Origin of the sequence: Caballeronia sp. J97, assembly GCF_905220305.1 — a bacterium.
Lineage (GTDB): Bacteria > Pseudomonadota > Gammaproteobacteria > Burkholderiales > Burkholderiaceae > Caballeronia.
In genome coordinates this window covers 57,672-115,342 of record NZ_CAJMZL010000014.1, presented here as the reverse complement: position 1 = coordinate 115,342, position 57,671 = coordinate 57,672, and the positions used below count along the sequence as shown (strand labels likewise).

45 protein-coding genes (1 of these 45 only partly in view) are annotated in these 57,671 nt (G+C 65.6%); 26 read left to right on the top strand and 19 right to left on the bottom strand.

The window, feature by feature from the left end; genetic code table 11:
- Positions 1–116: 116 nt before the first annotated feature.
- From U4Y90_RS19210 to U4Y90_RS19200, 3 genes are read right to left on the bottom strand one after another with little or no spacing between them, the layout of a single operon-like run.
- Positions 117–548, bottom strand: coding sequence for a hypothetical protein (locus U4Y90_RS19210; protein ID WP_321796838.1), 432 nt, complete (start codon positions 546–548; stop codon positions 117–119).
- On the bottom strand, positions 511–1,455 hold the full coding sequence (locus U4Y90_RS19205; RefSeq protein WP_321796836.1) for a hypothetical protein: 945 nt from the start codon (positions 1,453–1,455) through the stop codon (positions 511–513). The genes U4Y90_RS19210 and U4Y90_RS19205 overlap by 38 nt, the downstream gene beginning before the upstream one ends.
- Positions 1,433–4,453 carry a hypothetical protein gene (locus U4Y90_RS19200; protein ID WP_321796834.1) on the bottom strand — a complete coding sequence of 1,007 codons (3,021 nt, stop codon included), beginning with the start codon at positions 4,451–4,453 and terminating at the stop codon, positions 1,433–1,435. The genes U4Y90_RS19205 and U4Y90_RS19200 overlap by 23 nt, the downstream gene beginning before the upstream one ends.
- A gap of 726 nt (positions 4,454–5,179) precedes the next feature.
- Here U4Y90_RS19200 and U4Y90_RS19195 point away from each other — a divergent pair.
- The 3 genes from U4Y90_RS19195 to U4Y90_RS19185 are packed head-to-tail and all read left to right on the top strand — an operon-like array spanning position 5,180 to position 9,485.
- On the top strand, positions 5,180–7,984 hold the full coding sequence (locus tag U4Y90_RS19195) for a xanthine dehydrogenase family protein molybdopterin-binding subunit (protein WP_321796833.1): 2,805 nt from the start codon (positions 5,180–5,182) through the stop codon (positions 7,982–7,984).
- Positions 7,981–8,508: a (2Fe-2S)-binding protein gene (locus U4Y90_RS19190; protein ID WP_321796832.1), complete on the top strand. Its 528-nt coding sequence runs from the start codon at positions 7,981–7,983 to the stop codon at positions 8,506–8,508. The genes U4Y90_RS19195 and U4Y90_RS19190 overlap by 4 nt, the downstream gene beginning before the upstream one ends.
- Entirely contained in the window at positions 8,505–9,485 is a 981-nt protein-coding gene (locus U4Y90_RS19185; RefSeq protein WP_321796830.1) for a hypothetical protein, read from the top strand. The genes U4Y90_RS19190 and U4Y90_RS19185 overlap by 4 nt, the downstream gene beginning before the upstream one ends.
- Before the next feature lie 21 nt (positions 9,486–9,506).
- On the opposite strand, the gene U4Y90_RS19180 is transcribed toward U4Y90_RS19185, so the two are convergent.
- The gene (locus tag U4Y90_RS19180; protein ID WP_321796829.1) at positions 9,507–11,456 is read right to left on the bottom strand and encodes a DNA/RNA non-specific endonuclease; all 1,950 of its coding nucleotides are present in this window, start codon (positions 11,454–11,456) and stop codon (positions 9,507–9,509) included.
- Positions 11,457–11,795: 339 nt separating this feature from the next.
- Between U4Y90_RS19180 and U4Y90_RS19175 the strand changes: the two genes are divergently transcribed.
- The 22 genes from U4Y90_RS19175 to U4Y90_RS19070 all read left to right on the top strand — a co-directional run bounded on the left by U4Y90_RS19175 (position 11,796) and on the right by U4Y90_RS19070 (position 37,965).
- Entirely contained in the window at positions 11,796–12,833 is a 1,038-nt protein-coding gene (locus U4Y90_RS19175; RefSeq protein ID WP_321796828.1) for a sigma-54 dependent transcriptional regulator, read from the top strand.
- 160 nt (positions 12,834–12,993) lie between these two features.
- A complete protein-coding gene (locus U4Y90_RS19170) occupies positions 12,994–13,230 on the top strand; it encodes a hypothetical protein (protein WP_321796826.1) in 237 nt (78 codons plus the stop codon).
- A gap of 347 nt (positions 13,231–13,577) precedes the next feature.
- Complete coding sequence (locus U4Y90_RS19165; protein ID WP_321796825.1) at positions 13,578–13,967, top strand: hypothetical protein; 390 nt, start codon at positions 13,578–13,580, stop codon at positions 13,965–13,967.
- A 12-nt stretch (positions 13,968–13,979) separates the two neighbouring features.
- Positions 13,980–15,464: a phage tail sheath family protein gene (locus tag U4Y90_RS19160; protein ID WP_321796824.1), complete on the top strand. Its 1,485-nt coding sequence runs from the start codon at positions 13,980–13,982 to the stop codon at positions 15,462–15,464.
- A 13-nt stretch (positions 15,465–15,477) separates the two neighbouring features.
- On the top strand, positions 15,478–16,002 hold the full coding sequence (locus tag U4Y90_RS19155; RefSeq protein WP_321796822.1) for a phage tail protein: 525 nt from the start codon (positions 15,478–15,480) through the stop codon (positions 16,000–16,002).
- Positions 15,999–16,691 carry a hypothetical protein gene (locus tag U4Y90_RS19150; RefSeq protein WP_321796820.1) on the top strand — a complete coding sequence of 231 codons (693 nt, stop codon included), beginning with the start codon at positions 15,999–16,001 and terminating at the stop codon, positions 16,689–16,691. The genes U4Y90_RS19155 and U4Y90_RS19150 overlap by 4 nt, the downstream gene beginning before the upstream one ends.
- Positions 16,691–17,317, top strand: coding sequence for a hypothetical protein (locus U4Y90_RS19145; protein ID WP_321796819.1), 627 nt, complete (start codon positions 16,691–16,693; stop codon positions 17,315–17,317). Before U4Y90_RS19150 ends, U4Y90_RS19145 begins: the two co-directional genes overlap by 1 nt.
- Positions 17,314–18,663 carry a DUF4255 domain-containing protein gene (locus U4Y90_RS19140; RefSeq protein ID WP_321796818.1) on the top strand — a complete coding sequence of 450 codons (1,350 nt, stop codon included), beginning with the start codon at positions 17,314–17,316 and terminating at the stop codon, positions 18,661–18,663. The genes U4Y90_RS19145 and U4Y90_RS19140 overlap by 4 nt, the downstream gene beginning before the upstream one ends.
- A complete protein-coding gene (locus U4Y90_RS19135; RefSeq protein WP_321796816.1) occupies positions 18,660–20,600 on the top strand; it encodes an ATP-binding protein in 1,941 nt (646 codons plus the stop codon). The genes U4Y90_RS19140 and U4Y90_RS19135 overlap by 4 nt, the downstream gene beginning before the upstream one ends.
- Positions 20,597–20,830, top strand: a complete 234-nt coding sequence (locus tag U4Y90_RS19130; RefSeq protein ID WP_321796815.1) for a hypothetical protein — start codon at positions 20,597–20,599, stop codon at positions 20,828–20,830. The genes U4Y90_RS19135 and U4Y90_RS19130 overlap by 4 nt, the downstream gene beginning before the upstream one ends.
- A complete protein-coding gene (locus U4Y90_RS19125; RefSeq protein ID WP_321796814.1) occupies positions 20,817–23,468 on the top strand; it encodes an eCIS core domain-containing protein in 2,652 nt (883 codons plus the stop codon). The genes U4Y90_RS19130 and U4Y90_RS19125 overlap by 14 nt, the downstream gene beginning before the upstream one ends.
- Before the next feature lie 2 nt (positions 23,469–23,470).
- Positions 23,471–24,130 carry a hypothetical protein gene (locus U4Y90_RS19120; RefSeq protein WP_321796813.1) on the top strand — a complete coding sequence of 220 codons (660 nt, stop codon included), beginning with the start codon at positions 23,471–23,473 and terminating at the stop codon, positions 24,128–24,130.
- A gap of 37 nt (positions 24,131–24,167) precedes the next feature.
- A complete protein-coding gene (locus U4Y90_RS19115) occupies positions 24,168–24,518 on the top strand; it encodes a Base plate wedge protein 53 (protein WP_321796812.1) in 351 nt (116 codons plus the stop codon).
- Positions 24,519–24,525: 7 nt separating this feature from the next.
- Positions 24,526–25,659, top strand: a complete 1,134-nt coding sequence (locus tag U4Y90_RS19110; protein WP_321796811.1) for a hypothetical protein — start codon at positions 24,526–24,528, stop codon at positions 25,657–25,659.
- Positions 25,656–26,168: a phage baseplate assembly protein V gene (locus tag U4Y90_RS19105; RefSeq protein WP_321796809.1), complete on the top strand. Its 513-nt coding sequence runs from the start codon at positions 25,656–25,658 to the stop codon at positions 26,166–26,168. Before U4Y90_RS19110 ends, U4Y90_RS19105 begins: the two co-directional genes overlap by 4 nt.
- Before the next feature lie 9 nt (positions 26,169–26,177).
- Positions 26,178–26,495, top strand: coding sequence for a hypothetical protein (locus U4Y90_RS19100; protein ID WP_321796808.1), 318 nt, complete (start codon positions 26,178–26,180; stop codon positions 26,493–26,495).
- A 14-nt stretch (positions 26,496–26,509) separates the two neighbouring features.
- Positions 26,510–26,881 carry a GPW/gp25 family protein gene (locus U4Y90_RS19095; protein ID WP_321796807.1) on the top strand — a complete coding sequence of 124 codons (372 nt, stop codon included), beginning with the start codon at positions 26,510–26,512 and terminating at the stop codon, positions 26,879–26,881.
- Entirely contained in the window at positions 26,878–29,424 is a 2,547-nt protein-coding gene (locus U4Y90_RS19090) for a putative baseplate assembly protein (protein ID WP_321796806.1), read from the top strand. Before U4Y90_RS19095 ends, U4Y90_RS19090 begins: the two co-directional genes overlap by 4 nt.
- Positions 29,421–32,069: a putative baseplate assembly protein gene (locus U4Y90_RS19085; protein WP_321796805.1), complete on the top strand. Its 2,649-nt coding sequence runs from the start codon at positions 29,421–29,423 to the stop codon at positions 32,067–32,069. The genes U4Y90_RS19090 and U4Y90_RS19085 overlap by 4 nt, the downstream gene beginning before the upstream one ends.
- Positions 32,066–34,186, top strand: coding sequence for a hypothetical protein (locus U4Y90_RS19080; protein ID WP_321796804.1), 2,121 nt, complete (start codon positions 32,066–32,068; stop codon positions 34,184–34,186). The genes U4Y90_RS19085 and U4Y90_RS19080 overlap by 4 nt, the downstream gene beginning before the upstream one ends.
- Before the next feature lie 24 nt (positions 34,187–34,210).
- Positions 34,211–37,441, top strand: coding sequence for a DUF6519 domain-containing protein (locus tag U4Y90_RS19075; protein WP_321796803.1), 3,231 nt, complete (start codon positions 34,211–34,213; stop codon positions 37,439–37,441).
- A gap of 17 nt (positions 37,442–37,458) precedes the next feature.
- A complete protein-coding gene (locus tag U4Y90_RS19070; RefSeq protein ID WP_321796802.1) occupies positions 37,459–37,965 on the top strand; it encodes a hypothetical protein in 507 nt (168 codons plus the stop codon).
- A 25-nt stretch (positions 37,966–37,990) separates the two neighbouring features.
- On the opposite strand, the gene U4Y90_RS19065 is transcribed toward U4Y90_RS19070, so the two are convergent.
- The 8 genes from U4Y90_RS19065 to U4Y90_RS19030 form a co-directional block, all read right to left on the bottom strand.
- Positions 37,991–38,899 carry a LysR substrate-binding domain-containing protein gene (locus U4Y90_RS19065; protein WP_321796800.1) on the bottom strand — a complete coding sequence of 303 codons (909 nt, stop codon included), beginning with the start codon at positions 38,897–38,899 and terminating at the stop codon, positions 37,991–37,993.
- Between the two features lie 56 nt (positions 38,900–38,955).
- Entirely contained in the window at positions 38,956–39,627 is a 672-nt protein-coding gene (locus U4Y90_RS19060) for a GntR family transcriptional regulator (protein WP_321796799.1), read from the bottom strand.
- A 356-nt stretch (positions 39,628–39,983) separates the two neighbouring features.
- Positions 39,984–40,982: a PDR/VanB family oxidoreductase gene (locus U4Y90_RS19055; protein ID WP_321796797.1), complete on the bottom strand. Its 999-nt coding sequence runs from the start codon at positions 40,980–40,982 to the stop codon at positions 39,984–39,986.
- Positions 40,983–41,068: 86 nt separating this feature from the next.
- Entirely contained in the window at positions 41,069–42,616 is a 1,548-nt protein-coding gene (locus U4Y90_RS19050; RefSeq protein WP_321796796.1) for a Rieske 2Fe-2S domain-containing protein, read from the bottom strand.
- A 166-nt stretch (positions 42,617–42,782) separates the two neighbouring features.
- Positions 42,783–44,099 (bottom strand): MFS transporter, encoded by a 1,317-nt coding sequence (locus tag U4Y90_RS19045; protein WP_321796794.1) that lies wholly within the window; start codon positions 44,097–44,099, stop codon positions 42,783–42,785.
- A 127-nt stretch (positions 44,100–44,226) separates the two neighbouring features.
- On the bottom strand, positions 44,227–45,069 hold the full coding sequence (locus U4Y90_RS19040) for a class II aldolase/adducin family protein (RefSeq protein WP_321796793.1): 843 nt from the start codon (positions 45,067–45,069) through the stop codon (positions 44,227–44,229).
- Between the two features lie 349 nt (positions 45,070–45,418).
- On the bottom strand, positions 45,419–46,279 hold the full coding sequence (locus tag U4Y90_RS19035; RefSeq protein WP_321796792.1) for an NmrA family NAD(P)-binding protein: 861 nt from the start codon (positions 46,277–46,279) through the stop codon (positions 45,419–45,421).
- A gap of 150 nt (positions 46,280–46,429) precedes the next feature.
- On the bottom strand, positions 46,430–46,810 hold the full coding sequence (locus U4Y90_RS19030) for a hypothetical protein (protein ID WP_321796790.1): 381 nt from the start codon (positions 46,808–46,810) through the stop codon (positions 46,430–46,432).
- A gap of 228 nt (positions 46,811–47,038) precedes the next feature.
- On the opposite strand from U4Y90_RS19030, the gene U4Y90_RS19025 reads away from it, so the two are divergent.
- Positions 47,039–49,780: an MGH1-like glycoside hydrolase domain-containing protein gene (locus U4Y90_RS19025; RefSeq protein ID WP_321796788.1), complete on the top strand. Its 2,742-nt coding sequence runs from the start codon at positions 47,039–47,041 to the stop codon at positions 49,778–49,780.
- 3 nt (positions 49,781–49,783) lie between these two features.
- Here the strand turns inward: U4Y90_RS19025 and U4Y90_RS19020 are convergent, their stop codons facing one another.
- The 7 genes from U4Y90_RS19020 to U4Y90_RS18990 all read right to left on the bottom strand — a co-directional run.
- A complete protein-coding gene (locus U4Y90_RS19020; protein WP_321796787.1) occupies positions 49,784–50,974 on the bottom strand; it encodes a lactonase family protein in 1,191 nt (396 codons plus the stop codon).
- Between the two features lie 67 nt (positions 50,975–51,041).
- Positions 51,042–51,986 (bottom strand): helix-turn-helix domain-containing protein, encoded by a 945-nt coding sequence (locus U4Y90_RS19015; RefSeq protein ID WP_321796785.1) that lies wholly within the window; start codon positions 51,984–51,986, stop codon positions 51,042–51,044.
- Between the two features lie 154 nt (positions 51,987–52,140).
- On the bottom strand, positions 52,141–53,166 hold the full coding sequence (locus U4Y90_RS19010; protein ID WP_321796783.1) for a porin: 1,026 nt from the start codon (positions 53,164–53,166) through the stop codon (positions 52,141–52,143).
- Between the two features lie 88 nt (positions 53,167–53,254).
- On the bottom strand, positions 53,255–54,238 hold the full coding sequence (locus U4Y90_RS19005) for a hypothetical protein (RefSeq protein ID WP_321796781.1): 984 nt from the start codon (positions 54,236–54,238) through the stop codon (positions 53,255–53,257).
- A gap of 225 nt (positions 54,239–54,463) precedes the next feature.
- Positions 54,464–56,335 (bottom strand): hypothetical protein, encoded by a 1,872-nt coding sequence (locus tag U4Y90_RS19000; RefSeq protein ID WP_321796779.1) that lies wholly within the window; start codon positions 56,333–56,335, stop codon positions 54,464–54,466.
- A 113-nt stretch (positions 56,336–56,448) separates the two neighbouring features.
- The gene (locus tag U4Y90_RS18995) at positions 56,449–57,435 is read right to left on the bottom strand and encodes a protocatechuate 3,4-dioxygenase (RefSeq protein ID WP_321796778.1); all 987 of its coding nucleotides are present in this window, start codon (positions 57,433–57,435) and stop codon (positions 56,449–56,451) included.
- A 60-nt stretch (positions 57,436–57,495) separates the two neighbouring features.
- Positions 57,496–57,671, bottom strand: partial view of an MFS transporter gene (locus U4Y90_RS18990; RefSeq protein WP_321796777.1) — the final stretch only. 1,105 nt of this gene lie beyond the right edge of the window; 176 of the gene's 1,281 nt are visible here — the last part of the coding sequence; the start codon falls outside the window, past its right edge — the gene reads right to left on this strand; its stop codon occupies positions 57,496–57,498.

Genomic DNA, 57,671 nt, shown 5'->3' with positions numbered 1-57,671 from the left:
CGATCGCAGTTCACTTCGTCACGGCAGGTCGAACCTGCCGTACGATCGCGCATTGCGCCGGCTTCCCGCCATCGACTTTCTTCGACGCGCGATGAAAGCCGGCGCGCCCCATCCGGTCACCCGACGTCCGCGAGTCGCCCCGCAAACACGCCGATGACCTCGCTCAGATCTTCCGGCGGCAGGTTACGCACCAGCACGAGGATCGTCCCCGAGAACAGCTTGCCTCGCCAGAACTTGAACATCAGCGAAGCAAGCGCGGTCAGCGAAACGCCTGTCGCGGTGAACAAGGCCGTGATGGCGGCGACGTTGTCGCGGTGTGCGAACACCAGCACACAGCCGCCGACGAACAGAACCACCGTCATCCCGATGCACATGTGGAAGTACTTGTCGCTGCGCGACTGAACGACCGCGAGATCGGCGACGAGGCGTTCCTGCGCCGCGCGGCGTTCGCGCCGCCGCTCCTCGTCGGCCGACGGATCGTGCGGCATGCCCGGCACGGACACCGGGTCTTCACCGAAGTGTGCGCTGCCCAAAAAGCGGTCCAGCAATCGCCTTATTTCTTTCATGATCGACCTCGCTCTGAATGCGCGCGCGCACCTTGAAGACAGCGTCTTCGAATGCGCCCGGATGTTTTGACAGCCAGTCCACGACATACCGGTACATCAGCATGCGCGGCAGCGGATAAGTGAGTTGCTCGTTGCACGCGACGTGGCATGCGGGCGCCTGTTGCTTGATGCGCGTGGCCAGCAGCACGCAAGTACAGACGGTGAGATCGAGCAGCCGGTCATACGACTTCGGAATGCCGGCGACGATCGTTTCCACCGTTTGCAGCCCCTCGGCAAATTCGATCGACGCGCCGCCTCTGAACAGGCCCGGCCCGCATGCTTCGAGTTGCAGACGCCGTTCGTGCCAGCGCGACTGCAACTCGCTCAGCCTGCCGGGCGGCGCCTGATGCGGCCGCGCGAGCGGCACGTCACGCGTATCGGCGAACAGCGCCCGGTTCAGGACGGCGAGACGGTCGTCGCCGCGCGGCGGCGCGTTCGTCGACGCCATCACCGCGCGGTGCAGCGCATGGCCGGGATCCGCGAGCGCGATATCGACGGCCTGCGGGTCGGGCAGATCGGCGCGGCGGAAAATGGCGCTGCGCCAGTGCGAAACGACCGTGACCACTTCGAAGCGTTCGATCAGCGCGAGAAGATCCTGCAAAGACGCATCGCGCCGCACCGTCACGCCCTTGCGCTCGACCTGCTTCAGCGCACGTTCCATCTGGCCGGCCGTATCGCTCCAGCGATTCCACGCGGCGTGCGCGTCGCGTTCGGGCGCGCGCCCGCTTTGCAGATACTCGAAGATGAAACTCCCCTCTTCCGCGGCATCGAAACGCTGCACGAAGCGCTCGCGCGTCAGCGGCACGCCGATGGCGACGGCGCAGTCGCTAGGCGAGACGATCGTCTTCATCGCACGCCTCCCCGGAAGGACGGTTCACCAGATAAAAGTCCTTGTTCTGCTTGTCGATGATGTGAATGGACAGATCGTCGAACGAGCCGTAGGCCTGATGCAGGTCCTGTTTCAGCTTCCACGCCGCGTACATCATGTCGGGGCTGTCGAGATTCGCGAGCATCGTCTTGATGGATTCCAGCTTGACCAGCGCGGCGTCCCTCAGATTGGTGAAGTAGAGACGGATGCGCACGATAATCGACGCTTCCTTCGCCACCGCCGGAATCGCGAGATCGACGTCGACCGCCACGCGCCCCGCTTCTTCGAAAGGCTGCGAGATACGCACGGCGGACACGGCCTTCCACTCGTAGCGCGTGTTCAGCACGGCTTCTATGGACGCGGGCTTCATCGTGCCATCGGTGGTGGCGATCAGGCGCACTTCCGTTGCGGCCGGATCCTGCAGCTTGGCCGAGTTCAGCAGCGAGCGTGCCGAACGTTCATCCATGCCCTGAAAATGCACGCGGATCATGCCGTCGGGATGTTGCGAGGCGAGCGTACGCAGCGCATCGACGGCCGCCGGCGGATTGCTCGCCTGCACATACGCTCCGTCCGGCCCGAGCAGGGAGAACTGCATCTTCCCGTCGCGCGCGATCACGAACGGCACCTTCAACTGAGTCGCGTCGCGCGTGGTCGCGAACGCGGCGAGCAGATGGCCGTCCGTGCTGCCGCCGGGCTGCGCGGCGAAGCTCCAGCCGGAGCTATAACCGCCCGGCGGCACGCTGCCTCCGCCCATTCCACGTCCGCCATTGCCCAGCGCAGCGCTCGGCAGATGCAGCGTTTCGTTCAGATTGCGCGTGTCGGCGCCGGCGCGCTTGAACGCGCTTTCGATGTCTCGCTGGATCAGGTTCGGATCGCGGTTGCCGAGGTCGCGGCCGAGAATGCGCTCGACTTCGGGCAAGCCGTCGTGGTCGGCCTCGTTGTACAGCGCGACCGTGCGGCCGTCTTTTTCGACGAACTGGAGCGTGCCGCGCGGCACATTCGAACCCGCGCGGTATTCGAGCACCGTGGCCGACAGGTTGTGACCTCCGGTGACGTCGCTGCCCAGCATCCTGGCCGATGAAAAAACCACCGACGGCGTGCGGATCCATCCTTTGTCGGGCCGCTTGTTCCAGTCGCCGATATACGCTTCGGCCACCGACGAGCGGGCGTCGCTGTCGAGCATCACGACCTGTATCAGCTCGGAAATCCTGGATGCGAGCCCGGCCATCTTCTGCGACGGTTCGTCGTCCTTGAACACCGCGAGGCGAAACGCGACGGGGTCCGCGACAGCATCGATCAACGCGTCGCGTTGCGCGTCCGTGGCGTTCTGCAGATAGGTGCGCAGCGCGCTCTGCGTGGTCTGCGCCCTTCTGATGAAGTCGGCGATGCCGGGTTGTTTTTCGTCGCCCGCGCGCATGGAGAAATCGAGCGCCGCGAGCTTCTCGATCATGCGGCCGGTCGCATCGTGAAAGCGGTTGAAGCGAGGCGCATGCGGCGCGGCCGCGGCGCTTGCGCGAATGTCGAAATGCACGAACAACTGATACAGCGCCGCATATTCGACCACCCGCGCGAGATTCGCGTCGCCCAGCGTGCCGAACCAGTCGTACGCGGCATCCTCCGCATCGCGCACGTTCTGCGCGTCGCGCGAGAGATAGTCGATCGGCAGCGCGCCCGTGCGATGCAGCGCATATACGTCGAAGCCGCCGCGATCGATCGCGTAGCCGGCGCCCTTCGTGTTCCAGTTGAACGTGACCGAGCCGCCGTCTTTCACGGTCTTCGTGAGCACCGGCGTGGACGGAGAAATGGAAGCCGGATCGGCATACTTGAAGTTGACATAGCGCACGGAGCCGCCCAGCGACCAGGACTTGAGCATCTGATCGGTCACGTTGAGCAGGCTGCCATATTCGGTGTCGATGAGTTGATCGCTCAGATAGATCGGCGCCCAGTCGAGCTTGCGCTTGTTGTCGACGCGACCGGCGAAGGCGAACTTGCGCTCATAGCTCTGCGCGAGCTCGTTCCGGTTCGCCGATGCGAGCAGCATCACCGTTTCCACTCGCAACGGCGGCAGCGCGTCGACACTGTTCATCCGTTCGCGTCCGATGATCGCCACATGGTCGCCGAAGCCGACGCCGCCCAGCACGAGATCCGCGTCCAGCACGAACTCGCGCGCCTGCGCGCGCATCTTGCCAAGATCGGCATCGCGCGCGACGCACCAGACGACCAGCCCGCGCTCCGCCGACGCATACACGCCCGGCGCGCCGCGTTCGAGAATGCGGCGCAACGTGACGGGCGCCCCGCCCTGCAGCGGCTGAAAGCGCAGCACGCCGGCGGACGGCTCGATGCCGCGCTCGGGCCACGCGTTCGCCACGATCGATGCACCGACGAACATGACGATCAGCGTCATCCCGAAGCGGCGACGACGCAGCAGCACGTAGCAGAGCGCGCCGCCGATCAGCAGCGTCAGCGCGACCTTCGCGCCGCTTTCGAGCGTCCATGGGCCGTCGTCCCGCTCGGCGTTGTCGCCGACGAGCCAGCGCCAGATCTGATTCGACGTGAGGCTGACGTCCAGTCCGGCGAGGTGCGCGACCGGCGCATTGTCGGTGATCGGCAACGCATAGGCCTTGTACGACGTGCCGTACAGCAGCGACGACAGCGACGCCACCAGCGAATCGACATCGGCCTGCGAAGCCGGCGGAAGATCGACGACGGCGTCCGACAGACGCCCGTCGAAGCCGATGCGCGATGACTTCACCGCGATCTGGCTCATCAGCGGCGAGAGATTGCGCAGGTCATCGACCGTGACGCTCGCCGGCGGCTCGGAAATCACGAGCGTGCGATGACCCTGCGCATCGGGCCGCGATATCGCGATGGCCTGCATGTTGAACGGATACACGGCGCGAAAACGCGCCCAGTCCGCCTGCGGCCTGGAAGCGTCGGCGTGCGCGATGGTATGGACCGATCCGATCAGGACAGCCAACACAAACAGGAATAAAAACTCGAATCGATTGGAATCGCAAAGCCGCTTCTTCGCGCGATGTCCGGACGACGAGACCGGCATTCCCCGAGTCGCCGCCTGTTGTCTTTCTTGGATACGCATACACCCTCCGACCGCATTGATATGAGTCCAGTCGACCGTCCCCGAAGGCACGGCCGGGCATGACGAGGGGATGCGTGGGTCCGAGGCGCGGCGCAGGTTCGGGCGGCTACGTGCTCGTTGTAGTTCGGATCGTTGTGCGCGTGGCGCCCGGGGGCGGCGTGATGAGACCGGGAGGCGGAAACCCCTTCCGTTTCGAAACAATCGGCAGCCGAAGCTGCTCGATACGGCAGTTATCCCACAGGGAAAGGGGCGGCACAGCCCTCCTTGAGGATGCCTCCATAAGCATGGATGAAACGGTGAATACGGCTGTTACGATCGTCCGCTTCGATTCGATCAATCGCTTCTGGCATAGAGGATCGCTAACGGAGCACGAACAGCCGCTGCATTCAGTACTTGTTTAGAGACTCGCGATCGCCTAGTTTCATAACTAGCCGATCACCATGCATTTTTCGCGCTGCGCCACGACTGAGAAGGGCGGACATCGCCGACTGGTTTCAAAACGGTGCGTTTTTGCTCGTCTTGAGAAAAGGAGTTGAAGCCGCCGCTGCGCGAGCGGGAATCGCGCAGGCAGATCCTTGCGGTTGCGAATAACCATAAGTCGAGGGCAGCATGGCTGGTCAATGTCCTGTTACACGCCGAACCTTCCTCAAGGCCGTCGGTGGAAGCGCCGCTACGGTCACGGTCAGCGGCATCTCGTCTCTGTTGACCGGTTGCGCGACGCGCGATCTCGACAGCGGCTCGAATCCGGCCATTGCGGCGGCCGGCACAGACAATCCGGCCATGCACGGCGCAACACCGGACTGGGCGCCCGAACCCGGAAAAGCACGCTGGCGAATCGAGGGCGTGAGCAAGGTAACGGGCGCGAAGGTCTACGCCCGCGATTTCAAGGCAGCCGATTTCGAAGGCTGGCCCAGGCAGGAAAACTGGCTATACGCGCTTCGATGCGACCGCATCGATCAGGTCGTGGTGGATTTCGATCTGAGCATGTTGCCGGGCGCGCTGCAGCCGGTCACTGTCATTAGCAGCGACACGCTCGCGCAACACCAGATCCCGATGTCGCTCGACCGCAATCCCGACAACCGCGCAAGTTTCGAGCTGCTGGCCCGACGGGGGCATCCGGCAGGCTGTTATGGGCAACCGGTTGCGCTGCTGATCTTCGAGAACTTCGATATCTATCGCCGCGCCAGGAAGATCCTCGATTTCAATCCCGCCGTCATTCAGTACGGCGCGCCGGGCATGGCAGACCCGAAACCTCACGCTTCGTTCGATGCCGATACCTTCAGCCAGGAAAAGATCTATGTCCGCAATGACGAGCGTGGATTCTGGAACACGAACATGAAGCCGAATAGCGAAGGCAATCCCACGCCCGACTTCAAGGAGCTTTGCCGGCGGGAACGCGATCGGATCGCCATCCTGACGGCCGATAACGTCCGGCGAGGTGCCTGGCGCGAATTCGGAACCGCGGACGGGCGCATCTTCCAGACACCCGCGATGGACCCGATGTTCATGGAACCGGAGTCGGGGCTCGCGTGGTTCAATCCGCAAACGCAAGTCCTTCGAATGGTTCTGGGTACGCAATCGCCACACGACGACGGAGCGAACGTCGCCGATCTGTTCAAGCCCAGCGACCTCCGGATAAGCCATGTCAATATCATTGCGTGCTATCCCGGCGGCGGCTTCGGCGGGCGCGACAAGTCGTACTTTCCGAGCTATCTCGGGCTGGCGGCGCGATTTGCCAAAGCGCCCTTGCGCTGGCAGATGTCGCGATACGAACAGTTTCAGGTCGGCCTGAAGCGCTGCGAAACGCGATTCGAAGAATCGATCTGGCTCGATCGGCGCGGCAAGATTCAGGCGCTCGCCGGCAAGTTTCTCTTCAATGCCGGCGGCAGGCAAAACCTCACGGGCGCCGTCGGCGATCTCGCGGCCATGAGCGCGATGAGCTGCTATGACATTCCGCGCGCGAGCGCCGAAGGCGTCACCTTTTTCTCGCCGGAATTCTATGGCGGTTCTCAACGTGGCTTCGGCGGCCCGCAAGCCTTCATGGCCATCGAAACGTTGCTCGACGAAGCGGCGCGCGCGCTCGGAAAGTCTCCGTTCGAGATCCGGCGCATGAATCTGCTGGGTGCGCCCGACAGCAAGACCATCACGGGCGGAAAGATTCTTTTCGATCTGCAATTGAATCAGCATCTGAACCGGCTGGAATCGCATCCCTTATGGACCGGAAGAGCGCGCACGCGCGCCGAGCGCGCGAAAAGCAAGTTGCGCTACGGCGTCGGGCTGGCGATGTCCAATCAGGCCTATGGAACGGCGAAGGACGGCGTGTTCGCGATGGTGGAGATCGGCCCGGGCACGGGCTTGCGCGTGCTGACGCATTACACCGACATGGGCAACGGCGCTGCCACCACGCTCGCGCTCGCGCCGGCCCGCTATCTCGGCCGGAATGCGCAGCAGATCACGATGAGCGATGCGGAAGTCTTCTTTGCAATCGAAGGCTTCAAGGCCGCCGATCTCGGCAAGTGGGGCAAGTTTTCCGATGCGAAAGGACTGTCCGGTCCGTTCGGGTCGTCGAGCGCGTGCCTGGGCGCGTTTCATCACTATCAGGCCGTCGACCGCGCGGCGTTGACGCTGATGCTCCACAGCATTTTGCCGGCGGCCCGAAGCATCTGGGGCGACCAGAAGATCGAACGCCGGGACGTGAAATGGGTCGACGGCAACCTCACCGCCGCGGGGCATCCGACGCTCGGCTGGTCCAGGCTGCTCGACGAAATCAACCGCAAGCAATGGGACACCGTCGCCGCGGCCCATGTCACCTATGCCGGCGATTTCTGGAAGAGCAACTATGTCTTCAGATCGGGCGTACACCTGATGGACTGCGACTTCATCGCCACGGGGACGAGCGTGAACGCCCTGAAGGCCGTGTCGCACGGCATCCTGCGCGAGCCGAAGGAAGTCATCGTCGGATATGGGCGAACCAACTATGCACCGGCGGCGGCGCTCGTGTCCGTGTCGGTGGCCGCCGCCACGGGACGCGTGAAGGTCGAGCGCGTCGTGACCACCTTGAGCGCCGGCCGCCTGATCTGCCCGGACATCGTCAAGGGACAATCGCACGGCGCGGTCGCGATGGCCATCGGCAACGTGCTGAGCGAAGCATGTCCTCCGGGACCCGACGGCCCGGGCAACGGCAGATGGAATCTGGACCGGTATCGGATCACGCGCATGCCGGACGTGCCCGATCAGGAGCTCTACGCGCTCGACCCGCCTGACGACGATCAGCGGCACGACGCACGCGGAATCGGCGAAGCGGTCATGTGCCCCATCGCGCCTGCGTTGCTCAACGCCCTCGCAATGGCGACAGGACGACGGTTCAGGCAGACCCCGGTCACGCCGGAAATGATTCGGGAGGCGCTGACGTGAGCGACGCCGCGATCAAGCTGCACGTCAACGGACGAGAAGTGACGGTGAGCGCCGACGATGCCGACATGAGCCTCGCCGAATATCTTCACGAGCGCCTCGACCTGACCGGCACCAAGGTCTGCTGCGGCATCGGCGTGTGCCGGGCCTGCACCGTGGGCCTTCGTTACCGGCCCGAAGCGCTGATGGAAAAGACCCTCGCCTGCGCGACGACCGTCAGCACCGTTGCCAATCAGCACGTCTATACGGTCGAGAGTCTCGCGCAAGGCAGCCGGCTTTCGGCCCTGCAGCAGAGCTTTCTCGAATCGTTCGCGTTCCAGTGCGGCTATTGCACGCCCGGCTTTCTGATGGCCGCCACGGCGATGCTGGATCACCTCAGGCAATACGGCCTGCCCGCCGACCGGCTCGACGAGGCGATCGACACGTGGGTGGGCGGCAACCTTTGCCGCTGCACCGGGTACATCAAGTACAGGGAAGCGATCCGCAAGGTCGCGCAGGCGCAACTCAAGGGCGGAGCCGGATCATGAGACTCGCGCACGCCGTGCTTTTGCTATGCGCGCTATGCCTGGGCGCGGCCGCTCCGGCGCTCGCCGACAAGCACGAACAGACGATCCTCGAATACGGCGCGCAATGCGCCCGGGAAATCGGCGAAATTCCGCCGTTCGATTGCGCGAGCGGCACCGAAATACCCATCACCGTCGACGGAAAGCGGGTCGCCGCCGATGCGTTTCCGTCGCGCTGCGACAGGCCGTCGCTCTTGCGTCCCGACAAGGATCTGATTCAGCAGTGCATGCCCGGCGCCAGGATTCTCGATCTGTCACGCGGCGCGACTCAGATCTCCGCCTATTGCCGCCGGAACACGCAAGTCGCTCATGCAAGCACGTATTTCGATGAGGTGGTCGTCGTGCTGCATCACACCGGCAACGGCAAGACCTGCTGGTTTCAATCGAAGCCGCCGGCCAGAGACGGCGGCTTCGATGCCTCGCGCGTGCCGCCGCCTCACGAAAAGACGCCGCCCGGCGAAAAGCGCGCGGCGGTCGAGTTCTGGAAGACGCCCGGGGAAGTCGCCAGGCAATCGACAAGCTGCATCGCATGCCACGATGCCGGGCCGTTCGTCCTGAGTCCGTTCATCGGACAGGTGTGGGACAAGGTGCCGACCGATCCCTGGGGCAAGTATTCCAGCATCGGACCTGCGTTCCAGATGCATCGTCTGAAGACGATGAGCACGCCGGGCAACACTTGCGTGGGATGTCACCGGATCGGCACCGAGAAGAGCTGCGAGCACTATCTCGGCTTCTCGGCGGGAACGCACGCGCCGGGCAACAACAAGCTCGCCGACACTTATCCGATGAGCCACTGGATGCCCACGGACAACAACATGAGCGAGGCGCAGTGGATGGCAGCCAATCAGGCCTCGCTCGACGCGCTGCGCCGATGCTGCGAACATCCCGAGACGCCCGGATGCACCTTCACGCCGATCCCGACCAGCGATGCCGCCCGGTAAGCAAGCGCGTGCGTCGGCGCGTCAGCCGAAGAAGTTGCCGCCCTCGATGAGAATCGCCTGAGCCGCCACGCTCTCCGGAAACTTCGTGTCGATGCCGTGAAGCGCTCTTGCGAAGCGAATGCCCGTCAGCGCTTCGATCTTGCCGAGCGGGACCTGATACCAGCGGAATTCCTCGAGTTCGAGCGCTTCCGGCTTGAGCGTCTTGAGCAGATCGTTCTGCGTCAGCAAAAAGGCGCGCGCTTTGTTCGAACCGTCTTCGTCGTCGGTGAAGAAGACCGCTTTCCAGAATTGCCGGGGAATCTGCACGTCGCGGTAAGTGGCATCGCCGGGATCGAGCACGGGGCCGCCGATCAGGCTGACGCGCAGTTTGCGCAGCACGACATCGTCGAGCACGGCGTTCTCGAGCAGCCCCCACTTTCCGCTCAGCTTCGACTGATTGAACGTGCGAAGCTGCGGCGTCATGTTGGTGAAGAAGAAACTGTCCTGATTCGCCTGCCGGGCTTCCTCCATGCTCCCCCATACGAGGTCGTCGCGGCGCGCGAGATGGCCGCGGTCGATGTCGTTGCGTTCGTACAGTTCATTCCCGATCTGAAACGCGTCGAGGCCGTCCCGTTCGTCCTTGACGAAGTCCAGCCCCTTTCTGTCGAGCGATTTCTTCGCGCCGCCGTCGATGTTCCACGCGCAGCAGAGCGGCAGCTTTCTCGACGCGGAGAGCCACACGGTGAAGTGGCAGTAATCGATCGCGTCCTGTCCGTCCAGGCCGCGCAGATCGTCCTCGACCTTTTTCAAAAAGGCAGGTTTCGGCACGGCAAAGTCGAGGAAGCCCGTATCGAAGCCGGTGCGCAGCGCACTGTCCCGTGCACTGTCGCGCGCCCGCCGCCCGCGCGCGAGCGCCTGCTGCGCCGGCTCGCCGGTATAAGGCGCGATCTCCAGTTTCTGGAAGACCGAATTCGCATAGCAGGCAAGCGCGAATTCGCCCTCCGAGCCGTCTGCTTCTCCGCCGAAATGCAGGCCGAGCATGGTGTCCGTGACCTTGCCGGTTTTCGGATCGACGGCCATCCATACGGAACCCGAATCGCCGCCCTTGGATATCTCGTTGTCCGGCGCCGGGTGCGCGCGCGAGGGCTCCAGTTCGAAACCGCTGATCGCCTTCTCGCCGACGCCCTCGTAAGTCATCTTGAAGAGCGCCTCGATCCGCGTGACCGTGGCGAACGTGACGCCCGTGGTCCGGCCGCTCTTGACCACGAGATCGCCGATTTCCGCTTTGCCGATATTCGCCACCGCCGTGTCGAGTTCGAGCAGCTTCGGATCGAACTGCCGGTTTTCGATGGTGGCGACCGCGCAGTCGCCCGCGATGCCGAGGTGGCTTCTCGCCAGCTTGCCGACGACATTCTGCGCGACGCGGTCGTCGTCGAACGGACCCGGCTGCACGATCTCGTCGCCGGGCGCGCCCGATGCGCCGCAGAGCACATGCCAGTTGCTGAGGATGAGCGGCCTGCCCGAAGCGGCGTCGCGCACGATGGTCCCGATGGTGCCGGCGGTCGAACGAATGTGGCCGACGCTGAGTCCACCGCGGATCGTATCCTGCCGCGCCTTTCTCGCCGGCTTGGCTTCGAGCGCGACCACCTTGAACGCCGGCACATAGCTGCGCTGCAGGACATCGACCGGAATCCGCCGTCCCTCGAACTCGATGGATTCGGGCAGCGGCTGGATCGCGTTTGCATCGAGTGCTTCCGGAGACATCTTCTGCTCGACGGTGAACTGCAGCGACGGCACGTTCGTCGTCTTGCCGCCGACCTGTTTCATGCCGATGCCGACGCTCGTCACGTTCGGGCGCTTGAGCAGCGCTTCGCCCTCGGCGCGAATCAGCCGCCTGATGCGTTCGATATCGCCGGACGGCGTCCTGGACGACTTCTTCGCCGCCGTGCGGCTCTTCCTGGCGGCGACCTTGGTGGGAGCCTTCTTTGCCATGCTCTTCTCCTTGTCAGGTCACGCCCGGTGGATGAGACGCGTCGACATGAATGAAAGGAGAAACCGGCGCAAATGTAAAGCCGGACGCACGCAGCGCTTCACGCGCCAATCGACCGTTCTGCCCCATCGAGCGATTGTGATTTAGGCGCTGCATTCACTTCCAGAAGCCCGGCCGCCCAGCGTGCGCCGCATGTCGTCGGTGGACTAGGCGGTTTCGGCCAAAGCGTCGTCGGCAAAAGACGCGCAGCTTGCCGAGTCTCTCGCGAAAAACTAAGAATGACTGAGTGTGCGCTTGACCTGGACGTATCCGGGCACGTTCGAAAGCGTGGAGAATCCAGCGTGAATACGAAAACTGCCTCGTCGTGGTTCCGCGAATTGCGCACGACGAATCTCATCGGCGAAGCGCGCACGTTTCGCGAGGCGATCGCCGATCTGCCGAGGATTGCGCAAAGCGATGCGTCGATCATCGTCTGCGGAGAAACCGGCACCGGGAAGGAACTGATCGCGCGAGCGATTCACTATCACGGCAGGCGGGCGGACTTTCCCTTCGTGCCGATCAACTGCGGCTCCTTCACCGATACCCTGCTCGAAGAAGAACTCTTCGGCCACGAGCGAGGCGCGTTCACCGATGCGCGCAACCGTCGCGCGGGACTGATCGCCGAGGCGGAGGGCGGAACGCTCTTCCTGGATGAAATCGACTCGCTGCCCATGAAAGCGCAGGTCGATCTGCTGCGGGTGATTCAGGACCGCAGCTTGCGCGCGATCGGCTCCAACGTGCAACACAGCGTGAACATCCAGATCGTCGCCGCGACGAATGTTCCGCTCGAAGAGCTCGTCGATCGCGGACAACTGCGCTCGGACCTGTACTACCGGCTCGCCGTGTTCGTGATCCAGCTTCCGCCGCTGCGCGAGCGCAAGGAGGACATCCCTTCGCTGGCGGAGCATTTCCTGGCCAAGCATCTGCCGGCCGCGCGAGCGCCGCTCGCGCTGTCGCCGGAGGCGCGCCGCGCGCTGCTGTCGTGGCACTGGCCGGGCAACGTGCGAGAACTGGAGAACGTCATCATTCGCGGCATTCATCTGGCGCGCACCGGAGCCATAGGCGTCGCCGATCTGCGCTTGCCGAAAGACGCCTGCGCGGCCGCGCCGCAAGCGGAGCCTTCACAGACAAGCCACACGGACACGCGACCGATGGTCGTGCAAAAGCGCGAGCTGATCGAGGGCTTCGAGCGGCGCTATCTCGCGCATCTGCTCGCGCGGCACGAAGGCAACGTGAGCCGCGCCGCGCAGACCGCAGGAAAGGAGCGGCGCGAGCTGGGACGCCTGCTGCACAAGTACGGTCTCGATCCCGGCGCGTATCGTCGCGGCGCGGCCGCGTAGCGGACTCCGAAACGCGCGCGTCGAACGCCACCCGGCGAGTGAGTGATCTTTGCCCCGGTAGACCGATGAGGCGTCCCCTGCGGGCGATTGGCACGTGCGTTGCATGAGACGGCCACGAACCGAATGCCGCCCTTCAACTCATTTCCGTTTCCATTCGCCGATGGATTCGCGCCAACGCGAGGCTCAACTGAGCGCTGCTGTGAGGGACTACATCAGCGCGCATCCCTTTTCGATGGACACCGCCGAAGGGATCGCGAACTGGTGGATGCGCGGAACCGGAGCGCCCGTGCCGCGGCGCATGTTGATCCGCGTGCTCGACCGGCTCGTGCAGGAAGGCGTGCTCGAAAAGATCGGCAGCGGGCCCAATGCGCTCTATCGGCGCATGCGATCGGTCTGATTCAAGTGTAGTCGCTGACATTCGCTTCGGATCGCTACGCTTTTTATTCGGCGGCTCTTCCGAATCCGCCCCTCCGGGTCAGCGATGCCCCACCGGGTTCAGAACGCCCCAGCCGCGACCCGCCCGGGCGCAGCGCCTTTCATCCGGGTTTCCACGGCTTTCGCGCCTCTTGTTTCCGGGTGCCGGCAATGGGGCTTCCCGCACCCTCCCTATGCCGCGATTCGCATCGAAATCCTAATCGATTGAAGCACTTGCGCGTCCACCGCATGCTGGCACCGCCCTTGCAACCGTTCGCGAATGCGTGGCGCGGCCGCCGCGCTGCGGTCATTCAAGCGGAGGAGCACGCCATGGCGAAGCTGCAGTGGTCGGTCACGTTGCAGGTGACCGGAGGACCGACGGTCAGTTCGGGGCAAAACGATCTGGACATCCAGGCCATCGACCGCATCGACGTGACGATCGAGCCCGGCGACGCCGACAAGGTCGTGCAGATCCAGCCGGGCGCCGCTGGCAAGGTCCATCTGCTCGTTGTCACATCGGATCGCTACGGGGACAAGCTGAGCTTCAAGGCAAGCGACGGCGCCACCGATTCGGCAAAGGTCGTGCTCAACGCGCCGCAGGTCTATGCCGGCGGCGCCACGGCGCTGTTCGGCACGGACCCGAAGGAGCTGAAGCTCACGAACGCCGACGCCGATCCCGCGCAAGTGACGGTCATCGTCGCGCGCGACGCGCAGGTCTAACCGGAGATTGCCGTGCCTCAACCACTCACCTATCCCGGCGTCTATATCGAAGAAGTCTCGAGCGGCGTGCGCACGATCACGGGCGTCGCCACGTCGATCGCGCTCTTCATCGGCTGGGCGCCGCGCGGGCGCATCGACCGGGCGGTGCGCATCGCGAGCTTCGCCGACTACGAGCGCCTCTTCGGCGGCCTCGATCCGCGCACGAAACTCGGCCATGCGGTCAGGCAGTTCTTCGACAACGGCGGCAGCGACGCGTACATCGTGCGGCTCGCCGATCCGGTCGCGACGCCGTCGAGCGCGGTGATCGGCGATCTCACGATCACCGCGAGCTCGCCGGGCAAATGGGGCGACGGCTACGCGGCGCGCACGACGCGCCGCCCCGCGCCCGACAACGCCCGCTTCGCGCTCGACGTGCTCGACACGAACAACGGCAACGCGGTCGTCGAGAGCTTCCAGAACCTGTCGATGGACCCGGCCGATCAGCGCTTCGCCGAAAGCGTGATCAACGACCGCTCGGCCTTCGTCACCGTCAAGTCAGCGGCCAACAACACGCCCGCCGACACCACGCAGCCGCTCGGCGGCGGCGCCGACGGCGCGGTCCTCGCGCCGGGCGGCGCACCCTTTCATACCGCGCTCGGCAAGGTGTTCGGGATCGGCTCGATCACCGATCGCATCGATCTGTTCAATCTCGTGTGCGTGCCCGGCGAGACCGAACCGAACACGCTCGCCTCGCTGCAAGGCGAATGCCGCAAGCGGCGCGCCTTCCTCATCGTTGACGCCGACCCGACCGCGACCGTCGCGTTGCTGAACGCGGGCGCGCCCACTCCGCTCACGTCGAATTCCGACGCGCCCAATTCGGCGATCTACTTCCCTTGGGTCCGCGCGCCCGACCCGCTGCAGCAGGGCGCCCTCGCCGACTTCGCGCCGTGTGGCTTCGTCGCGGGCGTGTTCGCGCGCACCGATGCGTCGCGCGGCGTGTGGAAAGCGCCCGCCGGAAGCGAGGCGACGCTCAACGGCGCGAGCGGCCTTTCGATCACGATGAGCGACGCCGAGAACGGGCAGCTCAATCCGCTCGGCATCAACTGCCTGCGCACGCTGCCGGTCTACGGCAACGTCGTGTGGGGCGCGCGCACGCTGCACGGGCAGAACGATCGCGGCTCGGAATGGAAATACGTCCCCGTGCGGCGCATGGCGCTGTTTCTCGAAGAAAGTCTTTATCGCGGAACGCAGTGGGTCGTCTTCGAGCCGAACGACGAGCCGCTCTGGGCGCAGATCCGCCTGAACATCGGCGCGTTCATGCAAGGCCTGTTCCGTCAGGGCGCGTTCCAGGGCCGCACGCCGAAGGAAGCCTACTTCGTCAAATGCGACAGCGAGACGACGACCCAGGCCGACATCAACCTGGGCGTCGTGAACATCTTCGTCGGCTTCGCGCCGCTGAAGCCCGCCGAATTCGTCGTCATCCGGCTGCAGCAGATGGCCGGCGACATCCCGACCTGAGGAGAGAGACGACATGGCCCAGTTCTCCGTTAATCCGCAGCGCTTCGATCCGTACAAGAACTTCAAATTCCGGGTGAAGTGGGATGGCCGCTATGTGGCGGGCATCAGCAAGGTGTCGTCGCTCAAGCGCACGACCGAAGTCGTCGAGCATCGCGAAGGCGGCGATCCGTCTACGGGACGCAAGTCGCCGGGGCGCAGCAAGTTCGACGCGATCACGCTGGAGCGCGGCGTCACGCACGATCCCGAGTTCGAACGCTGGGCCAACAAGGTCTGGAACTTCGGCGCGGGGCTCGGCGCGGAAGTGTCGCTGAAGGACTTCCGCAAGGACCTGATTCTCGAGGTCTACAACGAGGCCGGGCAGCTCGCGCTCGCGTACAAGATCTTCCGCTGCTGGGTGTCGGAGTATCAGGCGCTGCCCGATCTGGACGCGAACGCGAACGCCATCGCGATTCAGCACATCAAGCTGGAAAACGAGGGATGGGAGCGCGACACGTCCGTCGGCGAGCCGGCGGAGCCGAGCTTCACCGAACCCGCATGAACGACGTTCTCACCCTCTGGGAGCGCGCCGCCGCCGCGCCGCCGGACGTCCGCGACGAAGCGCTGCTCGGCGCTGCCGCGCCCGCGTCGCTGTCCGCGCGCAACGCGGCGCTGCTGGCATTGCGCGCTCGGCTCTTCGGCGCGACGCAGCGGCTCGTCGCGGCGTGCCCCGGGTGCGCGGCGCAACTGGAGTTCGAGATCGATTGCGGCGCGCTCGCCCGTTCGCTGTTGCCGGCGCCGGACGCCGCCGGCGCGCACGAGCTGCGTCACGGCGGCTATCGCATCGTTTATCGCGTGCCGGAGAGTGGCGACTTGCGCGCCGCGGCGAACGCGGACGATTTCGCGACGGCGCTGTTGCGCCGCTGTGTCGCGCAGTGCGAACTCGGAGGCATCGCGCATGCCGTCGACACGCTTCCCGACGAAGTGACCGATGCGCTCTCCGATGCGCTCGACGCGCTGGAGCCCGGAACGTGCGTCGATTTCGACCTGCGCTGCGTCGACTGCGGCGTGCAATGGAATGCGCCGATGGACTGCGCCGCCGTGCTCTACGGCGAAGTGCGCGCGCGGGCCGAGGCGCTGCTCGTGGAGGTCGATGCGCTCGCGCGCGCCTATGGCTGGAGCGAGGCGCAGGTACTCGCGCTGAGCCCGACGCGGCGCGCCGCGTATCTGCAACTCGTGGGGGCCGCCTGATGCGCTTCTTTCAGCGCCTCGCTCCCGGCGCGCGCACGCAGAACGCGGTGCGTCCGGTGCTGACGCCGCGCGGCATGGAACCGCACGCGACGCTGCCCGACGCGGACACCGAGCGGTCGATGCCGCCACTACGCGCCATCGCGCCGGCCGGCGCACCCGATTCGCCGGCGCCGGATCGCATGGCAGCCGAGCGCGAAACGCCGCCGTCGGACAGCGTGGCCGCGCACGCGCCACGCTCCGTCGCACCGATACCCACGCGACCGCAACACGACGATCCGCCCGCGCAACCGCGAACCGCATCGCGGCCCTATACCGTCACGGGCGTGATGCACGCTGGCGAGCCCGCCGTCGAACCGATGCCCGCGCCGGTTTCCGGCGCAACGCCGCCCGCGCGCGCCGCTCACACCCGCGCGCCCGCCGCGCCTGCGCCAGAACGCCCGCTGAGCGCCGCCGCGCTTGCGCAGCGCATGCTGCCGGCCGCGCGCGAGGCGACCGTCGTGCACGTGACGATCGACCGTATCGACGTGCGCGCGCCCGCCGCGACGCCCGCGCCGCGCCCGCAGGCGAAGCCCCGCGCCACGCCGGCGATGTCGCTCGCCGACTATCTGCGCCGGGGCACGTCATGAGCTCGCCGCTCGCGATCGGCGCGGTGAGCGCCGTGCTGCGCAACCTGCTCGACAACGGCATGATCGAGGCGGGCGTGACGACCTTCGGCCCGGTCAACGTGACGGCGGTGCCGCCGGACACCATCGACCTGGATAACGCCGACGAGCCGCCACGCCTGAACCTCTTCCTGCACCAGGTCACGCCCAACGCCGGCTGGCGCAACGCGGGCCTGCCGTCGCGCGGCGCGGCGAGCGGCGAGCGGCTGACCAACGCGCCGCTCGCGCTCGACCTGCACTACCTGCTCACCGCGTACGGCCGCGCCGACTTCCAGTCCGAGATCCTGCTTGGCTACGCGATGCATCTGCTGCACGAGCGGCCCGTGCTCGACCGCGCCGCGATCCGGCGCGCGCTCGATCCGAGCCCGCTCGACGTGAGCATGCTGCCGCCCGCGATCCAGGCGCTCGCCGCGTCCGATCTCGCCGATCAGGTCGAACTCATCAAGGTCACGCTCGCGGCGATGGGCGGCGACGAAATGTCCCGGCTCTGGACCGCGATCCAGACGCACTACCGGCCATCGGCGGCGTATCACGTGTCGGTCGTGCTGATCGCGGGCGCGAAGCCCGGTGTCACGCCGCTGCCGGTGCTCTCGCGCGGACAGGTCGACAGCGCGACCCGACGCGACCGCGGCGTGATCGTGAATCCGGACCTGCTGCCGCCCTTGCCGACACTCTTCGGCGTCACGCCGCCCATCGACAAGAATCCCGCCGCGCGGCTCGGCGAGACGCTCACGATCGACGGCGTGCGGCTCGCGGGCAGCGGCCATCGCGTGCTTCTCGCGCACCGTCTCCTGAGCGCGCCGCTCGATCTCGGCCCGTCCGCGCCGAACGCGGCCGGAACGCGCCTGACCGTCGCGCTGCCCGACGACGGCCCCGCGCAAGGCGACTACGCCGCCGGGCAATGGGCGCTCAGCGTGCGCTTCACGCCGGCGGGCGAGTCGAATCCGCGCGAAACGAACGCCGTGCCGCTCATGCTCGCGCCCGTGCCGGTGATGGCCGACGACGCCGCGCTCGGCTTGTCGAAGATCTCCCTCGTGCGCGACCCCGCGACGCAACGCGTGACCGTTACGCTGCAAACGCGCCCGCAGGTGCGCCTCGCGCAGCAGGCGACGCTGATGCTCGACACCGTCGAGGCAAGCGCGCTCGCGCGCGGCGCGGCCGCCGATCCGCTCGTCTTCGAGTACCCGGCCACGCTCGTCGCGGGCGCGCACTGGCTGCGGCTGCGCGTCGACGGGGCCGACAGCGTGCTGATCGACCGCAGCGGTCCGGCGCCGGTCTTCGATCCGTCTTTGCGGGTGATCGTCCCATGAACCTGCACGACATGACCGCGTGGAGCGAGCGCAATCGAGACTGGCTGTCGGCGCGGCTCGGCTACTGGCGCGAGCGCCTGCGCGCGCTCGCCGACGACGACGCCCACGACGATGCGTGCGGCCTGCCTCCGGACGACACCGGCGACGGCTTCCGGCCGGCCGCGCACCGGCTTGCCGCGGCATTTCGCCTGTCCGCGTTCGAGACCGAGTTGCTCGTGCTGGCCGCGGGCGTCGAGATCGACGCGGCGCTCGGCGATGCCGTTGCGCGCGCGCAGGGCGATGCCGCCCAACGCGCGGCGGGCGTGCGCTTCGCGCTCGCGCTCGAATTGCTGCCGCACGCGCATTGGGATGCGATATCGCCGCTCGCGCCGCTGCGCGCGTGGTCGCTGATCGATGTCGATACTTCAGCGGGCCATGCGCGCGCGGCGCTGCGCATCGACGAGCGCGTGCTGCACGCGATCACCGGTGTCGAAGCGTTCGACGAGCGCCTCGCCGGCATCGCGCGCGCGCTCGACGTGGCCCCGGACATCGCCTGCCCCGGGATTGCCGATGTGATCGCCGGGGCGCTCGCCACGCAACCGGAAACGCTGATCGTGCTCGCCGACGCGCGGCTCGACGCGGAGCGCGTGCGCGCCGGGCGCTGGCTCGCCGCCTGTGCGTTGCGGCGCGCGGGACTGCGCGCGCTGTGGCTCGACGTGGCGGCACTCGCCGGGGATGCGCGCGAAGCCGCCGGCATCGCGCGGCGGCTCGCTCGCGAGGCGCGTCTGTCGCAAGCTGGTGTCGTCGTGGCGCTCGACGGCGACGCGTCCGCCCACGACGCCACGGTCACGCGCTTCGCCGCGACGCTGAACGCGCCGACCATCGTGCTCGGGGCGCCGTCCACGCGCACGCTCGCCGAATCCGACCGCCCGGTGCTGCGCTTTGCCGTGCCGCGCATGCGCGCCGTGGCGCGCGGCGACCTGCCGGTGCACGTGCTCACGGCGACCCGGCGCGCGCTGCACCAGTTTCACGTCGATCCGGCGTTGCTCGATCAGGCGCTGCGAACGGCCGCCCATCTCGGCGACAACGACGAGGACGGCGCCGAGCGCACGCTGTGGCACGCGCTGCGCGAGGCCGCGCGCGGCGGGCTCGATGCGCTCGCCGAGCGCATCGACAGCGGCACGTCGCTCGACGATCTCGTCGTGCCGGGCTTCGTCGCCGCGCAACTGCGCGAGATCGCCGCTCATCTGCGTCATCGACAGACGGTCTACGACGACTGGGGCTTCGGTCGCGGACAATCGCGCGGCCTCGGCATCGCCGCGCTGTTCGCGGGCGAATCCGGCACCGGCAAGACCATGGCCGCCGAAGCGATCGCCAACGCGGCGCGGCTCGACTTGTACCGCATCGACTTGTCGGGCGTCGTCAGCAAGTACATCGGCGAGACGGAGAAGAACCTGGCGCGCCTCTTCGACGCCGCCGAGGCGAGCGGCGCGATCCTGCTCTTCGACGAAGCCGACGCGATGTTCGGCAAGCGCAGCGACGTGAAGGACAGTCACGACCGCTACGCGAACATCGAGGTCGCGTATCTGCTGCAGCGGATCGAGTCGTATCGCGGCCTCGCGATCCTGACGACGAACATGAGGAGCGCGCTCGATCGCGCGTTCCTGCGGCGGCTGCGCTTCATCGTGCAGTTTCCGTTTCCCGATGCGCGCTCGCGCGAGCAAATCTGGCAACGGCAGATTCCGCGCGACGCGCCGTCCGGGCGCATCGACTTCGCGGCGCTCGCGCGCCTGCAGCTCACGGGCGGCAGCATCCGCTCCGTGGCGCTGCACGCCGCGTTCCGCGCCGCCGACGCCGGCCGCGCGATCGATCACGCACTGCTGGTCGAAGCCGCACAGATCGAGCACGCGAAGCTGGAGCGCGCGATGAGCACCACGCACAATGGGAGTCCGCAATGAACACGGTGAACGTGCGCATCGGCCGGCTGGTCGTCGACGCGCCGCTTCGAGGCGAAGCCGCGCAATGGGACGAGGCTATCGGTCGCGCGCTCGCCGCGCGTCTGTCGGGCGCGGGCATCGCTCGGGCGCACGTCCCGGAGACGATCGCGCGGCACGTCGCGGAACGCCTGAGCGAATCCACATCGGCCACGCGCGCCGCGCCGCACGGAGTTCGACATGGCCGGGTCTAGTCCGCGACCGGTCGCGCGCGCACCGGAGCCAGATCACGCCGTCCGGCCGGCGCGCCTGCTGCGCAAGTGCGCGTGCGGAGCGCCCTCGCCGGGCGGCGAGATGTGCGACGAATGCAAGGGCAAGCTGCGGGCGAAGCCGGCCGCGGGCCCGGCGCCGGTGCGCGACGCGCCGCCGAGTGTCGAACGGGCGCTCGCGGGCGGCGGCCGTCCGCTCGACGCCGCGCTGCGCCAGGACATGGAGCGGCGCTTCGGCCACAGCTTCTTCGACGTGCGCGTGCATGACGACGCACAGGCCCAGGCCTCGGCGTCGGACGTCGGCGCGCGAGCCTACACGGCGGGCCGGCATGTCGTCTTCGCGGCGGGGCAATATGCGCCGCGCGCCCAGGAAGGCCGGCGCCTGCTCGCGCACGAACTCGCCCACGTCGTGCAGCAACGCACGGCGGCGCCGGTCGTGCGCGCCAAGCCGAAGAAAAAGGGCGGCGACAAGCCCGCGAAGCCCGCCGTGCCGCAGATCTGCGGGCGCGATTCACGCAAGGTCAAAGGCAACTGGATCACCAAGGTGAACATCGACGTGGGCAGCAATACGCTCACGATCGAGTGGGACGATCCGTCGACGGCGCCCGCGCTCAGCAAGGGCACGCACGCGATATCGCCGGGCACGGGCAAGTGCTGCGTCGACTGCGACGACGAGAAGACGAGCCAGACGGACGGCAGCCTGTGCACGCCGAAAGGGAGCACCTGGAAAGTCTCCGACACCGGATGCGCCCTCGGCGGTCATCCGAGCGCGAAGAATCCGAGCTATTTCCAGCGCGGCGGGATCGCCATCCATAGCGGCAACACGGCGAGCCCGCCCCGCTCGCACGGCTGCTCCCGGACTTCGGTGCAGATCTCGGAGCTGATCCACGACAACGTGGTGATCGACAAGACCGACGTCGCGGTGAGCGGCACCTGGTCCGGCACGCAGTGCTACATGAACGGCAAGACCGACACACTCTCGAACCGCAAGGATGTCTGCGACGGCAACACGCTGAAGAAGAGCGAGCCGAAGGGCAAGAAGGCGTCGCTGGAACCGCAGCCGGACGAAGACGCCACGCCGGAACTGCTCGCCGACGGCCCCGGGCCGGGCAACGAGCCGGCATCGGAAGAGCCCGACGACGAAGCCGCGCTCGCCGGACTGGAAACCGAAGAAACGGACGACGACCGCGGCGGCGAATCCGTGATGCAGACCAAGCTCGCCGTGGGCGCGGCCGACGATCCGCTCGAACGCGAGGCCGATCGCGTCGCGGATCGCGTGCTGGCGTCCGACGCGGCCAGCGAGCGCATCGCGCCCGGACAGACCAGCGCGCCGGTCGTGCAGCGCGACTCCCAGCCCGCATCGCCGAATGCGCTGGACAAGACCGCGCAAGCGATCGTCGATGCCGCCAGGGACGCGAAGACCGACGTCGCCCAGCGCGCCGTCGACGCGGTCTGGGCGATCCTCAGAGCCTATTACCCCGATGAAGTCTCGAAGATCAGCAAGGTCGTCTACGACGAGAACGAAATCGGGCTCGCGACGGAGCCTGTCGGACGAGGCGCCTCGCTGACCGGCAAGATCACCGTCGGGCGGTACTTCGTCACGGAAATCGACAAGTTCGCGCGGCGCGTGCTGCAGGTCGGCCACGAGCTGCAGCACGTCGATCAGGAACGCGGCGGCATGAGCGGCGACAAGAAGAAGGACGAGCGCGAATTCCTCGCCTATGCGTGGGCCGCGATGCAGGCGCCCAAAGCGGGCACCGGACGCATCAGCTACGTGACCCGGCGCGACACGATCGATTGCGCGCTCGGCCACTACTACTGCCTCGAAGCCAGCGACCAGACGAAATACGAGGACAAGAAAAAGCAGTTGCTCACCAAACGCGACGAGGTCAATGGCAAGGGCGGCAATCCGGCAACCGATCCGCCGACAAGCTGCAAGCCATGCAGCCCGAAAAAGGACGGCAGGACCGACAAGCCGGGCAAGTCGTCCGCGCCGGGCGCGCCAGTCAAGGCATCGGCGCAGCCATCGACGACCACGGTCACATCGGCCGAAGTGAACCGTGCGAGCGCGCGCAAGTCGCCCGAATTCTCGGTCGCGGCGGGCGGCGAAGCGGAACGCTCGCGCGAAGGCACGGAGGGCAAGGCGACGCTGAGCTTCGAGGCGTCGATCCCGCTCGCCGATCTCATGCGGCCCGGCGGCCTGCACGCGGGCAGCATCGGCGGTTCGCCGCTCAGATTCTTCGACGAATTCAGCCTGGAACCTGGCGTCGATCTCGCGAGCGGCCCGCAAGGACGTCTCGTCACGCCGCTCGCGCTGGAGGCATCGCTGAAGATGGTCAGCATCGAGTGGCTCAAGGACGCAACGCACGACAAGTTCACGCTCGGGCTCGGCCTCGAAGGCAAGGCGTCCGGGGAATACACGCCGCAGACGGGCGAAGGCAAGGTCGAGCTGGGCGGCGCGGCGGGCCTCGAAGCCGAGTACAAGCCGTGGGAGCACGTCTTCATCAAGGTCGAGGCCAAAGGCGAAGGCAAGTACAGCAAGTCGGGCGATGCGCGGTTCGAGTGGAACGGCGTGTCCTTCACGGCCGGCGGCAAGATCGGCTTCGAATTCGGAGGTGACTGACGATGAGCCTCACCGCATCGCCCAGGCTCGTGAAAGGCGGCCTCGTGATCCTCGCGCCGGGCGGCGGCGCGGTGCGGCGCACGATCGCGCTGCAGTACAACCCCGATACGCTCACGCGCAGCTATCAGGTGCAAGGCATCGGCGGCGACGGCGGCGGCGAGCGCGCACAGCCGTTCCGCCTCAAGGGACCGGCGATCGAGAGCATCAAGCTCGACGCCGAAATCGACGCCACCGACCAGCTCGAATTCCCCGACAGCCACGCGAACACAGTCGCTTTCGGCATCGCGCCGCAGCTCGCCGCGCTCGAGGCGCTCGTCAATCCGGGCGTCGACGAGCTGCTCGCCATCGCCTCGCAAAGCGCGAGCGGCACGCTCGAGATCATCCCGCCCGAAGCGCCGCTCGCGCTTTTCATCTGGAGCGCGAGCCGCGTCGTGCCGGTGCGCGTGACGGAGCTTTCGATCACCGAGGAAGCCTTCGATCCGGCGCTCAACCCGCTGCGCGCGAAGGTGTCGCTCGGGCTGCGCGTCATGAGCACCGACGATCTCGGCTTTACGCACAAGGGCGGCACGATTTTCCTCGGTCATCTGCGCGCGCGGGAATCGCTCGCGAACCTCACCGGCGGCGCCACGCTCGCGTCGCTCGGCATCGGCAACCTGCCCTGAGCGCGGCCACGACCAAAAACGAGGAGGCGCAGCCCTCATGACCACCGATCCCGTCCAGTTGCTGATCGAAGCCGGCGCGATTCCGTCGAATCCGTTCGGCGCGGACAGCCGTTATCAGGGCGTCGCGCTCGGCGCGCACGTCGCGCGTCCCGGCGAACCGGGCCGGCCCTACGTGCTGCGCCGCTTCATTCCGCAGCGGCGCGCGATCACCGTCGCCGTCGAGCACATCGTGACGAGCGGCGAGCGCCCGGACCTGCTCGGCGCCGCGGCGCTCGGCAACGCGCTGCTGTACTGGCGCATCGCCGACGCCAACGCCGTGCTCGATCCGTTCGAGCTCACCGACACGCCCGGCCGCCGCGTCGCGATTCCCTTGCCCGTGGGCCTGTGAGCACGCCATGTCGATCCTTCAAGGCGGCGTCCAGCTCTCGCTCTACATCGGTCCGGTGCCCGTCGCGGCGCCTCGGGAAGCGGTGGAGTCGCTCGTGCACGCGAAGGTGGAAAGCGGCTCCGGCGATGCGCAAAGCGGCTTCGAGCTGACCTTCGAACTGCCCGCCCGCTCGCCGCTGCGCACGCTCTTTCTCGTCGCGGGCGGCGGCGGCGTGCCGCTGATCCGGGTGGTGCTCGTCGTCACGATCGACGGCGTCGCCGAATCCATCATCGACGGCGTGACGACCAACGTCGAAACGGAGCCCGGCCAGGGCGGCGTCGCGCGGCTCGTCGTCAAGGGCAAGGACCTGTCCGCGCTGATGGATATCGTCGAGCTGCCCGGCATTCCGTTCCCCGCGATGCCGCCCTCGGTGCGCGTGCTCCTGTGCCTCGCCAAGTACGCGGCGCTCGGCGTGATCCCGATGGTCATTCCCGGCATCCTCGACGTTCCGCCGCTGCCCGTGCAGCAGATTCCGCAACAGCGCGGCAGCGACTACGCGTATGTGAAGCGCCTCGCCTCCGAATCCGGCTACGTGTTCTATCTGGAGCCGGGGCCGTCGCCCGGCACGTCGAAGGCGTACTGGGGGCCGGAGATCCGTGTCGGCGAGCCGCAAGCCGCGCTCACGACCAACATGGACGCGCTGAGCAACGTCGAAAACATGTCGTTCAACTTCGACAAGGAGCGCAAGACGATGCCCATCGTGTTCTTTCAGGAGAGCGTCAGCAAGGTGCCGATTCCGGTGCCGATCCCCGACATCACGCCGCTGAACCCGCCGCTCGGCATCGTGCCGCCGCTGCCGCCCAAAATCGAGCAGCTCGACCGCACCGCGCATCTCCCGGCGCCGCAGGCGCTGATGGCGGGCCTCGCCTATGCGAGCCAGCACAGCGATTCGGTGTTCGGCAACGGCTCGCTCGATGTCGCGAAATACGGCCGGCTGCTGAAATCGCGCCGCCTCGTGGGCGTGCGCGGCGCGGGACTGCCCTTCGACGGCCTCTACTACGTGAAGCGCGTGACGCACGAGATCGAGCGCGGCTCGTACAAGCAGAGCTTCTCGCTCGCGCGCAACGCGCTGATTTCAACGCTTCCCTCGGTGCCGGTATGAGCGCCTCTCCCCTCTATGGCAAGTATCGCGGCACGGTCGTCAACAACGTCGACCCGATGCAGATCGGCCGCATCCAGGTGATGGTGGCCGACCTGGCGGGCCTCGTTCCCGGCACCTGGGCGATGCCCTGCCTGCCCTCCGCCGGGATCAACACCGGCGTGTTCACCGTGCCGATGATCGGCTCGGGCGTGTGGATCGAGTTCGAGCGCGGCGACCCGGACTATCCGGTCTGGGTGGGCGGCTACTGGGGCAGCGCCGCCGAAGTCCCGGCGCTCGCGCACGCCGTGCCGCCCGGCGTCTCGGGCATCACGCTGCAGACGACGCTCAAGAACGGCATCGTCATCAGCGATCTGCCCGGGCCCGCCGGCGGCATCATGATCCAGACGACCACCGGCGCGATGATCTCCGTGAGCGACGCGGGCATCATCATTTCCAACGGCCGTGGCGCGATCATCAACATGACCGGCCCGACGGTGGACGTCAACATCGGCGCGCTCACCGTCGTCTAGGACGCCGCCATGCCCGCCCCCGTTCTCCATCTCGGCGCCACTGTCCTGTGCTCGCACGCGGGCCAGGCCACGCCGCTCGCGCCGTTCGCGCGCGTGCTGCTCTCGGGGCAGCCGGCCGTCACGCTGACGAGCCCTTACGCGATCGCAGGCTGCGCGCTGACCGGCACGCCCAATCCGCCCTGCGCGACCGCGCAATGGATCGCGGGCGCCGCGCGCGTCATGGCGGGCGGCGCGCCCGTCGCCACGATGACGGGCATGGCCACGTGCATTCCGACCGGCACGCCGCTCCTGCCGGTCGCGGCGCAGGCGCGCGTGCTCGCGACCTGAGAGGAACGACTGCAATGAGCGATTTCCTCGACTTCCCCTATCACTTCGACGGCCGCGGCCGCAGCGCGGTCACGGCTCGCGAGGACCACATCCGCGATCTCATCGAACAGGTGCTTTTCACGGCGCCCGGCGAGCGCGTGATGCGCCCGGACTTCGGCAGCGGCCTGCTCGCGCTCGTGTTCGAGCCCAACAGCACGACGCTCGCCGCGACCACGCAGACGCTCGTGCAGGGCGCGCTGCAGCAGTACCTCGCGGATCTGATCGCGGTGCAGGGCGTGAGCGTCGTCAACGACGACGGCGCGCTGCGCGTGACCGTGCGATACGTCGTGCTGCTCGATCGCAGCACGCACGTCGCCAGCTTCGGCGCGCCGGGGGCCGCATCATGACCTTCCATTGCTGCGACCAGCGCCGTCTGGAAGTCATCAAGCTGCATGGCAGCGATAACGGCATCGAGTTCCTCGAAGTGCTGGACAAGGCCGCGCCGCCGGGTGCGCCGCGCCAGCAGACGCTGTTCGTGCGCCTCTTGCGCAGCGGCTTCACGCTCACGCCCGACAACCTGCGCATCACCGGCGGCGAGCGCATCGCGACAGTGGGCGTCGTCTGGTGCGCGAGCGCCGATGCGCTGCCGCCGCAAGCCGAGCCGCATCTCGCCGACACGGTCGACGACCCGTCGCACACGCTCGTGATCCGCACCGACAGCAGCGGCGACCGTTCGACCTACACGCTCGCGATCGTCGCGAATTCCGGCAGCGACGACCCGCCGGCGGGCTTCGATCCGAAGCTGTCGTCGATCGGCTTTTCGTTCAAGGTCGAATGCGCGTCGGACTACGATTGCGGCGCGACGCCCGCGTGCCCGCCCGCATCCGGCGGCACGCCCGACATCGACTATCTCGCCCGGGACTATCCGGGCTTCAGGCGGCTGATGCTCGACCGCCTGAGCCTGCTCGCGCCGGGCTGGGCCGAGCGCTCGGCGGCGGACGTGGGCGTGACGCTCGTCGAGCTGCTCGCTTATGCCGCCGACAATCTTTCGTACCGGCAGGACGCGATCGCCAACGAGGCGTATCTCGCGACGGCGCGACGGCGCGTTTCCGTGCGACGCCACGCGCGTCTCGTCGACTATCGGATGCACGAAGGCTGCAACGCGCGCGTGTTCGTCCACTTTCAGGTCACGGGCAAGAACATCGCGCTCGCGCAAGGCACGGCGCTCCTCACGCAGATGCCGAAACTGGATACGGCCGTGAAGCCCGCGAGCCCCGCGCTGCGCGATGCGATCGCCGCGGGCGCGCTGGTATTCGAAACGGCGCACGACGCCACGCTCGACGAAGCCCTCAACGAGTTGCCGTTCTACACCTGGGGCGACCTCGGCTGCTGCCTGCCGCGCGGCTCGACCCGCGCGACGCTGCGCAAGCATGTCAGCCCGCTCGCGACCGGCGACATCCTTGTGTTCGAGGAAATCACGAGCCCCACCACGCTCGTCGACGCGGACGCCGACCGCGCGCACCGCTGGGCCGTGCGGCTCACCTCGGTCACGTTCGCGAGCGACCCGTCGGGCGGACTGTTCGACGAGGTGCCCGATAACGCCCCGCGCGACGTCACCGAGATCGCCTGGGACGCCGCCGACGCGCTGCCCTTCGCGCTGTGCGTGTCGGTGGCGGCGGACCCCGGCGTGAAGATCAGCGTCGCGCGCGGCAATATCGTGCTCGCCGATCACGGCATGAGCATCGCGAACGAACCGCTCGGCGACGTGCCGACGTCCACGCTGACGATCGCCCCCGCCACGCCCGCCGGCGCCTGCATCAAGCCCGATCCGGCGCCCGTGCCGCCGCGCTACCGGCCCGCGCTCGCGAACGCGCCGCTCACGCACGGCTTCGATCTCGCCGGGCTGCTGGCGGTGCCCGTCGCGCAGGACGAGGCGTGGTGGCCCGCCAGTTCGCTGCTCGCGATCGCCGCGCGCGACGCGACGCCGCGCATCGCGTCGCTCACGGCCACGCTGGGCGCGGTGACCGAGCCGTGGACGCCGCGCCGCGATCTGCTGGAGAGCGGCGGCGACGCGAGCGATTTCGTCGTCGAGATCGAGGACGACGGCACCGCGCGCCTGCGCTTCGGCGACGACGTCAACGGCAAGCGGCCGGACGCCGGGACGCGCTTCACGATCGGCTACCGCGCGGGCAACGGCGTGGCGGGCAACGTGGGCGCCGACGCCGTCACGCACGTCGTGACCACGATCTCCGGCGCCTTCGATGCCGTGCGCAACCCGCTGCCCGCGGCGGGCGGCGTGGACCCGGAAGACATCGAGGCCGTGCGCCGCGACGCGCCGCAGGCCTTCCGCACGCAGGAGCGCGCGGTCACGCCCGCCGACTACGCGGCCGCCGCCGAGCGCCGCGCGGATGTCCAGCGCGCCGCCGCCACGTTCCGCTGGACGGGCAGCTGGTACACGGTCTTCGTCACCGCCGACCGCTTCGGCGGCGGCGCCGTCGATGCGCTTTTCGCGAGCAGGCTGCGCCGGCATCTGGAGCGCTTTCGCATGGCAGGGTACGACATCGAGGTGAACGGCCCGCGCAACATCGCGCTCGACGTGGCGCTGCACGTCTGCGTGAAGCCGGATTATTTCCGCGCCGACGTGCTCGCGGCCGTGCAGACCGCGCTTTCGAGCGGCGTGCTGTCCGACGGCACGCCAGGCGTATTTCATCCGGACAACTTCACGTTCGGGCAGCCGGTGTATCTGAGCCGCGTCGTGGCTGCCGCTCAGCGCATCGAAGGCGTGGACGCGGTGCGGCCGGAAGTGTTCCAGCGCCTCGTCAATCCGAGCCCGACTTCGCTCGCCGACGGCGTGATCGCGATCGGCGATCTGGAAATCGCGCAGCTCGCCAACAACCCGAACTTCCCCGAACGAGGAAGACTCACCGTGCATGCCGGAGGCGGCAAATGAGCAACCCTGTTCCCGATCTCAAGGCGCACGTGCCGCCGCTGCCGCCCGGCAGCGAAGTGTGCGGCTGCTGCGAAGGGATCGCCGTCGAGACGCCGCAGGGGCTCTACAACCGCGACGGGCTGTCCGTCATCGCTTACCGAATCGGCGACTACGCGCGCTTTCGCGCGAGCCTGCACGCGTCGCTGTCGGCGGCGCGCTTCTCGCGGCTCGGCAAGCTGCGCACGCGCGACGACGACGATTTCACCATCGGCCTGATCGACGCCTTCGCCTGCTGCGCCGACGTGCTCACGTTCTATCAGGAGCGCATCGCGAGCGAGTCGTACCTGCGCAGCGCCGTCGAGCGCGTGTCGCTGCAGGAGATGGGCAAGCTGATCGGCTATCGGCTGCGTCCGGGCGTGGCGGCGGAAACCTGGCTCGCCTTCGCGCTGGAGACACCGCCCTCGCCGCCGCCCGCGCAAACGCCGGAGCCGGGCAGCTTCATCAGCGGCGTGCCGGCGGCCCTCGCGCTCGATTCCGGTCTCAAGGTGCAGAGCATTCCCGGGCCGAACGAAAAGCCGCAGACTTTCGAGACAGTGGAAGCACTCGCCGACGCGCGCCCGGCATGGAACGCCGTCCGCCCGTGGATGACGGCGACGATCCGCCCCGGCCGCAACGATACGCACACATACGTCGCCGGGGTGCGCGGCGACCTGAAGCCCGGCGACGCTCTGGTTTTTCTCGGCGATGAATTCCTCGGCAACACCAACGGCAACAACTGGGATTTCCGTCTGATCGACGGCGTCGAGCCGCAGGCCGACAACCGCACGCTGCTCGTGCGCTGGAAGCGCGGCCTCGGCTCCATCGCGCCGTTCGCCAATCCGGCCGCGCAGAACCCGCAAGTCCACGTGCTGAAAAAGCGCGCCGCCGTGTTCGGCCACAACGCGCCGATGTGGGCCAGCATGACCTACAGCTTCCGCTACAACTATCCGGGCGGCCACGACGCCAGCGACAACCTCGCCGCGGACTGGCCGAATTTCGTCGTGTCGCCGGCGGGCGCCACGTCGACGGGCGGCTACGTCGACCTCGACGCGGTCTACGCCGAAGTTCGCACCGGCAGCTACGTCGTGCTCGCCAAGGGCGGCTTCAACTATCCGGCCGAGCCCGCGCCCGCGCTAACCTATGTCGAACTGTACGCGGTGAGCAATGTCGCCGAGGCGTCGCGGGCGGAATTCGCGCTGTCGGGCAAGGTGTCGCGGCTGCAACTGCAGGGCGCCAACTACGCGAGCCAGTTCCGCCAGAACGTGCGCGAGACGGCCGTGTTCGCGCAGTCCGAGCCGCTCGCCTTCGCCGACTACCCCGTCACCGACGATGTCGCGGGCGACCGCATCCCGGTGAACATCGGCGCGGATGGCCTGTTGCCCGGCCGCAGGCTCGTCGTCAAGGGCACGGAGTCGGCGGGCGGCCACGCCGTAGTCGTGCAGGCCACGCTCGTCGCCGTGCATCCGGTGAGCGGCACGCGCTGCGAACTGGAGATCACGCCGCCGCTCGCGAGGCCGCTTTCGCGCGACAGTGTCGTCGTGCACGCGAACGTGGCGCTCGCGTCGCACGGCGAATCCGTCGCGCAGATACTCGGCAGCGGCGACGCGAGCCAGGCCTTTCAGCGCTTCGAGCTGAAGCAGTTGCCGCTCACCTGCCGCACCGCCGACAACGAGCTCGGCGCGGCCGCCGAACTGACCGTGCGCGTGAACGATGTCGCCTGGCACGAGCGGCCCACGATGTACGGCGCGCCGCCGACCGAGCGCGCATACGTGCTCGCCGTCGACGAGCAAGGCCGCGAGTTCGCGGTCTTCGGCGACGGCGCGCGCGGGGCGCGGCTGCCGAGCGGCTCGAACAACGTGCGCGCCGCGTATCGCAAGGGTATCGGGATCGACGGCAACGTCGCGGCCGACACCCTCACACAGTTGATGAGCCGCCCGCTCGGGCTCAAGAGCGTGAGCAATCCAGCCGATGCGCAAGGCGGCGCCGATCCCGAAGCGCCCGGCGAGACACGCCGCTCGATGCCGCTCTTCACGCGCACGCTGGGCCGCGCGGTGTCGCTGCTGGACTATGAGGACTTCGCCCGCGCGTTCAGCGGCATCGCCAAGGCGCAGGCGCAGGTGCTGAATCTGCACGCGGGCACGACCGTCGTGATCACCGTCGCCGGTCCCGAAGACGCCGCGCTCACGCCTGACAGCCCGGTCTGGAAGCATCTGCTGGGCGCGCTCAAGGACAGCGGCGATCCGCACGTCGCGGTGCAGCTCGTGGCCTGCCGTTCGAGCACGTTCAGGCTCGGCATCAAGGTCAGGCGCGATCCGGACTACGAAGCGAAGACCATGCTCGCGGCGGTCGAGTCGGCCTTGCGCGCGCACTTCGCCTTCGATGCGCGCGAGCTCGCGCAGCCGGTGCAGCAATCGGACGTGATCGCGGTGGCGCAGAACGTGCCGGGCGTCGTCGCGGTGGATCTGACGCGGCTCTACGGCGGCACGTATGCTCCCGCGCAAACGGCGGTGTCCCTTCAGGTGCGTCTGCTCGCTTCGCGCATGCAGGTGAGCAACGGCGTCGCGATGCCCGCGGAGCTGCTGACGCTCGATCCGGAGCCGTTCGATCTGCTGGAGGAAATGACATGAGCAGCCTGACGGCGGACCGCCTCTACACTCTGCTGCCCGCGCTTCACCGGCTCCGCGACGCCGCACAGGGCGAACCCCTGCGCGACCTCCTCGCCGCGTTCGCGCAGGAATTCGCCGCGCTCGAGGAGAACGTCGAGCAGCTCTACGACGATCAGTTCATCGAGACCTGCGCGGCGTGGGTGGCCCCTTACATCGGCGATCTGATCGGCTATCGGCCGCTGCACGGCGTGTCGCCGCGCATTGCGTCGCCGCGCGCGGAGGTGGCGCACACCATCGCGTTCCGGCGCCGCAAGGGCACCGCGCTGATGCTCGAGGAACTCGCGCAGGACGTGACCGACTGGCCCGCGCACGCCGTCGAGTTTTTCGAGCAGCTCGCCACGACGCAATACATGAAGCACGTGCGCCTGCAAGCGCCCGCCACCGCCGACCTGCGCAACCTGCCCGCGCTGTTCCGCCAGGGCGGCGCGTTCAACGAGATCGCGCATACCGCGGAGATGCGCCGGCCCGAAAGCGGATCGGGGCGCTACAACATTCCGAATGTCGGCATCTTCCTGTGGCGGCTGCTCGCGCTGCGCCTTTCCGCGATTCCGCTCACGCCCGACGCAGGCGACGGCAGCGGGCGCAGGTTCCGCTTCGATCCGCTGGGCGCGGATCGGCAGCTCTTTCGCCGCGCTCTGACCGAAGACGACATCAGCCATCTGGCCGAGCCGGTCAACGTGCCCGAGCCGCTCAACGTGCGGCTGATGGCGCTCGCCGTGCGCGCATCGCAGGCGAGCGTGATCCCGGCACCCGACGCGCGTCCGGACGACGACTACGGCCCCGGCGAAAGCATCACGCTGTTTCGGCCCGGCGACCCGCCGACGCCGCTGCCCGTCGCCGCGATCCGCGTCTGCGATCTGCGCGACATGCTCGATGCCGGCGGCAACGTCATCGGCTGGAATCACGAGGACGGCGTGCCGGCGGGCACGATCGGCATCGATCCGGAACGCGGCCGCGTGCTGCTCGGCGCAGCGGCCGACGGACCGCTCGTCGCCACGTTCCACTACGGACAGCTTCGCGCGATCGGCGGCGGCGAGTACGCGCGCGCGCCGGAAGGCGGCGATCTGGCCGCGCAGCGCACGGTCGCGCGCGGCAACACGTTCCAGGCCGATCTGGACGCGCTCGCGAGCGGCGGCAGGCTCGTCATCGAGGACAGCTACACCTACGCGCAGACGCCGGTCTTCAAGGTCGACGACGTCCTCGCGCCCGATGCGCCGGGACTGAGCGTGGTCGTCGCGGCCGCGGACCCGGCGCGTCCGCTGATCGCGGCGAGCGGCCCGGTCACGCTGGCCATCGGCGCGCGCGGCCGGCTCGTGATCGACGGGCTCGTGTTCAGCGGAGGCCCGCTGCAACTGCCCGCATTCGCCGATGTCGAGCCGCGCGAACTCGTGCTGCGCGACTGCACGCTGGTGCCGGGCCTCGCGCTCGCGCCCGATGGAACGGCGCGTTCGCCCGGCGCGGCGAGCCTCGTCGTCGGTCATCCGTTCGCGAAGGTGACGCTCGAGCGCTGCATCGTCGGCGCCGTGCGCGCGGTGGCCGACGCGCAGGTCGCGCTGCACGACTGCATCGTCGATGCGGGTGCGCCGGACAACACCGCGTACGCAGCCGACGACACCGGGCTTGCCGGCGCCGAATTGAGCGCGAGCGAATGCACGCTGATCGGCAAGGTGCACACGAAGCTGATGCGGCTCGCGTCGAACTGCATCTTCTTCGGGCAACTCGGGCCGAAGCCGGGCGAGACGTGGACGGCGCCGCTCATCGCGGTACGCAGGCAGGAAGGCTGCATGCGCTTCTGTTACGTGCCGCGCGGCTCGATCGCGCCGCGCCGGTTCAAGTGCGTGCCCGACGACGCGCATCCCGGCGTGCTGCCGCACTTCACGTCGCTGCGCTACGGCGATCCTGGCTACGGGCAACTGCGCGACGCCACCGATGCCGCCATCCGCGAGGGCGCGGAGGACGGCAGTGAAATGGGCGTCGGAAAGCCGCTGTTTCAGCCGCTGCGCGAGACCAACCTGCGCATCCGGCTGGACGAGTATCTGCGCTTCGGCCTGCGAGCCGGCATCTTCCACGCAACCTGAGAATGCGTTTCCAGGAGAACCATCATGGCAGCCGATTTCTCGCGAGTCCGCCTGGATCCTCTGCTCGACTACGCGGGCGTCGAACTCAAGCAGGGCGGCGTGCTGCTCGACGCCGACGCCAACGAGCTCGTCGGCATCGTCGATCGCCGGCTGCGCGCGCTCGCAAGCGATACGCTCGGGCGCGCCCGGGTGTCGTCGACCACGCCGCAAGCGTTCGGCGTGAGCGTGGCGGCGGGCGCGCTGCAAATCGGCGCGGGGCGCTTTTACGTCGACGGCCTGCTGGCCGAGAACCACGGCGCGGCGAGCGCCGACCCCGCGAAGCGGCGCTTCGACGACCTGCTGGCCGAGCCCGCCTTCACCGATCCGCTCGCCTACGACGTGCAACCGTACTTGCCCGGCGCGCCGGCGCTGCCCGCTTCCGGACGTCATCTCGTCTACCTCGATGTCTGGAATCGCGAAGTCACGCACCTGGAGCAGCCGACGCTCGTCGAAAGCGCCGTCGCGGTGGAGACGAGCTCGCGCCAGCAGACCGTGTGGCAGGTGCGCGTGCTGGCCGACGAGGCCGGCGCCGACGCGACCTGCGCCACGCCCGACGCGGACCTGCCCGGCTGGGCCGCGCTGATCGCGCCGTCCACGGGCGTGCTGAGCACCGGCACCTTCGATGTCGCGCCCGTCGACGATCCTTGCGATCTGCCGCCCACGGGGGGCTATCGCGGACTGGAGAATCAGCTTTATCGCGTGGAGATCCACGATCCGGGCCAGCCGGGCGGCGCGGCCACCTTCAAGTGGTCGCGCGAGAACGCGAGCGTCGGCAGCCGCGTGGCGAGCATGGTGTCGGGCACCGAGCTGGAGCTGGAATCGCTCGGCCGGGACGACGTGCTGCGCTTCAATACCGGCGACTGGGTGGAGATCGTCGACGACGCGCGCGAGTTCTCGCAGGCGCCGGGCGAGATTCGCGCGATCACCGTCACCGACGCGACGCGGCGCATCGTCTTCTCGCCCGCCCTGCCCGCCGCGATGCTGCCCGGCGCTTTCCCGGACAGCCAGTTTCCCAACGAGCGCAACCTCCGCGTGCGGCGCTGGGATCAGAAGGGCAAGGTCTTCAGCGCCGCGGCGGGCGGCAAGCCCGTGCAGGTGCAGGATCTGGATGCGCCGGGCTCGACCGGCGTGATCGAGGTGCCCGCGGCGGGCACCGCGCTGCTGCTGGAAAACGGCATAACGGTGAGCTTCGCCTCGACCGGCGCGAAAGGTTTCCGGTCCGGCGACTGGTGGACTTTCGCCGCGCGCACCGCCGATGCGTCGGTGGAGATTCTCGACCGCGCGCCGCCGCGCGGCATTCACCATCATTACGCGCGGCTCGGCCTGTGGGACCTGGCCGCCGGCGCGGTGACCGACTGCCGCCCCGCCTGGCCGCCCGGCGGCGGCGGACAGAACTGCGGCTGCAGCCGATGCGTCACGCCCGAATCGCATGCCAGCGGCGATCTGACGATCCAGGCGGCCGCCGATCAGGTGAGCGGCACGGGCGGCATCGTCTGCCTGCACGCGGGGCAATACGTGCTGGAGGAGCCGGTGCGCATCAAGGGCGCGAAGTCGGTCCGCATCACCGGGCAGGGACCGGCGACGGTGATCGTCGCGCCGGGCACGGCGTTTCTCATCGAGCGCAGCACGGCCGTCGCCATCGACGAGCTGGCGGTGCTCTCGCTCGGCCGCGCGCCGGCGATCAGCGTGCGGACCATCGTCGGGCTCGCGCTGCGCCGGCTGGCGCTCGCCGTGATCAGCCGCGGCGACTCGCGGATGGCGGCCATCGCGCTCGCGGGCGTGGTGCTCGGCGCGAGCATCATCGACAACGTGCTGCTCGCGCCCGACGGCGTGACCGCGCTCGATTCCGACGATGAGCAAGCGCCCCGCTTCCTGCTGACGGCGGCGTTGCGCATCGACGATAACGTGTTCCTGTGCGCCGGCAGCGCCGTCACGCTCGACGGCCTCGTCGTCCACGCCGGCGACACACGCGTGACGGGCAACCAGATCGTCGGCGCGCGCGAGGTCGGCGTCTCCGCACTGGGCGCGGGACTGCCCGGCAGTTGCCTGCGCGTGAGCGGCAACCAGCTCGACGTGCACGGCGCGGGCATCCGCTGTGCGCCGGACGGTGCGTGGATCGGCGAGAACAAGCTGCGTGCGACGGGCGACGGCAATCGCCCGCCACAAGGCTCAGGCATCGAGCTGGCCGCGGGGCTCGACAAGGGCGGCATCGACGCGGCCCAAGTGGTCGCCAATCAGATCGAAGGTTTCGCCGACGCGGGCATTGCCGTGAGCGCGGCCGTCGCCGATCTGATCGTGAAGCTCAATGTGATCGCGCAGTGCGGCAACGGCATCGTGATGACGGAGTCGGCCCGAGCCGATGCCGTCTCTATCGAGAACAATCATCTGCGCGGCATCGGGCTGCCGGGCAACGCCTCGACGGCGCCGGGCGCGATCGTCGGCATCGGCGTAGTGCGCGCGGCGACGGCGTCGGTCGCCGGCAACACGCTGCGCCAGGTGGGTCTCACGGCCGCCGAAGGCAAGCAGGTCATCGCGGGCATTGCGTCGTTCGGGGTGCAGCGGCCGCGCATCGGCGGCAACGAAATCGCGGAGCTCGGGCCGCCGGGCGACTTCGGCGGCACGGCGGCCGGCATCACCATCCGCGCGCCCTACGAAGAGGCCGAGGCCAGTCGCAATCATGTCGAGCGCGACGCCCGGTTCATCACCGCCGCGAGCGATACCGCGTGGCTCGCGCTCGACATCGACGAGCCGCAGGTCGGCGGCAACGCGCTGCTCTCCCGTCTCGGCCGCTACACCGCGCTGCGCGTGGACGAACGGCGCACGCTGGCGCTCATGGGCAGCAAGGCCTTTCTGTTCAGCGTCGATGCGCCCGTGGACCCGGCGACCGGCGCGGCGCTCGCGCTGCCGGGCGCGAGTGCGTCGGTGCTGGGCAATGTGCTGATCGCGCGCGGCCGCGCTCCGGCGGTCAGCATCGCGGCGAGCGGCGACGTGCTCTTCAACGACAATCGTTGCGAGCTGCGCGGCAAATCCGGCACCGCGGCCGTGCTGCTGAACACGCCGGTGGCCGTCATCAACGCCAACCGCGTGCGCGGCGGCGAGGAATCGATCCGCGTGCTCGATCCGAAGGCGCGCGTCACGGTGATCGGCAACATCACCACGCAGAGCATCGGCGCGCCGCTCACGGCCGAGATGGCGCCGCTCAACCTCATCGGCTGAACCAGGAGGAAACGGATATGCGCGTCATCGTCATCAAGCAGGCGTCCGACCTGAAGACGCTCGCCACCCGGCTCATCGGCAAGAAGGCGGACGGCTCCGCGCTCGAACGCATGAAGGCACTCAATCCGCACGCGGACTTCGAACGCCTCGAACCGGGCACCGTCCTGCTGCTGCCCGATTTGCCCGGTCTGAAAGCGGGCGACAAGGACACGCGCTCCATCACCGGCGATGCGCTCGACAGCTTCGCCAAGGACACCGCCTCGGGCCTCGCAGCCGCCGCGAAACGCGTGGCCGCCGCGGCCGATGCCCTCGCGGCCGATCGCGCGGGCGTCAGCGGCGTGTCGAAGGTCGCCGCCGTGAAGCGGTTGATCGACGGCGATCCGGTGCTGAAGAAGCAACTGGAAGACGCCGGCGCGGCATTCAACCGCGAGCAGAAGGAGCTGAAAGAGGCCGCCGCGCAGATCGAAACGATGCAAAAGCTCGTGGGCGAGGAATGGTCCGCGCTGCGGCAGTTGCTGGAGTGACAGGCGAGCAGGCAGTTACCGCTCTTCAGGGAAAAGCCGCATCGGCTTCGAGCCCGGCCTTTTCCCACAGCCAGCGACGAAAGCATTTGACCTTTTCGACGTTCCTTTCGCTCATTCGATAAGAGAGAAAATGCGTTTCCCGCGCAAGCGGTCGAAAGACATCGCCTCCGAGTTCGATCAGATCACCGCGCGCCAGCTCGCGCTCCGCGAGCCTGACCGACTCGAGCGCGACACCCATGCCGTCCACCGCAGCCGAAAGCACGAGCGCGGCTCTGTCGAAAGAAGGTCTCGGCTGCGCGGGCAGCGGAATGTTGTTCAGCACGAACCACTCGGGCCAGGTTACACGGCTCAACTGCGAGTCGATGAGCGTTGCGGACGCCATGAACGACATGAGCGAGACGTTTTTATCTATCAGCGAGGGCGAGCAAAGCGGAACGATGCGCTCCCGACCCATCGCGATCGTCGTGATGCCGGGCCGCTCCAGCGCGTAGCCGTAAGAAACGGCGATATCGATGTCTTGAAGCTGCGTCAGGTCGATGGCCTCCGCGCTCGATGACAAGCGGATCGTCACGTCGGGATGTTCTCGCATGAACTCGGGAAGTCGCGGGCCGAGCCATTTCGCCGCGAAACTGGGCGCACAGTGGACCACCAGAACTTGCGCTTTCGGGGAAAGCGCCACATCGCCACACGCGGCCTCGATGACATCGAACACTCGGCCGAGACTTTCCTGCAGCCTGAGCGCTTCCTGCGTCAGCTCGACCCGACGGTTCCGTCGATGAAAAAGCTTGCGGCCAAAGTACTCTTCGAGTTCCTTCACCTGATGACTGATCGCGGATTGCGTCAGATGCAATTCCTCGGCAGCGAGCGTGAAGCTCTGCAGCCGAGCCGCCGACTCGAACGCGCGTAGCAGGACAAAATTCGGGATGCGCCTCATCGTTGCACGCTCTCATGGACGTCGAACTCCAGTTCGATGGCATCCGACCTGGAAACCTAGTGTTGACGCGCGAGGACCTCTTCGACTCTCGGGATGAGATTCTCGCGCGCCATCCGGACATGGCGCTCGCTCAGTTCCATCGCCAGCGCCTCGTCGCCATCCGCGATGGCCGACGCGATTGCGGCGTGCTCGTCCCAGATTGTCTTGCGCTGGGTCGACGATTGAAGCACGGCTCCCATGACCCGCCGGAGATGAACCCAATGCGAACGGGCCGTCTCCGCGATCAACGGATTTCCCGACGCGACATAGATGGCGAAATGGAACGCCACATCGGCCTCGATCATGGCGGTCACGTCTCGGCCTTTCGCCACCTTGCGGCCGTTGGTCATGATCTGCGGATCGATTTTCCAGCGCTTCTGCGCGGCGAGTCGCGCCGCGAGAGAGTCGAGCGCCCCTCTGATCTCATAGAGGTGGCCGATCCAACCGGGGTCCAGCGGCGCGACCAGCAGGCCGCGACCCGGTGCGTCGATGACCAGGCCATCCTTCTTGAGCAGACGAAGCGCCTGAAGAACCGGCGAGCGAGAAACGGCGAGTTGCTCGGCGATTTCTTCCTGCGTGATCCGCGTTCCCGGCGAGAGAGATCCATCACTGATCGCGTCCAGCAGAACCCTGTACACCTCATCGACATAGTCGGTGCGCGCCTGAAGCTTGACCAGATTGACGGCCATGATTTCGCTCTTTGGATACTGAATACTCCAGCATATCGCCGCGCCCCAGCACATGCAATAGTGGGTGACATTGCACCTCTTCCATCTCGTCGGAACGAGCGCACGAGACGCTCGTATCGATCCTGAGCCGCGAAGGACGAAGGCTAGTTCCGCGGCTTGTCCGCCAAAGCGTTCGTCGCGATCCACGGCATCATCGATGCGTAGCCGAGCACCCACCATTTCGATCGGATGCTCTGCCAACAAGCGTCGACGTGCCGCCAAAGTCGGCGCGCCCGCGCGATTCTCGAGGATGAAGTCACTGTGAATTGCCCGTCCACGCCGGAGAGAAATGAGGTTCGGTCAGTATGGGTGGAACGTCACAGATCGAGCACCAGTTCTTTACTGGTCGCTCTCGACACGCATGTCGTGAGGTACTCCGCTTTTTCCTCGTCGCTCAGGATGAAGTCGTTGTGTTCGACTTCGCCTTCGAGATAGCGGACCTTGCACGTCGCGCATAGTCCGGCGCAACACGATGTCTCGACCGTAACGCCCGCGGCGCTCAACGCGTCGGCGATACTCTGATCCCGCTGGACAGGAATTTGCTGGCCCGAACTGGCGATCTTCACGATGAAATCGCCAGCGGCGTCAGAAGCCTCTCTTGCGCTGACCGGCCGCGCGGGAGCCTTGAAGTGCTCGAAATGAACGGTGCCCGCAGGCCAATGCGCGGACGCGTCCGCGCACGCTTTCATGAAACCACCGGGGCCGCAGTAGTACACGTGCGTACCGGAGCTCGGCTCGATCAATAAGCGGCCGATATCGAGGCCCGCTCCCGGTTGACCGCCGTCGAAGTGATAGTGGAGCTTCCCGCGATCTCTCAGCGCTTCGAGTTCCGCCGTGAACGCCGCATACGCAAACTCCTTCGCGCAATAGTGCATCTCGAAGTCGATGCCGCTCGCCTCGAGTTCGTGAGCCATCGCCTTCAATGGCGTGACGCCGATACCGCCCGCGATGAGGATGACCTTCTTCGCATCCTGAATCAGATGGAAATGATTGCGTGGCTCGCTGATCTTCACGATATCCTGGACGCGGATCTTGTCGTGAACGGCTTTCGAGCCGCCGCGCCCGCTCTCGTCGCGCAACACCGCGATGACATAGCGCTTGCGATCACTCGGAGCATTGCACAGCGAATATTGCCGGATCAGCCCATCGCCGACATAGATATCGATGTGAGCGCCTGCGTCGAACGGCGGCAGATCCTCGCCTTCAGGGTCAACCAGTTCGTAAGAGTTGATTCCTTTTCCCTCAAACCGGATTTGCTTGACCAAGAGCTTCAGCGTCGTCTTCGTGGGATTCGGCTCTTCCAATACGGTGTCCATTTCTGTTCCTGTCTGCTGCTGTCAATGAAGCTGAGGTTCGACCGAGCGGGCGAGGACGGGGCCAATCCGCTCGGCCCGTGACTGCTTTACCCCTTGATCGATTGCTCCATCTCCTCCAACTTCGCGCGCACGAAGTCGGCACGCTCCTGCCCCTTCAGATTCAGGCTTTCGCTTTCGGCAAGAATGGCGACGACCTTTTTGGTCACGGCGCGGCGTTGCACGACCTCGTCCTCGACCGTTGCGGCAATCGGAATGTCGAAAACGTTGCCGGTACAGAAGCTGTTCGGCGCACCCGCGTGTTCCTTGAACCATTCAGCAAACCCGTGCGCCGACGCGGCGGCATTGGTCCCGCGCACGGCATCGCGAAGCAGCTTGCGGAACTGGTAGACGCCCGCGTCGAATTTGGTCGGGTTCTCGAGCGCGTGCACGGCGATGGAACGTTGACTGATGATCGCCTCGTAGTCGCCCGGCGCGTGCTGTGCATCCTTATAGTTCGCACGCTCGCGATGGTTCGCGGGAATCGGAACAAGGTCGTCGATCGTGTACTTGCCGAAGCGCTCGGGACGACGCATCGCAACCTGGCCATCGAGGAAGTCGATGCTCTCGTAACCGACCAGCTCTTTCTTGCCGATGCCGCGTGTGTCGATGCCGGGGCCCATCACGCGCCATCCGATCATCTTGCTGTTCTCATCGTCGACGGGGACGGTCCAGCGAATGATGTGGAAGCGGCTGAACAACTTCTTCTTTTTACCGTCTTCGGACGTGTAGGCATGGAGGCTCAGATTCGGCAATACCTGATGCTGCACGCGCACGAAAAGCCGATCGTCATCGACACGGCGCGCGCCAGCGCAGGCCAGGCTTCGGCCTCCTTGCACCGGAACGAATTGCATGTCCGGTGCAACTTCCATCGACGCTGCGCCGACTTCGTCGAAGGTCGTCTCCTGGTACTTTCCGTTCACCACGTTCTTCGCTGCGTGCAGTGCGGTGGGATGGAAGTTATCCGCTGCGTTGTCCTGCACCTGCAGCCAGTTGCAATGCTGGAAGTTGCTGTAGGGAACGAGTTCATCGCCCGGGGCGACCGTGAAATCCCCTTCCCACTCCGGGAAGGGCGGCTCTGCGTCCGGCGGTCCCATATAGGCGAAGACGAGCCCGTTGCGCTCCACGGCCTTGTACGCCCCTTGCTGAATAGAGCACGCGTATCTTTCGGCTTCCTTTTCTTCGCCCTTCGGGAAAGGGACATGCAGGCAGGAGCCGTCCACATCGAACACCATACCGTGGTAGCAGCACTGGATGCCCTTGTCGAGAATCTTGCCGTATTCGAGCGAAGCGCCACGATGCACGCAATGAGCATGCAAGACGCCGACTGCACCGCTGCCATCGCGGAAGGCGACCAGTTCTTCACCCAGGATCTTCAAGAAACGCGGCGTGTCGGTCAGCTCGATCGACATGCACACCGGATGCCAGAAGGCGCGCATGTATTCGCCCATCGGCGTGCCGGGACCTGTCTCCGTCAGTTCGGGATCGTGGCCGGGCACCTTGCTCGCGTAATAGCCGCCATACGGGATCAGCTTCTTCGCCGTCGGGGCGCCGCCGGCGCTTTTCTGACCTTCGACCTTTTCGGACTTGACGCTCATGACCTGCTCCTTTCAAAGTGGGATCTGAGTTCGGCATTCTGTGGTCCGAACTCTGTATACAAAGATTAAGCTCGAAATCGGGCACTGTCTTTATGGGTAAACGCTAGTTCGGGCGCCCCGGGACCGACTTTCAAGAACCGCCGTCTGGGGGTCGCCGCGTGCTCGTTCAGTCGCGCGCTTTCCGGGAAGAATTGACGAGCTTCGCAGGCACGGTGAACACGAGAACGCTCCCGATCATGAGGCTTGCTGCCAGTGCGAGCACGGCGTTGCCAGTCGAGCCTGTCGCGGTTTGCACGAACCCGATCAGCGAAGGGCTGACCACACCCGAAATGCTCCCCACGGAATTCGCCAGGGCGAGTCCCGCCGCAGCAGCGGCGCCGCTGAAAATGGCCGGTGGCAGCACCCAGAATTGCGAGATCGTGGTCATGACGCCCATCGTGCCGACGGTCAGCGCGATCATGGCAAGCGCCGTCGAACCGGCGTACATCACGCTGAAAACCAGTCCCGCGGCGCCGACCAGTCCTGGAATAGCGAGGTGCCAGCGCCGCTCACCGCTCGCGTCGGAGGTTCTGCTGACGAAGATCATCGCAACGACCGCTGCGCCATACGGCACTGCCGTCAGTAACCCGATATTCATCGGGCTGGATACGCCGCTTGCCTTGATCAAGGTCGGCAGCCAGAAGCTGACGCCGTACAGGCCCATCGTGAAAAAGAAGTAGATCGCGCTGAGCAAGAGAATCCTGGGATTGATCAGGCCGTCCCGGACCGAATGCAAACTGTGCTCAGGCGTTTCGTCGTTCAAATTGCGCTCGATCATTTCCTTTTGCGATTCCGTCAGCCAATTGGCATCTTTGACTTTGTCATCGAGATAAAAGAAAGCGATGACGCCAAGAATGACGGTGGGAACGCCTTCCAGCAGGAAAAGCCATTGCCATCCGTTCATGCCGTATGAGCCCGAAAGTCGCGTCATGATCCAGCCAGAAACGGGACCGCCCAATACCCCCGACATCGGAATGCCTGTCAGAAAGAGCGCCGTTACTTTGCTGCGCCGGGAAGCCGGAAACCAGTAAGTCAGATACAAAAGGATTGCCGGAATGAAGCCCGCCTCGGCAACGCCCAGCAAGAATCGCATGATGTAGAAGCTAGTCGGTGTTTCGACGAAAAGCATACATGCGGATAGCGCGCCCCACGTGACCATGATTCGTGCGATCCAGCGCCTTGCGCCTACTCGCAGCAAAAGGAGATTGCTCGGAACTTCGAATAGCAAATAGCCGACGAAGAACACGCTCGCACCGAGTCCATACACTGCGTCGCTGAATCCCAGATCCTTCAGCATTTGCAGCTTCGCAAACGCGACGTTGATCCGATCGAGATAAGCGAACAGGTAGCAGACAAACAGGAACGGCAAAATCCGCCACATGACCTTGCCATACGTGGAAGATTCGTCGCTTGTGAAATAGGCGGCTTGACTGGGGGAACTCATTGTATGTCTCCTGATTTGAAAACCCATGAAAGCGCCGACGCTCATGCGTTCTTTTCGCCTTCACGCTGCTTCAACTGGTATGACGGCTCGGCGAGCAGATCCATTGCCGAGCCGGTCCCTTGCCCATTTAGTCGAACATGTCCGGCTGGGTTGCCACGAGATCGGTCCAGATCGTCTGGAAGTGCAGCCAGCCGATGTAGTCGCTGCCCACATGCTCGCGGCTGTAGCGCGCGCGGTCTTCGGGCACGAGCTTCGGCGCGATGCCGGTCGCGTCGATCATCAGTTGCTGCTGGCAGCAGCGCTCGAGCGCGATGAACCAGAACGCCGCTGAATCGATGCTGTGACGGCTCGCCGTGAGCAGGCCGTGATTCTGGTGGATCGCAGCCTTCACGCCGTTGAACGCGTTTGCGACCTTGTTGCCACCCTTCACTTCGACGGCGACCTTGCCGGCCTCGTCGCCGATCACGATATGGTCTTCGAAGAACGCGCACGCATCCTGCGTGATCGGCGCGAGCGGTTTGCCGAGCGCAGCGAAGGCCGTGCCGTAGGTCGTGTGTGCATGGCACATCGCGACGATATCCCGATGCTGTTCGTGGACCGCCGCGTGCAGAACGAAACCCGCGCGGTTGAGCGCATAGTCCCCTTCGACGACGATGCCCTGATGGTCCGCGCAAATGAGGTTCGACACCTTCACTTGCGAGAAATGCACGGCCATCGGGTTCGTCCAGTAGAGGCTCGGGTATTCCGGATCGCGCACCGTCAAGTGGCCGGCAAAGCCATAGTCGTAGCCCTGGAGCGCAAATGCGCGGCACGCAGCGACCAGACGCTCTTTCAGATACTGGCGATGCTCGGCCACATTTTCGAACTCGGGCACGGTCGGGAAAATCAGGCCCTCTTGATCGGGCTCGTAAATCGAGACCTTGCCGGGCTTGACGATCGACTGCGGCTTTTCAATCACTTCGTTGGACATGGGCTTTTCTCCTATGGCGGTGGTTGGACGACCTCTGCGGAGCGGCTTGGAACCGAGTGACTCCGGGTCGTCGATGGCTGCATATTGAGCGGCACGCCGAGCCCTGACAAACGACAGTTGTTCATTCGCGCATGAACCGGATTTATGGATCAGTGGAAACGATGAGTTCGCGACGCAAAGAATTGACCCCGAGCGCGTATCGAAGTATGGTTTTCGAATTCTGTATACAGCTTGCGGAATGCAATGAGAAAGAATTCCAGAGAAAGCTTCATGCCGCTTGTCGGCGCGCGACCGCGTGGGCTGGGAGCATGCCCACGCGGCCCGACAGGGCGCGTCGCTGAACGACGGATCAACGCGCGGCGAGCTTGCGGATCACATCGACGAGCGGCGTCTTGCCCTTGAGGATATCCTCGCGACGTCCTTCGAAATCGATCCAGCCTTCGTTGAAGCCGTCGAGCATCCGGATACGCGGCATCGGATGCTTCATGCCCTGACTCACGAAAAGGGTTTCCCATGTTTCGCGGGGCACGGCCTGCGCGCGCACCGGCTTGCCGAGCACGGCCGAGAATGCGGCGGCGATATCGTTCGGGCTCGTGCGTTGCTGGCCTTCCAGTTCGACGATGCGCGCACCCGTCCATTCTTCCAGCATGAGTTTCGCCGCGAGTTCGCCGATGTCCTCAGTGGCGATCATCGGAATCGCGCGATCGAGCGGTTGCAGAAACGAATGCAAGATGCCTTCGTCACGCGCCGAATCGACATCCCATGCGCAGTTCTCCATGAACCAGCCCGGGCGCAGGAAGGTGACCGGAATCGATTGCTTGCGAAGCGCTTCTTCCAGCAGCGTGCGCTGCGTCAGAAGATTGATCTGCACGGCTTGTGCGCCGATCGTCGACAGGCATACGATCCTGCGCGGCCTGGCACGCGCGATAGCCGCGACGATCGTCTCGATGACCTCACGCGCTTCCGGAAAGCGCGGCGCGGGATCGAATTCCGGCGGCGGCAGAATGAACACGGCCTCGGCGCCTTCGAAGGCACGCGCAAGCGCATCGGCATCGGTCATGGTCGCGAGCGCGACTTCGCAACCGCGCGCGGACCAGACCATGCCCTTGTTCTCGTCGCGCACGACGGCGCGCACGGGTTTGCCCGCTTTCAGCAACGCATTGGCGAGCGCGCCGCCGACTTGCCCGGTGATTCCAGTGATGACATACATCGTCCGACTCCTTATGCGATTCGTTTGGTTTCGACAGATCGCATGTTAGGACGCGGACTTCCCGGGAAAAATGGCCTGCCGGTTATGGGATTGATGACACCGTGTCATCGATGGTCTCGTCACACATCGACGCAGTGCCTGCACACCGACTCAGTGCCCCGGCCCGTTTTGCTCGACGCAACTGAGCACGAGCGTGCTGTTCACGCCTGCCTCCGGGCTGAGCATCGCCGTGTGAAATTCGCTGTCCGTGCAACGCCAGTCTGCCTGTAGATCCTTCTTGCAAGCCCGCGTCGCGTCACTGATGCGCTTTCGGTTCGGCATGTACTGACACGTATCGAGGCCATCGCATTGACGCGTGAGATCGTGCGTCGCATTGCCGGATTCGGCGCCGCAGTTCGCGCCATACGTTCCCGATACGACCGTGATCGTCCTTGCTTGAGCGCCCGTCATGCCGGCCAGCATGACGATTCCCGCCATCGCGCAAGCGCACCGAAGCATCCTGACGCGCGCGCCGACTTTATTCGCGTTCATGACTCCCCCTTCGAATTCACCCGACAACACGCTCCGATGTCATGACGCATCGCCACCGGAGATCTTCCATCGTACGCTCGCAACGGCCCGATCGCACGTCGCACATCACGTCGAACAATCGCGGTCGTGAATCGCGATTAGCGCCTGATCGCCGCGCTTTTTTCACTTCGCTTATCATCGGGAAACCGCGCATCGAACCCGTTGGATGGCAACCGGACCGGAGGTCGCATGCCACCGCTACGCGCAATCCATCTGCTGCAAACGAAGGAAGGCTCCCGCCTGCATGGTCCCGAGCTGAGCCGCTGGCGCCGCTGGGGGCCGTACCTGAGCGAGCGTCAATGGGGCACGGTCCGCGAGGATTACAGCGAATACGGTACCGCGTGGGACTACTTTCCGCACGACCATGCGCGCAGCCGCATGTATCGCTGGGGCGAGGACGGCATCGCGGGATTCGGCAATGACCCGCTCGACTGGTGCGCGTCGCTCGCACTATGGAACGGGCGCGACCCGATCATCAAGGAACGGCTCTTCGGCCTCACCAACGAGCAAGGCAATCACGGCGAGGATGTGAAGGAGCTGTACTTCTATCTCGACGGCACGCCGACGCATTCGTACATGAAGATGCTGTACAAGTATCCGCACGACGCGTATCCGTATCAGCAACTCATCGACGAGAACAAGCGGCGCGGTCCCGGCGTTCCCGAATACGAAGTGCTCGATACCGGCATCTTCGACAACGATCGTTACTTCGATGTCTGCGTCGAATATGCGAAGCACGCGCCGGATGACATCGTGATGCGCGTATCCGTCGAGAACCGCGCAAACGAGGCTGCGTCGCTCGATGTGCTGCCGCAGTTCTGGGCGCGCAACCGATGGACCTGGTCGAGCAAATGGGGCAAGCCTTCGCTGAAGCTCGAACAGGACGCGAAAGAAGGCGCGCGCGTCATCGCGAACAATCCATCGTACGGCGCGATGATCGTCACCGCATCGGCACAGGCGCCTGTCGAATGGCTCTTCTGCGAGAACGAAACGAACGTTCGTCGCATCTTCGGTATCGAAGGCGCAGGGCCGTTCAAGGACGGCTTCAACGACTATCTCGTCGAAGGCGACGAACAGGCGATCCGGCGCGATCATGGCACGCGGTGCGCCGCGCGTGTGCATCTGCGGCTAGGCGCGCACGAACGCGCAGTGATGTATCTGCGCTGGCGTCCGGCGTCGGTTTCGAACGATCCGCCGCTCGACATGGCGCAACTGTTCGCGACGCGCGAAGCGGAGGCCGACGAGTTCTACGCGACACTGCAACACGACATCGACGATGCCGACGCCCGACTCGTGCAGCGCCAGGCGCTCGCCGGCATGCTCTGGACGAAGCAGTACTACCAGTTCGACGTGACGCGCTGGCACGACGGCGATCCCGGCCTGCCCACGCCGCCTCACGGGCGCCGTCACGGCCGCAACGCGGACTGGCGACACATGTGCAACGGCGACATCGTGTCGATGCCGGACAAATGGGAGTATCCGTGGTACGCGTCGTGGGACCTCGCGTTTCATGCGGTCGCATTCGCGACCATCGATCCGGACTTCGCGAAGAAGCAGTTGCTGCTGCTCGTGAAAGAACGCTACATGCATCCGAACGGACAATTGCCCGCATACGAATGGGCTTTCGGCGATGCGAATCCGCCCGTTCATGCATGGGCGACGTGGCGCGTGTTCGAGCTCGATCGGGAGATGACCGGGATCGGCGATCACGCATTTCTCGAAGTGATGTTTCACAAGCTTCTGCTCAACTTCGCGTGGTGGGTCAACCGCAAGGACGCCGACGATCGCAACATCTTTCAGGGCGGCTTTCTCGGGCTCGACAACATCGGCATCTTCGACCGGTCTCAGCCGCTGCCGACCGGTGGACGCATCGATCAGGCCGACGGCACCGCATGGATGGCGTCGTACGCGCTCGACCTCATGCAGATCGGCCTCGAACTCGCGATGACGAACGAAAGCTATGTCGAGATCGCGGTGAAATTCTTCGAGCACTTCCTGTATATCGCGGAAGCCGTGAGTTGCGGCGAAGTCTGCAATACCGGCCTATGGGACGGCAGCGACGAATTCTTCTATGACGTGCTGCATCTGCCCAACGGCACGCGCGTGCCCATGCGCATCCGGTCGATGGTCGGGCTCATTCCGCTGTTCGCCGTGCATGTGCTCGAAGAGCGCGTGTACGGCGATCTGCCCGGACTGCGTGAACGCCTCGTGTGGTTTCTCGATCATCGGCCGAACCTCGCAAAGCTCGTGTCGCGCTGGACCGAACCCGGCAAAGGCAATACCACGTTGCTTTCTCTTTTGCGCGGACATCGCATGAAGGCGCTTTTGCGCCGCACGCTCGACCAGGCCGAGTTTCTGTCCGAATACGGCGTGCGCGCACTGTCCCGCGTGCATTGCGACAAGCCTTATATCTTCGATCACGATGGCGTGAATGTCTGCATCCGCTACCTTCCAGCGGAATCGGACTCGCGTGTGTTCGGCGGCAATTCGAACTGGCGCGGTCCGATCTGGATGCCGGTCAATTACTTGCTGATCGAGTCGCTCTACGAATTTCATCGCTACTACGGCGACGATTTCCGCGTCGAGCATCCGACGGGATCGGGCAACATGCATTCGCTGAGCGAAATCGCGGATGATCTTTCACGGCGCATCGGCACGCTCTTTCTGAAAGACGCCGAAGGCAAGCGTCCCGTGATGGCCGCGTATCCGATGCTGCAAGCCGATCCGCGCTCGCAGGATCTGATTCTCTTTCACGAGTACTTTCATGGCGACAACGGGCGCGGCGTCGGCGCTTCGCATCAGACGGGATGGAGCGGACTCGTCGCACTGCTGTTGCAGCCGCGCTTGATGAAGCTGTCGCACGTGGGCCCCGAAGCGCCCGTCATGGCCGTGCGCCTGAACGACGAGGTGAGCGCGGCGATGGGCCGCTAACGCTCATCGCACGAACGCGATGCTCACCGGGGACGCGATATCGGCGGATTGTCCGGCGCCCGACAGCATGCCCGACGCCTGATCGATGCCGAACACGATGACTTTGCCGTCGCGCTGATTCGCGACGATCATCCATTTTCCCGAGGCATCGATCGCGAATCCCCACGGCTTGTCACCGCCCGAAGACACGCGCTGAAGCTCCGCGAGTTCGCCTGAATCCGCATCGACGCGATAGGCGATCAACACATTCTCCGCGCGGTTCGCGACATACACGAAGCGCGCGTCGTGGCTCATCGCGATCTCCGCGCCGCTCTTCACGCCCTGAAATGCCGCGCTCGTGATCGGTAGCGTCTGCATGAGCGTCAAACGCCCTTGCGATGCGTCCCAGCGAAACATCATCACCTGTGCCGATAGCTCGGTGATCAGATAAGCAAAGCGCCCGTTTGCGGAGAAAACGATATGACGAGGCCCGCTGCCCGGAGGCGCGATAAACGAATTCTCCGGGTCTTGAGCGGACAACGCCCGAGTCGCGCGATCGAATCGATATACGAACACGCGATCCGCGCCGAAGTCAGGGACCAGCACATAACGTCCGGATGGATCGACCACGGCATTGTGCGCATGCGCGCTCGCCTGCCGCCGGTTCGGACCGGAGCCGGTCTCCGTGACCGTCGATACGAGCGCGGTCGGATTTCCATCGGCATCGATCGCGACGCTCGATACGGACCCGCTGCCGTAGTTCGCCGCGAGCACGGTCATCGAAGGCATGTCGATATGCAGATTCGTCGTGCCCGTGCCTTCGGTCGCGATTGCGTTCATTCGCGTCAACGCGCCCGATGCGCGATCCACCGCGTAGGCAAGGACGCTTCCCTCTCTCGCGTTATCGTCGTCGACTGCGTAGAGCACGGGTTGTTGAGGATGAGCCTCGACCCATGTGGGGCGCAGGCCGTCGGCGACCGGTCCGATGTTCGTGAGCTTGCCTGTGGACGTATCGAGGCGCAGCGCATGAATGTGCCGCTCCTGCGAGCCTATATAGACGAGTTCCGATTGCGCAACGTTCGATGACGGGCTCGCGCACGCTGCAAGCAACGAAAGCACGAAGAGCACGAGGAGCACGAAGAGCGCCGTCAGTCCGATTCCATGCCGCGAGCGAATCATATGCGAATAGCTTTGCGCCGTTGAAAGTATGGGCAAAGCGTATTCGATTCGCCGATCCGCGTCCCTGCACGAAACGTCGATTCACCGGGACTTTTCGACTCCGTCACTGCGCGGACGCTCTGCGCTGCGGCTGTTGCCTTGCGCAAGCACGGAACTGGCTCGGCGCCTGCCCCACTTCCCTGCGGAAAAACCGCGTGAAATACGCGGCATCCGCGAAACCGAGGCCGAATGCGATCTGCTCGACGGACATGTCGCCGAAGATCAGATTGCGCTTCGCCTCGGTGATGATGCGCGCGTGAATCATCTTCGTCGGGCTTTGCTCTGCGGCGGACGCGCATGCTGCGCGCAGTTGCACGAGCGACACCGCCATCTTCGACGCATAGTCCTGCAGCGCCAGATTCTCGCGGAAATGCTCGTCGATCAGCTTGCGGAAACGCTCGACCAGACGAATATCGTTGCGCGAGCCGCTCTCTCCGCCCGTTTCGTCGAGACGCGTTGCGCGAACCAGTTTGAGCAGCAGCGTTGTGAGCAACGCTTCGATGCCCACGACATGACCGACCGCATCGGACTCGATTTCCTTCTTGAGGTTCTGGATCAGGTCGCAGAACGCATCGCCCGCATCGGCGGAATCCGTGAAAGGAATGACGCGGGGCGCTGCCCACAACGCGATGAATTCATGGAGCCTGGCGTTGACTTGCGCCAGATAAGACACCTCGATCGTCACGACCCAGCGGTCGACGTCGAGCTCGTAGTCCAGGCCGTGCACGCATTCCGTCGGCAACAACAACGCGCAAGGCCCATCGAACGGCACGTTGCTGCCTTCGAGATTGATCACGCCGCGCCCGCTGCGCACGAAAATAAGCTGACCGTATGCGGGATGCGCGTGCGGCTCCGTGCGCCAGCGTCCGCGATCGGTGACATGCCCGACGTGCACGAACCAGTGCTCCTTCTCCGGGCGCTCCACGTACAGGCGTACTTTCGGAACCGTTGCAAACTTTTCTTTGGCACCCGCTTTGGGTTGATGCTTTGCCGAGGCACCGTGTGTCATGAAGTCTCCTTGGCGGCCGCGGCTAACAAAGGCGGCCGTCATTTCCATTCCGGCCGCCTCATCATAACCCGCAAGGAGAGTCACGGAAATGACTCTTATTTTTCCACATCTTTCCGTGAAGTGCGCCTGCTGCTAACCCGGACGATCGTGCGGATCAGAAGCGATGCACCATGCCCACGATGGCCCCGCGCGCGTCGGCGCCCGGTGCTACTGCGAGGCCCGTGTAGCCGGTTCCGTTCAATGTGAAGCGCGCCTGATTGCGATTCTGGATGAAGCCCGCGGAGCCGTACAAGGTCGTGCGCTTGGACAGGGAATACGAATAAGTCACGCCCACTTGCTGCGCGTTGTTTCCTTGTCCCAGCCGGTCGTGCGCATAACCGTACATGAACGAAAGCTGATCGGCGGGTGTGAACGAGTACGATGCCGATGCTTCGTAGACGTCGCGCTTCACGCTTTCATCGGTCTGACGTTCCGTGTGATACGCGAGATAGAATCGCGCCGCGCCGACACCGACCGATGCGCCTGCATTGAACAGCTTCAGTATCGACGTTCCGGCAGCGTTCGCCGCCTGCTCGTAACCGGCAGCGGCACGAAAAGGTCCGTTCACGTAGCGCACGGCCGCGTTATAGAACTGCAAGCCGTTCGTCGGCGTGGTCGTCGAATCGCGCATCGCGACCATGAATTGCGCGCTCAGACCATAAGCCGTCGGCGTGAAATAGGAAATCGCATTGTTCACGCGCACGGTCAGGCTGTTGAAGTTATTCATCGGCGAACCGATGCTCATCACCGCGACCGGATCGAGCTCCGGATTGATGAACACGTATTGCGGCGTGTTCTGCAAGCCGAAGCGCGCCTCGCCGAATGCACCGGACAAGCCCACCCAGGCCTGGCGATTGAACGCAGCGGTCGCATTGGATGCCGCGCCGGTCACGCCGGAAAAGCCCTGTTCCAGCTGGAAGTTGATTCGCAGTCCGCCGCCGATATCCTCGCTTCCCTTGAAGCCGTAACGGCTCGCGAACAATCCGCCGGACACGGCGCGCAGCACATTTCCGCCGGTGGCATTTCTATATTCGATGCCGTTATCGATAATGCCGTACAACGTCACTGACGACTGCGCGTGTGCGGCATTCAAACCGCACAGGCAAGCGACGCCCGTCAGCGCGAGGCGCATCCCTTTCATCGAGTCTCCTGTCGTTCTATTTTTTGAGGCTGCGGCAGTCACGCCAAAAGACTCGCCGATGAACGCCGGCGAGATCCGTCGCGGCGCTTCAGAAGTGGATTTCGGCCATCAGCATCGGCGCGGACGTGATCGTGCTGACCGCAGCGCTCGTCGGCGTGCCGTACATGTGATGCCAGTACTCATAGCCGACGCCCGCATACACGGTTCGCGGATGGCCGGCGAACGAGCCGAGGTCCGCGAGCAGCGACATGCGCGTGAGGAACTCCGTCTGCGTCTCCACGCCGAAACCGTCCTTGCCCTTCGGACCGGTCACGCTGGCGAAGCCGCGGAAGATGAACGGCATGGGGCCGAGCCTGAACGGAAAGAGCCACGAACTCTCGATGTGCCACGCGGTATTGAAGCGAACGTCCACGCCCGCGATGCCGTTGTGATTGCTTTCCGTTCTGAGGCCCGCCGTGACGTTCCAGAAGCCGTGCGGCACCGAGAATTCGATCGTCGGACCGAACACGAACATGCGCGCGCGCTGCGCGAACGCGTCGTTCTTGGTGCCGAATTCATAGCCCGCCGTGACGCCATAGTCGCGAATGAAGCCATAGCCGACGTAGCGCCCGAGTATCTTCGACGCGCTCAGCTCGACGCGGCCCACGCTGTACACTTCCTGCGCACCGCCCGACGAAGGACCGCCCGCTTCCGGATTCGCGTCGTTCGATACGAGGTAATCGACGTTGAATGCGTAGCTGCCGAAGCGGAAACCGCCGGTCGTCGTCAGATAGCCGATGTTCTGCGTCACCTTGTCGGGCACGCCCGGATAGTGGAAGTTGCTGCCGTAGCGATAGCCGATATACGTGTCGTTCCACGTCACCGGCGGTTCACCGAACTCCTCCGCCGATTTGAGGCTCGGCGCGCTGAGCGGCGCGTCCGCGCCCGGCTGGATCGTCTGCGTTTCCTTCGCGGGCGTCGGCGTCGAAGTGTTGGGCGCCGTAAAGACTTCCGCGTGGGCGAACTCGCTGAAACAGCAAACAATGGCCGCGCCGAGAAGCGGCTTGCGCAAAGCTACCGATATCTTTTTCATGTCTCCGTCCATGGTGTTTTAATTCCGCGCCGCTGACGTTTGGCTTTTTGTGTGGCGGTGCTAATGAATGTTATTGAAATCGGGACGGTTAGCCTTTACACAAAAGTCATATTCGCTGGCATTTTTCGCTGGCATTTTTCGCTGATACGCCGCACTGCGCAGCCGCAAATGGAAAGGCGCCGTGCGACAAGCACGGCGCCTTGGTCATCGAGTGAAATCAGTGCGTCAGTTCTTCGGCACGTACATCGGCATCGCTTCTTCCCACAGCGTATCGGTGATCGCATGCTGATCGCTTCCGTCCGCGTTCATCACCCAGTTTTGACCGTCGGGCTGGAAGCTGTTGTCGTAGAGCGCAAGCTCGTCGCGGAAACCGTAAGTGCCCGAGCTATATGCGATGCGGCCGTCCCATGTCCACACCGCGTGTCCCTGATTCGATCCATCCGAAGTCAGCCGCGCGAGACCCGTGCCGTCCGGCTTGATCGTGAACACGTCGTAGTTGAATTTGTTCGGATCGGCCGGATCGATCTGCTTGCGCGTGAATACGATCTTCGTTCCGTCCGGCGACCAGCCCGGCAGGTTATCGGCGTCGGTCGTGAGCACGGTCGTCGTGCGCGTATCGAGATCGAGAATGCGCAAGCCCTGCACCTTCTGACTCCATACGCGATAGACGATCTTTTTCCCATCGGGCGAATAGCTCGGGAAGCCCGCGTTGATGGAGCCGTCGGTCAGGATCTCCGGATGCCCGTTCATGCTGCCATCGGCCCTGATGCGCGCAATGCGGCCCGGACCCGCGCCGCGCGTGAAGAACCAGTCGCCGATGCCGAACGCGACCCACTCGCGATCCGGCGACCACGTCGGCTGGAATGCGCCCGCGAGACCCTTCTTGATCATGACGGCATCGAGACCGCTCGCCGATGCATCGTAAATGCGCGCATAGCCCGAGAAATCGGGATTGACGATCGCGATGGACGAATTGAGCGCCTTCTCCGTGTACACGAGCTTCTTGCGATCCGCCGATAACTGCGGGAACACATCGACGTACTTGTAGTTCCATGCGGGATCGAAGCTGAACAGCGCCGATCCATTCGCACGCGCGGGACGGAACGTCACTTTCTCATAGACCATCCTGGTGCCGTCCGCGGAATAATGCGGCGAGCGGATGCCGGTGTTGCTCGTCGAACGGTAGGCGCCGGCTGTCGTGTAAAGACCTTCGGTATCGCCGCCCTTCACGTGATACGCGACATCGGTCGCATTGAGATATTGCGGGAATACCTTGAAGCCCGGCGTCGAGGTCAATGTGGTTTTGACAAGGCTATCTCTATCCACGGACACGATCTGCGTGCTGACCGAATTGATGCCTTCCGGACGATGCGCGCCCCACGTGGATTCGACCGGCGTTTCATAGAACACGACATGCTTTCCATCCGGCGACCACGCGGGCGAGCCGTCGTCATAGCCGGGATTGCCGGCGATCTTCTTCCAGCCGGTGCCGTCGGGCCGGATCACATAGATGCTGCTTTCCTGCGTGCGCTCCCAACCGACCGGCAAGTTATGACCGCGCCAGTCGGAGCCGATATCCGACGACAACGCGAGCCACTTGCCATCGGGCGACCACGACGGCCGGAAAAAGCCATGCGGCTTCGCCGGATCGAACTTGATCGAGCCGGTGACGTTTTTCAGCGCGCCCGTCGCGATGTTCAGCGTCCAGACATTCGTCGTGCCGAACTCCTGCGCGCCCCTGCGCGATGAAACGAACGCGATGGTGTCCGGATCGGCCGGCGAGAAGACGGCGGCATCGTCGATTGCGATGTGATCGGTGAGACGCTGCAAGCCCGATCCATCCACCTTAACGCGATAGAGATTCGATTGACCGAGTCCATCGCGCTCCGACGTGAACACGATCCATTGGCCGTCTTTCGAGAAAGACGCATGGTAGTCGAAGCCATCGGTGGGCAGCAGCTTATGCTCGCCCGTGCCGTCCGCATTGGACACATACAGCTCGGACGTCACCGGGCCGACGCGATTGAGCAGCAGATCGCCGGCCTGCGCGGCGTGCGCGCCCGTCGAGATTAAAGCCCATGCGCCCCCGATAGCCATGCAAGCGAGGAGCTTGTCTAAACACGATGCGAATTTCACAGCGAATTGCCTCCAGTCATTATGCGTAGGCGAGCCGCGCCGGGCCGCTCGCCGCTTCTGCCATTTCCACCGAGTCAGTCGGCCGCCTTCCAGTACATGAAGCCCATGCCTTCGCCGGTGCCGGCGGGCGTGCGCCAGCACGGCACGTAATCGACGAGCGTCATCTGCGCGCGGGTTTCCTGCACCGCCTTCATCACGCTCACATAGAGCTTGATCTCCGACGTGCCCGATTGATACGAGCGATCGTCGACCGCGGCGAGGCCGTCGTAGTCGTAATCGGCGAGCATCTTCATGATGCGTTGATCGAACTCCTCGTCGTTGACGAAGTGTGAGAGCCCGCCCGATGCGAAGATGCCGACGCGCACGTCCTCCGGCCACGCGGCGATCGCATCGCGCAGCACGCGTCCGAACTCGATGCAGCGCGACATCGACGGCTGCGTCGGCGGATAGAAGCAGTTCATGATGACCGGCACATGCGGCGGCGGGTTATCGCCCATGATCTGGTGATAGACGAAGCTGTATGCGTGCGGCACGACCGGATACTCGGGAAGCGGCTTCATCCATACGTTGTCGGGCCACGCGAAAAGATCCGTCAGGTCGAAACCTTCGCGCTGGAAGTGCTCGATCAGATACGTCGCGAGCTTCGGATGACACTGATGCACGACATGATGATCCGGCGCATAGACCGCGCGCTGCGGCGGGCCGTTATGCACTTCCGCGCCGCTATAAATGGCAATCGACGGCGAGAAGTCGGTGAAGATTTCTTTCTGGTCCTTGCCCAGAATGATCGCGACATCGACCTTCGCTTCGCGATAGGCGGCCGCCATCTCGTCGAGCGCGGCACGGCAGCGTGCGGCGCGCGCGGTGCGCTCTTCCAGCGTCAGATACTTTTCGAACGCCGCTTCGCGATGCGCCTCCAGTTCCGGATACGTCCATGTCCGATTGCGATACCACAGCTCCGGATTGAGACGGTCCCGCTCGCCGTTCTTCAGCCAGTCCTCCGGTGCCTGACCCAGCATGCCGCTATGCGGCACCGCCATCCCGAATACGATCTTCGCCATGTACTTGTCTCTATGAATGAATCGGTTGCAAGGCCGCGTGCGGCGGCTTTGCCGTGTGTCTCATGCGCGATGCAGCGCGCCTTGCGCTTCACTCGCTTTTGGCGCCCATTCGGGCCGGTAAAGAATGGCCGTGGCCGTCGCGCCGATCAGAAGGAACACGAGGATCACGAGCATCGGCAAGTCATAGCTTCCGCTCACGTGAAGGAGCCAGCCAGACAAGCTCGCCGCCACGCCGC

Coding starts and splice junctions, on each gene's coding strand:
- U4Y90_RS19185 (WP_321796830.1), top strand. CDS start 8,505: ATGAGACTCGCGCACGCCGTGCTTTTGCTATGCGCGCTATGCCTGGGC.
- U4Y90_RS19025 (WP_321796788.1), top strand. CDS start 47,039: ATGCCACCGCTACGCGCAATCCATCTGCTGCAAACGAAGGAAGGCTCC.
- U4Y90_RS19085 (WP_321796805.1), top strand. CDS start 29,421: ATGAGCAACCCTGTTCCCGATCTCAAGGCGCACGTGCCGCCGCTGCCG.
- U4Y90_RS19065 (WP_321796800.1), bottom strand. CDS start 38,899: ATGAGGCGCATCCCGAATTTTGTCCTGCTACGCGCGTTCGAGTCGGCG.
- U4Y90_RS19035 (WP_321796792.1), bottom strand. CDS start 46,279: ATGTATGTCATCACTGGAATCACCGGGCAAGTCGGCGGCGCGCTCGCC.
- U4Y90_RS19205 (WP_321796836.1), bottom strand. CDS start 1,455: ATGAAGACGATCGTCTCGCCTAGCGACTGCGCCGTCGCCATCGGCGTG.
- U4Y90_RS19180 (WP_321796829.1), bottom strand. CDS start 11,456: ATGGCAAAGAAGGCTCCCACCAAGGTCGCCGCCAGGAAGAGCCGCACG.
- U4Y90_RS19150 (WP_321796820.1), top strand. CDS start 15,999: ATGAACGACGTTCTCACCCTCTGGGAGCGCGCCGCCGCCGCGCCGCCG.
- U4Y90_RS19015 (WP_321796785.1), bottom strand. CDS start 51,986: ATGACACACGGTGCCTCGGCAAAGCATCAACCCAAAGCGGGTGCCAAA.
- U4Y90_RS19115 (WP_321796812.1), top strand. CDS start 24,168: ATGACCACCGATCCCGTCCAGTTGCTGATCGAAGCCGGCGCGATTCCG.
- U4Y90_RS19125 (WP_321796814.1), top strand. CDS start 20,817: ATGGCCGGGTCTAGTCCGCGACCGGTCGCGCGCGCACCGGAGCCAGAT.
- U4Y90_RS19105 (WP_321796809.1), top strand. CDS start 25,656: ATGAGCGCCTCTCCCCTCTATGGCAAGTATCGCGGCACGGTCGTCAAC.
- U4Y90_RS19100 (WP_321796808.1), top strand. CDS start 26,178: ATGCCCGCCCCCGTTCTCCATCTCGGCGCCACTGTCCTGTGCTCGCAC.
- U4Y90_RS19000 (WP_321796779.1), bottom strand. CDS start 56,335: ATGGCTATCGGGGGCGCATGGGCTTTAATCTCGACGGGCGCGCACGCC.
- U4Y90_RS19120 (WP_321796813.1), top strand. CDS start 23,471: ATGAGCCTCACCGCATCGCCCAGGCTCGTGAAAGGCGGCCTCGTGATC.
- U4Y90_RS19075 (WP_321796803.1), top strand. CDS start 34,211: ATGGCAGCCGATTTCTCGCGAGTCCGCCTGGATCCTCTGCTCGACTAC.
- U4Y90_RS19140 (WP_321796818.1), top strand. CDS start 17,314: ATGAGCTCGCCGCTCGCGATCGGCGCGGTGAGCGCCGTGCTGCGCAAC.
- U4Y90_RS19095 (WP_321796807.1), top strand. CDS start 26,510: ATGAGCGATTTCCTCGACTTCCCCTATCACTTCGACGGCCGCGGCCGC.
- U4Y90_RS19090 (WP_321796806.1), top strand. CDS start 26,878: ATGACCTTCCATTGCTGCGACCAGCGCCGTCTGGAAGTCATCAAGCTG.
- U4Y90_RS18995 (WP_321796778.1), bottom strand. CDS start 57,435: ATGGCGAAGATCGTATTCGGGATGGCGGTGCCGCATAGCGGCATGCTG.
- U4Y90_RS19005 (WP_321796781.1), bottom strand. CDS start 54,238: ATGAAAAAGATATCGGTAGCTTTGCGCAAGCCGCTTCTCGGCGCGGCC.
- U4Y90_RS19050 (WP_321796796.1), bottom strand. CDS start 42,616: ATGAGCGTCAAGTCCGAAAAGGTCGAAGGTCAGAAAAGCGCCGGCGGC.
- U4Y90_RS19040 (WP_321796793.1), bottom strand. CDS start 45,069: ATGTCCAACGAAGTGATTGAAAAGCCGCAGTCGATCGTCAAGCCCGGC.
- U4Y90_RS19145 (WP_321796819.1), top strand. CDS start 16,691: ATGCGCTTCTTTCAGCGCCTCGCTCCCGGCGCGCGCACGCAGAACGCG.
- U4Y90_RS19045 (WP_321796794.1), bottom strand. CDS start 44,099: ATGAGTTCCCCCAGTCAAGCCGCCTATTTCACAAGCGACGAATCTTCC.
- U4Y90_RS19110 (WP_321796811.1), top strand. CDS start 24,526: ATGTCGATCCTTCAAGGCGGCGTCCAGCTCTCGCTCTACATCGGTCCG.
- U4Y90_RS19165 (WP_321796825.1), top strand. CDS start 13,578: ATGGCGAAGCTGCAGTGGTCGGTCACGTTGCAGGTGACCGGAGGACCG.
- U4Y90_RS19030 (WP_321796790.1), bottom strand. CDS start 46,810: ATGAACGCGAATAAAGTCGGCGCGCGCGTCAGGATGCTTCGGTGCGCT.
- U4Y90_RS19070 (WP_321796802.1), top strand. CDS start 37,459: ATGCGCGTCATCGTCATCAAGCAGGCGTCCGACCTGAAGACGCTCGCC.
- U4Y90_RS19170 (WP_321796826.1), top strand. CDS start 12,994: ATGGATTCGCGCCAACGCGAGGCTCAACTGAGCGCTGCTGTGAGGGAC.
- U4Y90_RS19135 (WP_321796816.1), top strand. CDS start 18,660: ATGAACCTGCACGACATGACCGCGTGGAGCGAGCGCAATCGAGACTGG.
- U4Y90_RS19195 (WP_321796833.1), top strand. CDS start 5,180: ATGGCTGGTCAATGTCCTGTTACACGCCGAACCTTCCTCAAGGCCGTC.
- U4Y90_RS19155 (WP_321796822.1), top strand. CDS start 15,478: ATGGCCCAGTTCTCCGTTAATCCGCAGCGCTTCGATCCGTACAAGAAC.
- U4Y90_RS19080 (WP_321796804.1), top strand. CDS start 32,066: ATGAGCAGCCTGACGGCGGACCGCCTCTACACTCTGCTGCCCGCGCTT.
- U4Y90_RS19130 (WP_321796815.1), top strand. CDS start 20,597: ATGAACACGGTGAACGTGCGCATCGGCCGGCTGGTCGTCGACGCGCCG.
- U4Y90_RS19055 (WP_321796797.1), bottom strand. CDS start 40,982: ATGGACACCGTATTGGAAGAGCCGAATCCCACGAAGACGACGCTGAAG.
- U4Y90_RS19010 (WP_321796783.1), bottom strand. CDS start 53,166: ATGAAAGGGATGCGCCTCGCGCTGACGGGCGTCGCTTGCCTGTGCGGT.
- U4Y90_RS19060 (WP_321796799.1), bottom strand. CDS start 39,627: ATGGCCGTCAATCTGGTCAAGCTTCAGGCGCGCACCGACTATGTCGAT.